The sequence below is a fragment of the Enterovibrio baiacu genome, from assembly GCF_004120195.1.
Lineage (GTDB): Bacteria > Pseudomonadota > Gammaproteobacteria > Enterobacterales > Vibrionaceae > Enterovibrio > Enterovibrio baiacui.
This window is the reverse complement of record NZ_SCHN01000018.1, coordinates 1-57,671: the sequence shown is the minus strand read 5'-3', so window position 1 is coordinate 57,671 and position 57,671 is coordinate 1. Positions and strand designations below refer to the sequence as shown.

Sequence of the window (57,671 nt, the reverse complement as noted above, 5' to 3'; positions counted from 1 at the left end):
GTGGGACTCACGCTTGCAGCTGCCTTAGAAGACAGCGATTTGCGCATTGCGATCATTGAAGGCAATGCGCCAAATACAGATTTCGACACCCTGCCCGACCTTCGTGTCTCCGCACTCAGCCGCGCAAGTGAAAGCATTTTGAAAAACATTGGTGCGTGGAACGGCATTCTTAACCGTCGCAATAGCCCGTATCAAAAAATGTCCGTGTGGGAGCAAGACAGCTTTGCGTCCATCGAATTTGACGCCATGGATTTGGGGCAACCCAACCTTGGCTATATCGTCGAAAACCGCGTCATTCAGCTCGCGCTGCTCGATAAAGTCAAACAGCAGCACAATGTGACGCTCTTTTGCCCCGACAAATGCGCCAGCATGATGTTCGGTGAAACCGAAGCGTGGTTGACCCTAGATTCAGGCAACGCCATCACCGCCAAATTGGTAGTGGGTGCAGATGGCGCAAACTCATGGGTGCGCAACCAGCTCTCTATCCCACTCACGCATTGGGATTATGGGCACAATGCACTCGTGGCCAATATTCGCACCGCAGAGCCTCATGGTGGCGTTGCACGTCAAATCTTCACACCTGATGGCCCATTGGCCTTCTTGCCGCTCTCAGACCCACACCTTTGCTCTATCGTGTGGTCTCAATCACCAGAGCTTGCCGATACGCGCTGCAATCTGTCAGACGAAGAGTTCAACAAAGCACTCAGTGCAGCGTTTGATCTGAAACTCGGCCTATGTACCGTCGAAGGTGAACGCGCGGCTTTCCCGCTAAAAATGCGTTATGCACGAGACTTCGTGCTTGAGCGTGTTGCCTTAATTGGCGATGCCGCCCACACCATTCACCCGCTTGCAGGCCAAGGCGTTAACCTTGGTTTACTCGATGCGGCTTCACTTGCACAAGAGATCCTGCGCCTTCACGATGAAGGCAAAGACATCGGCGAGAAAGCAAACCTACGCGCATTTGAACGCTGGCGTAAAACCGAAGCAGCGCAAATGATTGCTGCGATGCAGGCATTCAGAGATTTGTTTGCCGGTGAAAACCCAGCGAAGAAATTGATTCGTGGTATTGGTTTGATGGCCGCAGCGACACTGCCGGGCATTAAGACGCAGTTTATTAAGCGTGCGTTGGGGTTAAGCGGGGATTTGCCGGCGTTGGCGAAGAAATAGCGAGTTTCGAGTTTCGAGTTTCGAGTTTTCTAGAGTGATTGCTACTCAACCTTGCATCCAGCACTTCATTTGATCTGAACGCTCTTTCTCGTATCTCGCACCTGCTCTTTCTCGCTCCTTCTTTCAGACACAAAAAAACGGCTCCCGAGGGAGCCGTTTTCATATCTTAATCAGCATATCGCCGACTGAATGAAGAGCTAAGCGATTACGCTTGGCCTTTAACTTCTTTCAGACCGTTGAAAGGTGCGCGTTCGCCCAGAGCTTCTTCGATACGGATAAGTTGGTTGTACTTAGCAACACGGTCAGAACGGCTCATAGAACCCGTCTTGATTTGGCCAGCCGCAGTACCTACTGCTAGGTCAGCGATAGTTGCATCTTCAGTTTCACCTGAACGGTGAGAGATAACTGCAGTGTAACCAGCGTCTTTAGCCATCTTGATCGCAGCCAAAGTCTCGGTTAGAGAACCGATTTGGTTGAATTTGATCAGGATTGAGTTAGTGATGCCTTTCTCGATACCTTCAGCAAGGATCTTAGTGTTAGTAACGAATAGATCGTCACCCACTAGCTGAATTTTGTCGCCTAGAAGCTCAGTTTGGTGTTTGAAACCAGTCCAATCAGACTCGTCCAGACCGTCTTCGATAGAAACGATTGGGAATTGCTCAACTAGACCTGCTAGGTAGTGGTTGAACTCTTCTGAAGTGAAGGTTTTACCTTCGCCTTTCATGTTATAGATGCCAGCTTCTTTGTCGTAGAACTCAGATGCTGCACAGTCCATAGCAAGAGTGATGTCTTTGCCTAGCTCGTAGCCAGCAGCAGCAACAGCTTCTGCGATTACTTCTAGTGCTTCAGCGTTAGACTTAAGGTTAGGCGCGAAACCACCTTCGTCACCAACTGCAGTGTTGTAGCCTTTAGACTTCAATACTTTCGCTAGGTTGTGGAATACTTCCGCACCCATGCGTACAGCTTCTTTCAGAGTTGCAGCGCCAACTGGCTGAATCATGAACTCTTGGATGTCAACGTTGTTGTCAGCGTGCTCACCACCGTTGATGATGTTCATCATTGGTAGAGGCATAGAGAACTGACCAGCAGTGCCGTTTAGTTCAGCGATGTGCTCGTACAGTGGCATGCCTTTAGCAGCTGCTGCCGCTTTTGCGTTCGCAAGAGATACCGCTAGGATTGCGTTTGCACCGAACTTAGATTTGTTCTCAGTACCGTCCAAGTCGATCATGATTTGGTCGATTTCTGCTTGGTTTTTCGCGTCTTTGCCTTCTAGAGCGTTAGCAATTGCGCCGTTTACTGCGTCGATTGCTTTTAGTACGCCTTTACCTAGGAAACGAGCTTTGTCGCCGTCACGCAGTTCAAGTGCTTCGCGAGAACCGGTAGATGCACCAGATGGAGCAGCTGCCATACCAACGAAACCACCTTCTAGGTGAACTTCTGCTTCTACAGTTGGGTTACCACGTGAATCGATGATTTCACGGCCCAGAACTTTAACGATCTTAGACATTGTGTTTCCTCTCGTATGTCAATAGCTTACAAATGCGAAAAAGCGGTCGCACAACCATCGCAACCGCTTCTTTGTTCAGTTACAGCTCACCACGCTGATTTTTACCTGCCGCTGCAACAAAGCCCGCAAATAGCGGATGGCCGTCACGTGGCGTAGAGGTAAATTCAGGGTGGAACTGGCACGCCACGAACCATGGGTGCGCAGGGTTTTCGATAATCTCAACCAGCTTTTTGTCCGCTGACAGACCAGATACAACTAAGCCTGCTTTTTCGATTTGCGGACGCAATACGTTATTTACTTCATAACGGTGACGGTGACGCTCATGAATCGTGGCATTGCCGTACAATTCACGTGCTTTCGTGCCGTCAGCTAGGTGGCAAAGCTGTGCGCCAAGACGCATGGTGCCGCCTAGATCAGATTTTTCGCTACGTTCTTCAACGTTACCTTCTTCATCAACCCACTCAGTGATCAGGCCAACAACAGGGAACTTACTGTCTTTGTTGAATTCTGTAGAGTTCGCGCCTTCCATACCCACAACGTTACGTGCGTATTCGATCAGCGCAACTTGCATACCTAGGCAGATGCCCAAGTAAGGAATTTTGTTTTCACGTGCGAACTTCGCCGCCAAGATCTTGCCTTCTACACCACGGTCGCCGAAGCCACCTGGTACAAGAATCGCATCCAAACCGTGAAGTGCTTCTTCACCTTTGGTTTCTACATCTTGTGAGTCAACGTATTTGATTTTCACTGTCAGGCGATTTTTCAGGCCTGCGTGCTTCAATGCTTCGTTAACAGATTTGTATGCATCTGGCAGTTCGATGTATTTACCAACCATACCGATAACAACTTCACCGGTCGGGTTAGCTTCTTCAAAAATAACTTGTTCCCACTCAGTCAGATCTGCTTCAGGCGCTTCAATGCCAAAACGTTGACAAACAAGATCATCCAAGCCCTGTGAACGGATAAGTGAAGGAATTTTGTAGATGGAATCTACGTCCTTCATTGAGATAACCGCTTTTTCTTGTACGTTACAGAAAAGCGCAATCTTCGCACGTTCATTCGCTGGAATAGCACGATCGCTACGGCAAACCAGAATGTCTGGTTGAATACCGATAGACAGCAATTCTTTTACTGAGTGTTGAGTAGGCTTGGTTTTCACTTCACCTGCCGCAGCAAGGTAAGGAACCAGAGTCAGGTGCATGAACATGGCACGTTCACGACCCAATTCAACCGCCATTTGACGGATAGCTTCAAGGAATGGCAATGACTCGATGTCACCAACAGTGCCGCCGATCTCAACGATAACAACGTCGTGACCTTCGCCACCTGCTAGCACACGCTCTTTAATAGAGTTGGTGATATGTGGAATAACCTGGATGGTTGCACCCAAGTAGTCACCACGACGCTCTTTGCGCAATACATCGGCGTATACACGGCCAGATGTGAAGTTGTTGCGCTTCGTCATCTTGGTACGGATGAAACGCTCGTAGTGACCCAAATCTAGGTCAGTTTCTGCACCGTCTTCCGTAACGAATACTTCACCGTGTTGGGTTGGGCTCATCGTGCCCGGATCCAAGTTGATGTATGGGTCAAGCTTCATCATGGTCACATTAAGACCACGAGCTTCTAAAATTGCTGCCAAAGACGCTGCTGCAATACCCTTACCGAGGGAGGAAACCACCCCGCCCGTTACAAAAATGTAATTCGTTGTCATGCTAAACCTGAGAGTTGGATTTAGGGGAAATTATTGGAAATCTGGACGGGACGACATGTTACCAGAGCCCGAAACTTCCCACAACGTGAAAACTATCACACAGATCGCCGTTTTTTTTTGTCGTAAATCAATTCAGTGATTTACGGTGCTTTGTTGCTTTCGTCACGTTTCACTTCTTGCCAAAGCATTTCTAGCTCATCTAGCCCACTTTCCTGCAAGTTTTTATCATTTTCGCGTAATTTCGTTTCAACATTGCGAAAACGCTTTTCGAATTTTCGATTTGCGTTCCTCAACGCAATTTCAGGATTTGTGCCGAGGTGCCTTGCCAAATTAACCACAGCAAACAATAAATCACCGATTTCTTCATCGACGCGCGTTTGGTCTACATCCACCATCAACGCCTCTTCCATTACCTCATCGAGCTCTTCATGAACCTTCTCAGCAACAGGACCAACGGCATCCCAATCAAAACCAACGCGCGCACAACGTTTTTGTAACTTCATGGCGCGTCCAAGCGCAGGCAAACTGTTTGGCACATCATCAAGTACGCTGACGTGTTCAGGCGCGTCAGCTTTTGATTCCCGCTCCTTGGCTTTGATGCCTTCCCAATCCGCGGCAACAAGAGGATTCCCATCTTGGTCTTTCTCACCAAAAACATGGGGGTGACGACGCACAAGCTTTTCGCTGATTGCGTCCACGACATCATCAAAATCGAAGTCGCCTTGTTCTTTACCGAGTTGACTATAGAACACAATCTGAAACAGAAGATCGCCCAGTTCATCACGTACATCAGGCCAATTTTTACGCTCTATCGCATCGGCCACTTCGTAAGTTTCTTCGATGGTGTAAGGAATTATGGTGTCGAAGGTTTGCTTTTTGTCCCACGGGCAGCCGTTTTCTGGGTCTCGCAGCGTGGCCATAATTTCGAGCAATTCTTGCATTCGCGACGTGTTTTTCATCTTTTTAATCCTTCATCAACGACGCACCGCTTCTCACGTCAAACGAGTATGCAGTGCCAATATGTCGTTTTAAAGAAAAAGGGAAAGCCAACGCTTTCCCTTTATTCATGTTTTGGTTGTTCAGTGCAGACGCTTTGCTTCATGCACGTCTTTGACTTGTTCCAATCGGCTTATCACGCGACTTAGCACTTCCAAGTCGCTGAGCTCTAAATCAAAGTCCATGATCGACATTTGTTTTTTGTAATCAACGCGACTTTGCATGCCAGCGATTTTCACTTTTTCATTCGTCAGCATGCTGGTGAGGTCTTTGATGAGCCCATTTCGTTCTGTCGCAGACACGCGCACACTGATTTGGTAACTCCCCACAAAGCCACCGCCCCAAACGGTTTCAATCAAACGCTCTGGCGCATGATGGCGAAGCTCTGCCAGTTGCTCACAATCAGCACGGTGAACGGAAATACCGCGGCCTTGCGTGACATACCCTTCAATCACATCCCCAGGGATGGGCTGACAGCAGCGCGCAAGATGCGTCATCAGGTTATCAACCCCTTCTACCACCACGGCATCGCGACGCGGTTTTTTCGGCGCTGAAGACGTGTCGGCCTGCTCGAGTTTTTCACGAAGCTGTTGGTCTTCTTCTGCCTTGGTCGGTTTATTGACCAAGGAGTTGATGTAATTCACCACTTGGTTGATGCGCAAGTCGCCACTGCCGACACCGGCATACACTTCTTCCAAGCTGTTCATGTTAAAACGCTTCATCGCCAGCGAAGCATCTTTGCTGACGGCACCAATTTTCGCCAGCTCGGCATCCAAGATCTCTTTGCCCGCAATCATGTTCTTTTCACGTGATTGCTTACGGAACCATGCGTTAATCTTGGCGCGAGCACGCCCCGAATTGACGAAGCCCAAGCTCGGGTTTAACCAGTCGCGCGACGGGTTTGGCTCTTTCTGGGTGATGATTTCGACTTGGTCACCCATTTGCAGGTGGTAAGTGAACGGCACAATGCGCCCTTCCACTTTGGTCCCTATGCAGCGGTGCCCCACTTCAGAGTGAATGTGGTAAGCAAAGTCGAGCGGGGTTGCGCCAATCGGCAAATCAACCACATCACCACGAGGTGTAAAGGCGTAAACGCGATCATCGAAGACTTGGCTTCGAAGCTCATCCAGCATCTCGCCGGAGTCAGACATCTCTTCTTGCCAATCAAGCAGTTTACGCAGCCAAGTGATTTTCTCGTCGTAACCACTGCGGCCGCCCGCCGATGCGCCTTCTTTGTACTTCCAGTGCGCCGCAACACCTAACTCCGCATCATCATGCATTTGCTTGGTGCGGATTTGGATTTCTACGGTTTTTCCTTCCGGCCCGAGTACCACGGTGTGAATCGATTGATAACCGTTGGGTTTCGGGTTCGCGACGTAATCGTCGAACTCTTTGGGAAGGTGGCGATATTTGGTGTGCACCGCACCTAGCGCGGCGTAACAATCTTGCAGTTGGTCTGCAATGATGCGCACGGCGCGCACGTCGAAGAGTTCATCGAAGTCGAGACTCTTCTTCTGCATTTTACGCCAGATGCTATAGATGTGTTTTGGTCGGCCATACACTTGCGCATTGATGTTTGATGCACCCATCGCTTGCTGCAAGTCCGTCACGAAGGTATCAATGTATTCTTCGCGGTCAATACGGCGTTCAGCCAGTTGCTTGGCGATTTGCTTGTAGGTTGCCGAGTGCTGGTAGCGGAACGCGTAATCTTCGATTTCCCACTTTAGCTGACCAATACCCAAGCGGTTTGCCAGCGGTGCGTAAATGTTCGCACACTCTTTCGCAACGGCTTGTCGAACCTCATCCGGTTCATTTTTCACTTGGCGAAGGTAGCTGATACGTTCAGCCAGCTTTATCACCACGCAACGAAAATCATCCACCATCGACAGCAACATGCGTCGAACATTATCGACCTGTGCGGATGTGGCGGCTTCTTCTGTTGTCGCGTTCAAATGACGGATTGCCGCCATTTCTTGCACGCCTTCAACCATCTTGGCAATGGTTGCGCCATAGTGCTCTGCCAACGTTGCGCTATCCAGCAGTCCTTCTTCCACAACGGGAAAGAGCAATGCAGATACCAACGTTTCCTTGTCCATACTCAGTGTCACGAGGATCTCTATCATCTCGCGTCCACACCACAACGGCAGTGCAAGCGTGTCTTCATCGCCAAGGGTTTGGCAGTAATGATAGGTATCGGTCAGAGCCTGAGAGACCGCGGAGTCTTGCGCTAGGCTTTTTACCCAGCTTTCAAGAACAAATTCTTTATTGTCATTAAGGTGCGCGCCACGAATTGCGACCATTTCACTATCCTGTTTTTTCTTATCCTTTAACCGGCAACCTTCATGGTTGCCGGTGTCGAGCGGTTTAGGCTTTGACGAATAACGCCATCGACTCTAAATGCCCGGTGTGTGGGAACATGTCCAACATGCCCAACCTAGCCAACTTATATCCATTTTCGAGCAACACTTGGCTGTCTCTTGCCAGCGTCGCTGGATTGCAAGACACATAGACCACTCGCTCAGCGCGTGATTGTGCCACATATGGCATAACCCCTAAAGCGCCAGCACGTGCTGGATCGAGTAAAATTTTGCTGTAACGCTGCTTACCCCACGCGGTGTCCTTGGCATCTAGCTCAAGGTTGGCGTGATAGAACTCAGCATTTGTCAGCGCATTGCGCTGTGCGTTGTCACTCGCGCGTTGCACCATGGCATCCACGCCTTCAATACCCACAACAGAAGCCGCGTGTTTCGCCATCGGCAAACTGAAGTTGCCAAGGCCGCAGAACAAATCCAGAACCTTGTCTGTGGGCTCAAGCGCCAACCATTCTAGTGATTGCGCAATCATCTGCTCATTGATGTTCGCGTTCACTTGAATGAAGTCTTGAGGTTCAAACGACAGCGTCAGATCGTCCAAGCCGTATGCAGGCATTTCACCGCGCAAACGCTGGGTTTCGTCATCACCTTGCTGAAGGTAGAAGGTCAGCGCATGTTCATCTGCGAAGGATTGAAGGCGAGATACGTCTTCGTCGTGCAAATGCTTCACCGCACGCACTAAAAGAACGCGCTCCACGTTTGCATCCACCAGCTCAATGTGACCGATAATGCGGCGGCCACGCAATGCGTTGATGACGTCATACAGCGGCGGAAGCAGCGCATCTAATTTTGCGTCCAACACAGGGCAGTGCTTAACCGTCACAATGTCTTTTGCGCTACGCTGACGAAAGCCCATTTCAAGCTCGCCAGATTTGCTGACTTTTACGCTTAAACGCGCACGACGGCGATAGCCTTCACCACGGGAGATGACTGGGGCATCTTGCACCAATTCTGCCGAAGCGAACTTCTTCATCAGTTGCGACAAGGTATCTTGCTTGGCCGCAATCTGTGCATCGTGGTCAAGGTGTTGCAGGTTGCAACCACCGCACTGGCGATACAGTTTGCAGAAAGGGGCGACACGTTTTGCGCTCGGCGATACCACTTTAATCAGCTTGGCACGGGCAAATTGACGTTTGTCTTCGGTCAATTGCGCCAACACCTCTTCTCCCGGTAATGCACCCGCGATAAAGACCGGCTTCTTGCCTTCGAAGGCAACGCCATCGCCTTGGTGATCGAGACGCTCTACCTTGAGTGATTTGTGTTTGGTATCGAGAGATTTTTTCTTCTCTGGCTTAAAAAAACGCGCCATGTATGTGTTCCAACTTCGTCAAATCAGCCCAAAAGGTATGAGGCTGACAGCAGTGATTCGTGTATTGGCGACCAGACAGTTGTGATAACCTGCTGAATTATCGCCGACAGCTTTGGCATAGACTTCTACCAAGGGGTTAGAATATAACTCAGGTACGTCTAAAAATGACGTCAATTCTCCCACAGAACAAGCAGCATGACCAAATACGGACTTCGCGCCAGAGTAATAACCCTCACGATTGCACCGACCCTGATTGTCGGTGTGTTGCTAAGTGCGATTTTCATTTCAAATCGCTACCAAGAACTTGAGAATCAACTCAGCGTCACCGGTCAGGCCATTATTGAGCCTTTGGCCATCGCCAGTGAAATCGGCCTTGCCAATGAGAGCCGCGAAAACGTGCGCCGGTTAATTGGCCACACCCACAAGCAACACAGCAAATACGTGCGCAGTATTGCGGTGTTTTCAGGGCAAAATGATCTCTTCGTGACGTCGAATTATCACCGAAACCTTGATTCTCTCGCCGTGCCGCGAGACTTACCGATCCCAAACCAACTTCAAGTGGTTCGCCTTCAAGATAGCCTGTTACTTCGCGCCCCAATCCGCGCCATAGGGCGCTTCAATACCAATCTTGATAACGAGCAACCCATTGGTTACATCGCCATGGAGATGGATCTCTCCACCGTGCGATTGCAACAATACCAAGAAGTCATTTCAGTCTGTGTCGTGCTACTGCTCGGCATCATCCTTTCGAGCTTCTTCGCTTATCGCTTGCTGATGGATGTCACTCATCCCATCACCCAAATGGTAAATATGATCGACCGCATCCGTCGTGGGCATCTCGATGTTCGGATTGAAGGCAAATTATTGGGTGAGCTGGATACCTTGAAGAACGGTATCAACGCCATGGCGATCTCCTTGTCTGAATACCATTTGGAAATGCAGCAAAGCATCGATCAAGCAACATCCGATCTTCGTGAGACGCTCGAACAGCTCGAGATTCAAAACGTCGAGCTCGATATTGCGAAGAAAAATGCGCAGGAAGCCGCGCGAGTGAAGTCGGAATTTTTGGCGAACATGTCCCATGAACTTCGTACGCCGCTCAATGGGGTCATCGGCTTTACGCGCCAAATGTTGAAAACCCAACTCAGCAGCAGTCAGCAAGATTACCTACTAACCATTGAGAAATCGGCGAATAACTTGCTGACCATCATCAATGACATCCTCGACTTTTCTAAGCTCGAAGCAGGCAAATTGCTGCTGGAAAACATTCCGTTCGATTTTGAAGACTCACTCGATGAAGTGATGCGCCTTCTCGCGCCAATGGCTCATGAGAAAGGCTTGGAACTGAACCTTCGCATTGACCCACGCATCCCTCCAGGTGTGATTGGTGATCCACTGCGCATCCAGCAAGTGCTGACGAACCTTATCGGTAACGCCACCAAATTCACCGAACGCGGCCACATCAATGTCAGCGTGGAGTTGAAACAGAACCGTGACGAAAACCTTGAGCTTCAGTTTGTTATCCGCGACACCGGCATCGGCATTTCTGAACGCCAACAAGCTCAGTTATTCCAAGCATTTCGTCAGGCTGATACCAGCATCAGCCGCCGCTATGGCGGCACAGGCCTTGGCCTTGTCATCACGCAGAAGCTAGTACAGCAAATGGGTGGCGACATCGGCTTCAATAGCCGATTGCATCAGGGCTCAACCTTCTGGTTTACGCTGTCGCTGATGCATACCGATCTGCCATTGATTCAGCCAATTGATAGCACCGCCCTTCAAGGCAAATCGCTGCTGTTGATTGAACCGGACGGCGAAAGCCGACATGTGTTGAGTGAACGATTGACCCAGCTTGGTCTGGTCGTGCATAGCTATCCGAAACGACCTGACACCTTCGAGCGTACCACCTTCGCGCTTTACTGCATTGACGCTAACGATGTGCCCGAGCCGGAACAGTTGCTCGATTGGGCAAGCAACGCTGACGACGTGGCAGAGAAAGTGATTTTCTGTTTGCCAACGACAGAACTGGCGCTATCAGAGCAGCTTCTGCAATCAGGTGTCGCCGCCTGTTTGGCGAAACCGCTGTCGGTACGCAAGTTAATAGAGCAGCTCCAAGGGCCCGTTCAAGAACTCAAACTGCTGCCACCTGTCACCGAAGTGCATTTGAGCAAAACGCCCGTGACTGTGATGGCCGTGGATGATAACCCTGCCAACCTCAAGTTGATCACAGCCTTGCTCAAGGAACGCGTTGCCCATGTCGTTACCGCATCGGACGGCACGACGGCGTTAGAAAAAGCCAAAGAGCGCCACTTCGATTTGATCTTGATGGACATTCAAATGCCAGAAATGGATGGTGTGACAGCAAGTCAGGAAATTCGTAAAACACCGCTCAATCAATACACCCCGATAGTGGCTGTGACAGCGCATGCAATGTCGGGCGAACGTGAGCGATTAATTTCTGAAGGCATGGATGACTACCTCACCAAGCCGATTGAAGAGCACATTCTTGAGCAAGTGCTGCACCAATGGACGCACACACACGCCGACGCGTTTCAGCCCACCACGCCGCTGATAGCGTCGAACAATGGCAACATGTCGCTGAGCGTCGATTGGTCTCTCGCCATGAAACAAGCGGCGGGTAAAGAAGCCTTAGCCAAGGAAATGCTGCACATGTTGGTGCGTTCATTCTCTGCGGTGGAAGACATTGTTCAGCGCAGTTTGAACGGCGAAGTGATTGATTTACTGCCGGTGATCCACAAGCTTCACGGCAGCTGTGCATACAGCGGTGTGCCTAAGTTGAAAAAGCTTTGTTTTGATTTAGAAAGCGCGCTCAAAGCCAATGCTTCCATCGAAGATGTGGAGCCTGAACTGCTTGAGCTGATGGATGAGCTGGACAACATTCGCCAACAAGCTGAGCCTTATTTAGAAAACAGCTAAGGCTATCAATCTTAGCGATTAACGTCAGAACAACGCCCATTAAAAAAGCCACTGGAAACAGTGGCTTTTTGTTTTGTACTTCTCACTCTGCCGCACATATCTCGGCAAGTGCACTCAATCGTCGCTCAGGATTTTTCACGTAAGGGTTATCGGTGTCCCATGCGTACCCTGCCAATATCGAGCAGATCATTTGTTTAATTTTCGGATCAGGCGACGGGTAGAAAATCACATCTTGCAGCGTGCCTTTGTACCAACCTTCGACGTAGCAGCGGAAAGTATCAACACCTTTCAGCAAGGGTTCTGCGTATTCTGACTGCCAATCCACTGACTCACCGTTTAATTGGCGCAAAAGCGTCGCAACAGACAGTTCAGCAGATTTCATGGCGATGGTTACACCTGAGGAGAATACAGGATCAAGGAACTCACCCGCATTGCCAAGCAATGCAAACTGCTTTGTCGCCAAGGTAGACACATTCGCGGAGTAGCCACCAATGGTGCCAGACGGGTTCGGATAATCAGCCTTGCTCAGCAACGCGCTTAAACGCGGCTCTTCAGAAGCAAGTTCAGCCAACGCTTCTAAGTGATTATCAGGATAACGGTCAAAGAACTCAGGCTCACCCACAACGCCGAACGAACAGGAACCGTTGCTGAACGGGATCAACCAATACCACACATCTTTTGATGTCGGATGGACTGAAATAAGGATTTTATCGCGGTCGTATTCATCATCTTCAATGTTGTCGATGATGTGAGTAAAGATGGCTTTGCGTGGCGGCAAGCAAGACGGCGATTCCAAATCGAGCAATCGTGGCAGCACACGCCCAAAACCACTCGCATCAAGGATAAACTTGGCTTCAACGTGATATTCCAACCCGTGCTCGTCTTTAACGCATAGAACCGGAGAATCCGAAGACAGGTCAACGGAGAGAATCTCGTGCTGGTAACGAATTTCCACGCCTTGGCGCTCCGCTTCGTCAGCAAGCACTTTATCAAACTGCGCACGTTGCACTTGGTACGTCGTGCCCTCGCCGAGCGAAAATTTGTCGGTGAAATCAAAGGCGGTGTACTGTCCTTGCCAGTTAAACGCCGCCCCATTTTTAAATTGGAAACCGGCGCTATTCACCGCATCGAGCATGTTGGCCGCTTTAAGCGATTCCATACAGGCAGGGAGAAGGCTCTCCCCAATAGAGAATCGAGGAAAGGTCGCTTTTTCTAACACCAGCACCTTCACGCCTTGTTGGTGCAATAACGCAGCGGCGATAGAACCAGAAGGCCCCGCACCAATAATGACCACCTCTGTGGATTCACGGCTCAACGACATCTCTCCTTAATAAAAACCATGCTCAATAACACCAACGCGCAAGCCGTTAAACACGGCTTGCCGACACACCTTTTTAGCGTGCTTTTAATTCTAATAGGGTGTGACCCAAACCGATATTGTCCGTTTGCTCCACCACGTCAAACCCCGCTTCCTCCACAATTTGAAGGAATTCATTGCAGCGATAAAAACGGCTGTTGCCGTTCGCCAGACACGTAAAATATAGCGAGGTCGCATTCAAACTGTACGACGCCGCTTCATATTTTTGCGCATCCCAAAACAGCTCAAGAATATACACCACTGCGTCCGGCGCCATCGCTTGCCTAACGCGACGGAGAATACTGAGAATTTCCATCGGTGAAAAGCAATCAAGGAACTGGCTCATCCACCACACGTCTGCGCCCTGCGGCAGTGCCAAAGACGCGTTCAACGCATCAAATGGATGACCATGAATTCGGCCTTCAAACCCTTGCTGTTTGGCGTTTTCTAGCGCCATATCGATTTGCTTCGGCAAATCAATGATGGTGACGTCAACGTTGTCATCATGGTGACAACACTGCATTGCCCATTTGCCCGTGTTACCGCCGATATCGAAAATCTTTTTCGGTGAGCGCGCGAACACTTTTTTAAGTAGCAATGGGAACGAGCGATCAGAGTAGAAATGATCAAACTGGAACCAGCTTTCTTTGGCCTTTTCAGGCAATTCAGATAAGCCTTCGTAAATCGTGCTCCACTCACCCAGCTCTTTCAATCCCGCAGGCTTACCTTCTTTGATGGCGTCAGTGAGATGCGCCATCGCGGCGTAACACACGTCTGCGGTGAAATCCATGTTGGCGCGCGTCATGCCATCATGCAGCACAAAGTGGCCAATCTTAGCGATGCGATATTGAGGCTCATGCCACGTCACCAACTTTGCACACAAGGCCATATCGAGCAGCACTTTCACGCCGTATTCAGACACACCTGTCACCTCAGAAAGGTGCACGGCATCCAAGCCTTCAGCGCCAGCATCATCGAGCGCTTTCAAAATACCAAGATCACGTAACGTTCTGGCGGTATGAAAAACAATCGGCGCAAAAGCTAGCTTTTGCGCCTCGGTCTTAGCATCAAATGCGCTAATGGTATCCACATCAAAAGAATTCAAATTAAAACCTACTACTTAACATCAGTTACTTTTGAGATGCAGACAACATTGAAAGCTTTTTACGAATATCTACATCTAGGTTGTTGATCCAGCGATTGTAATTACGGTGAATCTTTCCATCGCTGTATTTTAAATTGTCAGAGTCGACATAATGAATGGAATACACTTTATCGCTGTACTTCACATCAATGACGGCACTGTGTGAACGCACAAACAGTTCGCCACGAATAACACCAGGCTCAATCTCAGTCATCACCCATCCACGGTTTGACCCAGACTCAATAATGACTTGCTTCACGCTTGCAGCTGGCAGGTTGTACGCAATAGGCGCGTTTTCAACATTTCGGATCGGCTGCACGCGACCACAACCAACTAACAAGACAGACAAAGTAAGCAAAACCAGATATTTTTTAATTTTCACGACACACTCCTTGTTATTTCACAGGCGGGCTGATTACCTATACCGAAGATTACGATATGATCATGCATTACAACATTGATCGACGTGTAAGAATATTGATCAATGACATAATCAACGACGTTATAGCACCTCCCATGAGTAGTATTCAATTCAATCTGCAACGACTAAATGCACTGTCACCAGGCCTTGAAAACACTGAGGCATGGGAGAGTTGGTGTCAGCAAAATCACGCTTGGCCAGAGGACGCGCCTGCACCAAGAGCAGACGCCATTCCCGCCATGATGAAGCGTAGAATGAGTCCAATCAGCAAGTTAGCGGTGCAAGTTGCCACTGAGCTTTCTCGCGATGAGCACATCGATTTCGTTGTGTTTTCGAGCCGTCATGGTGAGCTGCAACGCACCGTCACCCTGTTGAGAGACATACAGATGGGAGAACCTGCTTCTCCTACCGCGTTCTCACAATCGGTGCACAATACCGCTGCAGGCTTGTTCACTATCGCCACCAAAACGCCCGTGCCCGCAACCTCATTGGCGGCGGGTGAAGACACCTTTCACTGCGCCCTGACGGAGGCGGCGATTTATCTCAGCGAACACCCTGAACACCGCGTTCTCGTGATCGATTTCGATGCGCCTATCCCTGAACCTTACGATGCGTTTGAACAGCAAGCATTCCAACCCTATGCGTTGGGTTTGTTACTCACAAAAGGGGATGAGATCCGTATCGAGCGACATCCAATGAACGGCGTTAACGGTGGTGATACCCAAGAAAAAGCCTTGCCACAAGGGCTTGCCTTCTATGCGCACTGGCTTCAGAGCAACACCCGTTTTGACATTGAAAGCACTCGCCAATCTTGGCGCTGGCACATCAAGCAGGTAGAAAAATGATCACAGCCGTCAGCAAAGGATGGCGTGTTATTGCTACCGGTTTTTGCTTCAGCCTTTTTGGGCTGGGTGCATTGCTGCTGACCTTCCTCGTTTTTCCTTTGATGACCTTTACTGCAAAGGATCATCAAGACAGGGAGAAGCGCGTACAACGGATCATTCAAAAAACGTTTTTGCTGTTCTGTTTGATCATGAAATACACAGGTGCGATCAATTTTCGCATTACGGGTGCTGAAAAGCTGAAGGAAGACAGAAATTGCCTGATCCTCGCCAACCACCCAAGCCTGATCGATTACGTACTTATCGCATCGCAGCTACCACAATGCGATTGCTTAGTGAAATCAGCCATATGGCATAACCCTTTTATGAAGGGTATCGTCAAGGCAGCAGGCTACATCCCTAATAACAGCCCTGACGATCTTTTCTCACGTTGCAGTGAACGCCTTAGCGACGGCAACGTGTTGCTCATTTTTCCTGAAGGCACGCGCACCACACCCAATGAACGGTCTGTGTTGCAACGCGGTGCCTCACAGATTGCCGTAAGAACACAAACGGACATCCGCATCGTTCATATCACCGTCACACCCAGTTTTCTCACTAAAGAAAAGAAATGGTATCAAGTTCCAGACACGAGACCCTTTTTTCATGTGGAGGTGAAAGGTAAGATAGTCGCGAGTGAATTCACAGATTGTGATGTAGCGGAAGCGACACTTGCTCGTCGGCTGAATAAAACGCTGGCATCGGCACTATTTCCAAACACTGACAATTCCAAACATCAACACTCAACATAAGAAGGCTATGGTGAATACACTACATAACGAGCTAAAAACGTTGATCATCGAGGCATTGAACCTGGAAGATCTGACTATTGACGATATTGAAACCGATGCCCCTCTTTTCGGAGAAGGACTTGGGCTTGATTCCATTGATGCCCTAGAGCTTGGGCTAGCCATTAAAAAAGCGTACAACGTGGTACTGGATGCTGATGACAGCAACACCCGCGAGCATTTTGCTTCTGTCGCTAACTTGGCTACGTTCATCTCTGCCAACAAAGCGTAAGTAAATAATGACAGAAGTAAGCAAAACCCAAGTATTTGAACAGGTACGTGACGCTCTTGTTGAGCTGTTTGAGCTCGATCCCGCGGACATCACGCTGGAAACCCACCTGTACCAAGAACTTGATTTAGACAGTATTGATGCGGTTGATTTGGTTGTTCATCTGCAAAACCTCACAGGTAAAAAAATCAAACCTGAAGAGTTTAAATCAGTACGCACAGTACAAGACGTTGTTGATTCCGTAGTTAATCTGCTTTCTGAAGCCCAATGAGGCTACTTACCGTTTTAGCGGGCTTGCTGTTGCTCGCCTATCCGCTAGCGGTATACGCAGGACTCTCAAACTTTGGGATCGCTCCCCTCGCACTTGTGCTCGTCATCCTTTTTGGGTTTCGCATCGCTTCTGGTCATTTAGCCAATCGTGGACCATTGAAACACCTCGCTGTCGTCACTGGCGCAATCGGTATTGTGCTCGTGTCTCTCGGTTATCTGTTTCGACAACACGATTGGCTGCTGTTTTACCCGGTTGCCGTCAATAGCGTCATGCTGACAGCGTTTGCCTATAGTCTGACTCAATCTCAATCCATGATTGAACGACTCGCACGGTTGCAAGATCCCGACCTCCCACCTTCCGGTGTGCGTTATACCCGTAACGTCACCAAAGTCTGGTGTGTGTTTTTTCTGGTGAATGGCAGCATTGCTTTAGCAACCTGTTTTATGCCCCTGACATCTTGGACACTCTACAACGGCTTATTAAGCTATGTTGCGGCGGGCGTTTTGTTCGGCATTGAGTTTGTGGTCAGAAAAAGGGTTAAGACGTCCTAATGTCTCTCATTCCTCTTGCACATTTGCTGGCGTGTGAACGTCCGCATGATCACCCTGTTGCGTTCAGTGACAATCACACAGCAACGTGGGCACAGTTTCAACATGACGTGTCGTCACTTACGGCGTATTTCGACGCCAAAGAAGAAAAACGATGGGCGTTAGCATTCGATGATAGCTACCTGTTTGCGACCGCCTTCCTCGCGCTATGTCACGCAAGAAAAGACATTGTGCTTCCTGGCAATCTCCAGCCTGGTGCGCTCAATGAACTGCGCCCGCATTTCGATGCCATTGTGCATGATGCGCGCATTCAATTGCTTGCAAACACGCCTGCTGTGTCTCTTCCGTGCACAGAGCTAAACGCGCAAGCCAATCTTTCACGCCCTGCCCCTTTTGATGCCGTCACGCTGACCTTGTTTACGTCAGGGTCAAGTTCGACGCCGAAAGCCATCGTGAAACAGCTCAGTCAACTTCAAGCAGAGCTAAACCAACTAGAATTTCAATGGGGAGATACCGTGTCAAACACCCGTGTTCAAAGCACGGTGTCCCACCAGCATATTTATGGCTTGTTGTTCCGCGTGCTTTGGCCATTAAGTGCAGGCCGTGCCTTCTCATGCAGTGATTTGATTTACCCTGAACAAGTCACCGCCGCAGCGCAGTCCGATGCCACGCTGATAAGTAGCCCGGCGTTGCTAAAACGCTTAGAAGGCCAATGCAAACACAACGAATACCGCGCGGTATTTTCGTCCGGCGGCCCGCTTCCTTTTGATGCTTCAACGCACAGTGAGCAGTTACTCGGTCAACGCCCTGTCGAGGTCTATGGCAGCACAGAAACCGGCGGTATTGGCTATAGACAACAAACCCTTTCCACTCAGCCGTGGCACTTGTTTGATGACATTCGCGCCGAACTGGATGAACACGGCTGCTTGCGCTTGCTCTCTCCCTACATTGATGCCAATACGTGGTACCAAACCGCGGATCTTTGCGACCTCATCAACGACACCCAGTTCGTGCTAAAAGGCCGCGCAGATCGCGTCATAAAATTGGAAGAAAAGCGCGTCTCATTATCTGAGATAGAACAACGACTTTGCGAAAATGCGTGGATTTCAGATGCCGCTTCTTTGGTTTTGTCACTTGATGAACGTCAAGTTGTCGCCGCAGTCGTGGTATTATCCCCCGAAGGACAACAGAAGGTTGCCGACGTTGGGAAAGGAAAATTCCAGCTCGCGCTGAGACAACAACTTCGAGATTGGTTAGAGCCGATTGCGATTCCTCGCCAATTCCGATTTGTTGATGCAATACCGCAAAACAGTCAGGGAAAACGACAGCAACAGGTGATTGAGTCTTTATTTTCACCCGCATCGTCGACGAACGAGTAACAGGTAAACCATGCAAAGAAAACCCACTTTACTCAATACAACATTGGGTGAACACACCGCCACATTGACCTTAAAAGTGGACGCAAGCCTTGAAGACTTTAAAGGCCACTTTCCTGTGTTCGCACTTCTCCCTGGCGTGACCCAAATTGATCTGGCGGTGCGTTACGCGCGCGATACCCTTGGCATTGATGGCACCTTCGGCGGCATGGAAGTGATCAAATTCCAAGATCCAATTTTGCCTGATGCCACAGTAGACCTAACGCTTACATGGCATCCAGACAAAGAGAAACTGCATTTCAGCTACCAATCAGGCACCACTGCGCACTCATCAGGCCGTGTAACCCTTCGTCAGGCACAGTGAGTAATTAACGTTGTATGAGTAGTTATCGACCCTGTTTTCTGATCCCTTGCTACAACCATGGCAACACGGTACATGGTGTTGTTCAGCAGTTGATGCCCTTTGGTTTTGACGTGTTGCTGGTAGACGACGGTAGCAATGCTGATACCAAATCTGCCCTTGCCTATGCCGCCCTTTCACCGAACGTCACTTTGCTGACATTGAAAGAGAACCAAGGCAAAGGCGGTGCAGTCATCGCTGGGCTAAAAGAAGCGCAAAGACTGGGTTACTCCCATGCGATTCAAATCGATGCCGATGGTCAGCATGACACACAGGCATTGCCAGCGCTCATCCAAACCTCGAAAGACAACCCGAGCGCTTTGGTGTCCGGAAAACCCATTTATGATGCGTCCATTCCAGCCTCTCGCCGCTATGGCCGCTATATCACGCATTTCTGGGTGATGTTAGAAACCCTCTCCACGTCCGTAAAAGACACCATGTGCGGTTTTCGCGCCTATCCATTGGCCCAAACACTGGCGGTCATCGACGGTGCAGCCATTGGCACGCGCATGGACTTTGACATTGAAATCATGGTGCGCCTTTACTGGAACGACACGGACATCTTGTTTGTCGATACTCGGGTGATTTACCCAGAAAACGGTATCTCGCACTTTGATGCGTTGAAAGACAACGTGCGCATCAGCAAAATGCACAGCAAATTGTTCTTCTCGATGTTTCCTAAAATCCCGCATTTGCTCAGCAGAAAACGCCGAAAAGCCAAACATTGGTCAACGCAAAAAGAGCGTGGCACCATTCTTGGCATTAAAATCCTCTTAGGATCTTACCGCTTGTTAGGGCGTGGTTTTTTCAGCCTGCTGCTGCGCGTCGTCATGGCGTATTACTGGCTAACAGGCAAATCCGCAAAGCGTGCATCTGAGCAATATTTAGCGCGATTGAATGCCTACTGTGCTGAGCAAAACATCACATTTCCTGAAACGATGACGTCGTATAAGCACTTGTTATCCTTCGGGGAAACCATGCTCGACAAACTCGCGGCATGGCAAGGTGACTTCGACGAGAGCAATTTAACTATAAGTGGCGCGGAACATTTTCATGACTCTGTGTCGCAAGGCAAAGGCGCAGTGTTATTAGGCTCGCATCTGGGAAATATTGAACTGTGTAGAGCGTTGAGCCGCCGACACACTGGTGTGAAAATAAACGCCTTGGTGTTTACTGAACATGCAGTTCAATTTAACTCGGTAATGGAAGCTGTTAACCCAGACTCCGCCGTGAACCTGATTCAAGTAACCAACCTTGGCCCTGACACCGCGATCATGTTGCAACAAAAAATCGATCAAGGGGAATGGATCGTCATTGTTGGAGACCGGACATCAGTGACCCGTGAAGGGCGCGTTGTGATGGCCGATTTTCTTGGTCAACCTGCGCCATTTCCACAAGGTCCATTTGTGCTCGCGTCGGTATTGAAAGCCCCCGTATTTCTTCTCTTCGGCCTCAGAGCCCAAAGCGAAAGCGGTCCGCACTTCAACGTCTACTTCGAACCTTTTCATGACCCGATTGTACTGCCTCGCGGAAAGCGAGAAGAAGCACTTCAAGACGTAGTACAACAATACGCTTCGCGTTTGGAGCACTACACCCTTTTAGCACCACTCCAATGGTATAACTTTTTCAATTTCTGGCAGTTAGCGGGTAAAAATAATGAATAAGATTTCTGACAACCCTATTGTGTTTGGGGATGATCAGCTCACCATCGAGTCTGTTGTCGCCATCGCGAATGGACAACAAGCTGCATTGAACAGCTCTCCTGAATTCAGCGCGCGCATTGACCGCGGCACCAAATTCTTGGAGCGTTTGTTGAAAGAAGAAGGCGTGATTTATGGCGTCACCACGGGGTACGGGGATTCTTGTACCGTGGCGATTCCGCCTTCTCTTGTTGATGAACTACCCCTTCACCTCACCCGTTTCCACGGTTGCGGACTAGGGCAAAACCTAGACCATGTTCAAAGCCGAGCGGTATTGGCGACGCGCCTTAACTCCTTAACCCAAGGCGTATCTGGCGTGAGCATGGAATTGCTCAACCAACTCACTACATTGATCAATCACGACATCTCCCCGCGCATTCCACAAGAAGGTTCTGTGGGCGCAAGTGGCGATCTAACGCCACTTTCTTATGTTGCCGCGACCCTTATCGGCGAGCGTGAAGTGATTTACAAAGGTGAAATTCGCCCAACGGCAGACGTGTTTGCTGAACTTGGCATTAAGCCCATCAAACTTAAGCCCAAAGAAGGCTTGGCGATGATGAATGGCACATCAGTCATGACGGCACTCGCGTGTCTTGCATTCAAACGTGCAGAGTACCTGACCCAACTTTCAACGCGTATTACCGCCATGGTGTCACTGGCAATGCAAGGCAACGATTTCCACTTTGACGAAGCCTTGTTTGCGGTGAAACCTCACCCAGGTCAGCAGCAAATTGCCGCTTGGCTGCGTGATGATCTGCAAGCGGATCGTCCACCACGAAACAGCGACCGTCTGCAAGATCGTTACTCGCTACGCTGCGCCCCACACGTTATCGGTGTACTTCAAGACACCCTACCGTGGCTGCGTCAAATGATCGAAAACGAACTCAACAGTGCGAACGATAACCCGATCATTGATGGTGACAACGAGCGCGTCTTACACGGCGGACACTTCTATGGTGGCCACATTGCCATGGCCATGGACACACTGAAAACCGCCGTGGCAAACATTGCCGATCTGCTTGATCGCCAAATGGCACAGTTGATGGACTACAAGTTCAACAATGGACTGCCGTTTAACCTGACGGGCGCTGAAGGCGAGAGAAAGCCAATTAACCATGGCTTTAAAGCGGTACAAATCGGCATTTCAGCATGGACAGCGGAAGCGCTAAAAAACACCATGCCAGCCAGTGTCTTTTCGCGCTCAACTGAATGTCATAACCAAGATAAGGTCAGCATGGGCACCATCGCCTCGCGCGATTGTCTTCGTGTGTTGGAATTGACAGAGCAAGTCACCGCTGCAAGTTTGCTTGCAGCGACACAGGCGCTTGAAATTCGTATTCGCAAAGGCGAACTCAACATGAATCACTTGAGCCCTGCACTTCGTCAAATGATGAAAGACGTGCAGAGCGATTTTGACTTTGTGGTTGAAGACCGCCCGTTGGAGCAGGATTTACGTCGCTTTATCGATCGTATCCAGCATCAAGGATGGGAGCTTTACTAGTATGCCAGAAGCCACGTTACAGGCTGAGGTTACTCTAAGGACGGCGTTTCAGGACGCCGATCCTATGGGTGTGATCTACCACGGAAACTATTTCCGCTTTTTCGAAGAAGCCCGTCGCGCCATGATGGAACAGCTCGATTATGGCTACATGGCAATGAAAGAGTCTGGGTATATGTGGCCCATCATTGATGCGGCCGTTCGCTATGTACAGCCCATCAAGTTTGACCAATCCATCATCGTCACGGCCAAGCTCACCGAATGGGAAAATCGCCTTCGCACCGATTACGTGATTTACGATGCTGTTACGCGAAAACGTCTCACTAAAGGCCACACCATTCAAGTGGCCGTCAGCATCGACACAGAAGAGATGTGCTTTGTCTCTCCGACCGTTTTTACCCAAAAACTCGAGGCGTACCTGAGTGCTCAATAAATACCGCCGTTGGTTATCTGCGTTATTGCTGTTTGTGTGTGCCTTTCCCGCACATGCATTGACCCTATCTGACCTACAAACACGCCTTTCGGCTCATGACATCACGCGTGGCGACTTTACCCAAACGCGTCATCTCGCCATGTTAGACATGCCATTGGTGTCACAAGGTGCCTTCCTGTTAAGCCAGCACCATGGTCTGCTATGGCAACAAACAACGCCTTTTCCATTGTCCTTGGTGCTGACGGGAACAACCCTCACCCAACGCATTCCCGGGCAAGCGGACAATATCGTCAATGCGGATGACAATCCGATGGTGTTCTATTTCAGCCGTTTGTTTTTGTCTTTGTTCCAAGGTGATACAGACGCACTGGCAGCACAGTTTGATTTGCAGCTAACGGGCTCCACAGAAAAGTGGAAATTGGTACTAACCCCAAAACAACCGCCGCTGTCTCAGGTATTTAAAGAAATCACGCTTCAAGGCGCAGAGCATATCGACATACTTACCTTGCACGAAGTCAGAGGCGATCACTCAGACATTCGCTTTACCAATGTGACCTTCGAACCCACAAACCTGACAGAAGAAGAACACAGTGAATTTGGTGACTAAAGCAACGGGTTGGTTGCTTGTTCTTGCTTTGCTTTTCGCTACCGCACTTTGGCGCCAGCCTAGTGACTTGCCGATGTTGGACACTGATGTCCTCAATCTTCTGCCTAAAAACCAACAAGACCCATTAGCACAAAAGGCGTTTCAACAAGCCGCGGAGAACATTGAAGATCAGGTTGTTATTCTTGTCGGACATGCCTCGCCAAACATTGCCATTGATGCCACGAAAGCACTGGCTTCTCAGCTAACACAACTTCCGTTGTTTGATAGCGTCAAAGCAGACATTTCTGACGATGAACAAACCGCGTGGGGCACTGTCTTTGCGCCTGTGAAAGCGCAACTGCTGACAACAGAACAACGCCAAAGGCTTGCTGACAATCCCTCAGCACAAACTGCGCATGTCATTCAATCCATCTATAACCCCTTTTCAGGCGTCACCGGGGCAGAGCTCGCGCACGATCCTTTTTTATTGTTCCGCGATTTCTTATTACACCTCGGTGCGCAAAACAGCCGTTTTACGTTAAAAGACAATGTGCTCACCACCCAGTTTGAAGGCAAGACTTACACCTTGATGCGTGCAAGCCTGTCAGGCAGTGCCTACAGTTTGCCAATGCAAGAACAGCTTGCGGATTTATATCAGGCAGAAGCGCAGCTAAAAACGCAGTACGGTGTGGACGTTCTGCATACTGGCGCTGTGTTTTACGCGGCCTTTGGCGCAGAGAGTGCTCGATCAGAAATCAGCACCATTGGTATCGGTTCCATGGTGGGCATTTTGCTTTTGGTGTTGTTTGTGTATCGCAGCTTGTTGCCCGTTAACCTTGCGCTGCTTTCCATTGGCTCTGGGGTTATCACCGCCTTTTCCGTCAGCTTGCTCGTCTTTGGGCAAATTCACTTGTTCAGCCTGGTCATTGGTGCCAGTTTGATCGGTGTTTCTATTGATTATTCTTTCCATTTCTTAACCGAAAGAATGGCAATGGGCGACAAGTGGAACGCCAAAGCAGGTTGGCGCGCGGTTGCCGTTCCAATCACCTTTGGCCTTGCCTCAACGTTGATTGCCTACCTGAGTATGTTTGCCGCGCCTTTCCCCGGCCTTCAACAACTTGCCGTCTTCTCAGCTGCGGGCCTCATCGGTGCTTATCTCAGCGTGATGTGCTGGTACCCTTTACTTGCCGCAAAGCCGGCGAAAAAAAGAACGCTCCCTTGGCAAAACACCGCGGCGAGGTGTCTCGCACCTTGGCAAAACGCTTCATGGCAGCGAGGCATCATGTGCATTGCACTCGGTATTGGCGCGCTGGGCTTAGGGTATGCCGATTACGATGACAACATTCAGCAGTTGCAGTCACTGCCTCCCTCGTTGAAACAACAAGAACAACGGATTCAAGACATTGCCGGCCTTGGAAGCAGCCAACCTATGTTGCTGGTGCGAGGCGACAGTGAACAGGCCGTGCTCACGTCACTCGACCGTCTCACGCCATCCCTTAATGCGCTCAAGGCCTTTGGAGACATCCGTGGGTACCAAACCCTCTCGGACTATGTGCCACCGCTGTCTGTACAAAAAGATAATTATCAACGTGTTGAAGCGCTTTATGCCTCACAAGGTGAGAAACTGGCGCAACAACTCGGCTTGGCAAAGATACCGACTCTTGAGCAAACGTTTACCCCGTTCACCTTGCGTGATTTTTTGCAGTCACCGAGCGGTCACGAGTTTCAGCCGCTTTGGCTCGGGGACATTGACGATCAGTTTGCTGCGCTCGTGCTGCTTCAAGATGTGTCTTCGCCAGCCAACGTAAAGGCATCAATCGCCCATCATCCCCATATCACTTGGCTGAACAAAGCGGAGGAGGTGTCGCGTCTGTTTGGCGATTATCGTCACCGTATCAGCGTACTTATTGGGTTGTCGTGCATCGTCATTCTTATCGTGCTTAGCCTTCGTTTTGGCGTGAAAAGCGCGTGCCGTATCCTTATCGCCCCCGTGTTGGCGGCAGGCGTTGGCTTGGCCGCAGGTGCATTGAGCAGCGTGCCGATGAACTTGTTTAATTTGCTGGCGTTGTTCCTCGTGATGGGCATAGGCATTGATTACGCCCTTTTCTTTGCCGAACAGAAAGACAGTCGCCGCGCGTGGGTAGCAAACACTCTGGCTGCGCTGACGACCTTGCTCGCATTCGGACTCCTTTCTCTTAGCAACACAGAGGCGATCCATAGCTTTGGCATTACGGTGCTCGTTGGCATCAGTGCGGCTTGGCTCCTATCCCCCATCGCGATTCGCACCAGCGATAAGGTTAACGCCAAATGATCAAACGATTTGCGCTACTCATTACCTTGGCCATGAGCCTTATGGGCTGTTCCACGCTTTTCAGCACGCCTGACGCTAACAACCGCGTTGAACTGGCCGAAGGGGTATCTGTCACCCTACCCACCCCGGCAGAATTTGGCGGCAGCGTGAGTGTTAGCCAGCTCATTAACGCAGATTGGGAAGGCGAGACACATACGCTTCCTGTACATTTAGAAATTACCCCTGAGCGTGTGGTGCTGGTCGGGTTTTCGGCATGGGGAACCCGCCTGATTACCGCCACGTATGAGAATGGTCAACTCGAAGAAGATGCGCTTGCAGGCCTCGGCATTGTTTTGCCAGACAGCCGACAAATATTGATGAATTTGATGATTACACTCTGGCCAGTTGAAGCATGGGCACCGCATCTCAAGCCCATCGGCTGGGCGCTAATCGAACAAGATAAGCATCGCATCTTACGTGATACGAGCGGCGAAACCGTGGTTGAAATACAGTATGATGAGCCCTTCAAATTGGGGACGGTGCCAGCCTTCATCCAATATGAACACAAAAAACAACATTATCGCATTACGATTAAAACCCTGAGCCCGAACGGACGCTAATTTCAACACCAAGGCGGTAAACTTCATGACTCCCGTTTACATACATGCCTGCGGTGCGCACTCCGCACTTGGCAGCACTCTCGATGAGATTCATTCCAGCTTAAAACGAGGCATTAGCCCAGGTATGTCCGGCGAGCGCTTTCGGTTGAACGATGACACCATGGTGACCGTCGGTCGCGCCGTGGGCACACTACCGTCATTGGAAGCTTTTCCTTCACATCAGCAGACACGCAATAACCAACTGGCACTCTCTGCGTTGCTGCAACTGTCTGATGCCGTTAATGATGCCAAAGCGCGTTTCAGCCCTGATCGCATTGCCGTGGTATTAGGCTCGAGCACCTCCGGCATTTCAGACGGTGAGCGCGCGTTAAAACATCACATTGATCAGGGTGAATTCCCAAAAACTTACCATTACCACCAGCAAGAACTCGGTAACCTATCAGACTTCGTCAGTGACTATTTTGGCCTAACGGGGTTGCGCTACACGGTTTCAACCGCGTGCTCTTCGAGTGGCCGTGTTTTCCTGACGGCGAAACGGTTATTAAAAGCAGGCCTTGCCGATGCGGTGATCGTGGGCGGTGCAGATAGTTTGTGTGCGTTAACGGTTAACGGCTTCCACGGACTTGACTCTGTGTCCTCTGAACTTTGTAACCCGTTTGGTGAAAATCGAAACGGCATTAACATCGGTGAAGCGGCGGCCTTTATGCTTCTTTCGCTTGAGAAGCCTTCCGCGCTAGCCCCTGACCAACCTGCTATTGCTTTGCTTGGAGCGGGTGACAGTTCAGATGCACACCATATTTCAGCCCCTCACCCCGAAGGCGATGGTGCTGAACGTGCGATGCGAAAAGCACTGGACGATGCGCATCTCACCGCGCGTGACATTGGTTATGTGAATGCACACGGCACGTCTACACCATTGAACGATGCGATGGAATCCAAGGCGATTTTACGCACCTTAGGTGAAGACGTACCTGTCAGTTCGACAAAGCCGCTGACGGGACATACATTAGGCGCAGCCAGTGCCATTGAAGCCAGTATTTGCTGGCATGTATTGAAGCATGCTCTGCCGTTGCCTGTTTCACAACATCAACAAGCGCATGCAACGGATGTTGCGCCGATTCGATTGGCGCAACTCGGCGATACATTGGAAAAACCGACCATTTTGAGCAACTCCTTTGCGTTTGGCGGTAACAATATCAGCCTGATTTTTGGACACGTATGAAAACAGTACCTCACGTGAATGATTTGCTTCCTCACGAAGCACCCATGATCTTGATCGACGACATGATCGATGTGGGTGAAAAACACATTCACTGCCGCGTTACCTCAAAAGAGAGCAACCTCTTTTTTGACCAAGAGATAAAGGCCATTCCAGGTTGGGTCGGCATTGAATTAATGGCCCAAACCATTGCAGCGTGGTCTGGGTATCACGCATGGCATGAAGGTGGCGAACCGCCGGTCGGCTTCTTACTCGGCAGTCGTCGTTACAACACAGAAACCAGCGCATTTCCTGCGGGACAGGTGTTAGACATTCATGCCGATCACATGATGGAAAGCAACGGCATGGCCGTTTTTGCTTGCCGAATTGAACATGACGGCGTTGAACTCGCCACCGCGCAGCTCAACGCATTTGTACCGCCAAAAGAAAAACTCGAACAGATGATGAACAGGGATACCCAATGAACAGAGATGTGCTTGTAACGGGTGCCAGCAAAGGCATCGGTAAAGCGATTGCGCTGCAACTCGCGAAAGATGGGTTTTCTGTGGTGGTGCACTACGGCCGAGATAAAGCGGGCGCAGAAGAAACACTTGCCGCCATTCAGGCTGAAAATGGACAAGGTCGACTCATCAGTTTTGATATCAGCGACCGTGAACAATGCCGCGAAACCTTAGAGGCGGACATTGCAGAACACGGCGGCTATTACGGCGTCGTGAACAACGCAGGCGTCACCGCCGATACCGCATTCCCCGCCATGACGGCTGAAGAATGGGATGGCGTGGTTCATACCAACTTAGACAGCTTCTACAATGTGCTGCACCCTTGCATCATGCCGATGCTTCAACGCCGCAGAGGGGGACGCATTGTCACCATGGCCTCTGTTTCAGGTATGATGGGCAATCGCGGTCAAACCAATTACAGCGCAGCGAAAGCAGGCATTATCGGTGCAACAAAAGCTCTGGCCTTAGAACTGGCTAAACGAAAAGTCACGGTCAACTGCGTTGCACCCGGTTTGATTGACACCGGCATGATAGACGAACATGTCAAAGAACACGCGTTGCCACAGGTGCCTTTGCGTCGCATGGGCGAACCTGAAGAAGTCGCGGGCCTTGTCAGCTACCTCATGTCTGACATCGCAGGCTATGTCACGCGACAAGTCATTTCAGTAAATGGAGGCCTCATATGAACCGCAGAGTTGTTGTCACTGGTATGTCCGGTGTCACTGCGTTTGGTAACAACTGGCAAGACGTTAGCGCCAAGCTCGATGAGCTTAAAAATGCGGTACGTTACATGCCAGATTACGAACAGTATGACGGACTAAACACCAAACTCGCCGCGCCGATCAGCGACTTTCAAGTGCCTTCGCATTACAACCGCAAGCAACTGCGCGGTATGGGTCGAGTCTCAAAACTTTCCACCGTGGCGACAGAGAACGCTTTGCTTAAGAGCGGGCTGATTGGTAGCGACACCCTCACCGACGGTCGCACAGGTATCGCTTATGGCTCATCAACGGGCAGTACACCCGCTATCGGTGCCTTCGGTGTCATGTTGAATGACAAAACCACCAAAGCCATTACAGCCACCACCTACGTGCAAATGATGCCGCACACCACCGCGGTTAATGTTGGCTTGTTCTTTGGTCTAAAAGGCCGCGTTATTCCAACCAGCAGCGCATGTACATCAGGCAGCCAAGCCATTGGGTATGCCTTTGAAGCCATTAAACACGGCTATCAAACCGCCATGGTTGCAGGTGGCGCAGAGGAGCTTTGCCCGACAGAATCAGCCGTGTTCGATACCCTTTTCGCGACAAGCTTGAGAAACGACGCCCCTGAAACATCACCGCGCCCGTACGACAAAGACCGTGATGGCCTTGTGATTGGCGAAGGTGCTGGCACCTTGGTGCTGGAAGACTACGAACATGCGGTTGCTCGTGGCGCAACGATTCTGGCGGAATTGGTGGGCTTTGCCAGCAACTGCGATGCGGCTCATGTCACGCAGCCTAAAATGGAAACCATGCAAATTTGCATGGAAATGGCACTGCAAAACGCAGGCTTAACCCCCTCTCAAATTGGCTATGTGTCTGCGCACGGTACAGCAACTGAAAAAGGCGATATCGCAGAATCTCAAGCAACGTCAAACGTCTTTGGCAACCAAATGCCCATCAGTTCGATGAAAAGCTATTTTGGCCATACACTCGGCGCATGTGGTGCGATTGAAGCGTGGCTTGCTATCGAGATGATGAATGAAGGCCGATTTAGCCCGACACTGAATCTGGAAAATATCGACCCCGCCTGTGGCGATCTGGATTACATTCGAGGTGAAAGCCGTCACATTGATTGCGACTACATCATGAGCAATAACTTTGCTTTCGGTGGCGTGAACACTTCTCTGATCTTTAAACGCTTCCAAGTGTAAACGTTAAGTTTACTAACAGCAGCGTTCAGCGCACACCAAGAAAACAAGATAAAAATGCCCGCAGTTCGCGGGCATTTTTCTTTGAGAACAACGGTGATTATTGCAGGTTTCCATCCGCGTCGTAGAAACGCTGGGTACTGTACTCTTCCAAAGGTAGCTTGCTCAACGTACCAACCGCTTCTGCGTAATCCACGAAAGCCTTCGCATAGTCGAGGTAAGTATCCACCGCACGCCCGTCATCCGTCACATCGCCAAACACAACGTAACCATCACGTCCTGCGCTAACGAAGTTGTTCGTCACCACTTGAATGTTGGCTTCAGTGCTGGTGGTATCCAGCGCAGTCCAATCTCCCGCTAAGCGAGAATTGATTTCAATATTGGTCACACGCTCGCCGAACGTTTTCGAGATATCGACATCGAAACGCAGGCCAGAAGCGTAAGGATAAGCACCACTTGAACCGTCTGGGTTCAGCGCGTAATCCACACCTTGCTCCAGCGCCAGCTTCACTTCCGCACCGCTCATGTTGAGGTTCACAAGCGTGTTCGCAAATGGCAGCAACTGATACGCCGTTGCAATCGTGACATCGCCCATTGGAACATCAATGCGCACGCCACCCGCATTTTGGATGGCAACGTCAGCTTCAAGGCTCTGAGCCATAAAAGCCTTCGCCACCACGCTGGAGATATCCGATCCATTCGATTCGGTCTCAGTCACATCACACAGTGAACTGCTCCCTTGGCCTGGAATACGTTCAAGGCATAAATCCGTTGTCGCAGTGGCAATCACGGTTTGTGTTTCTTCTTCGATGCGCTGTGTGTAGGTGTCTAACAGGGTTTGCGTATCCGCGTCTTTATCGACGATTGTCAGTTCTGGGGTTTCTTCGATATCTGCGTAAACGGCATCACGATCAGCGCCTTCAAGCTCGACACGTTCACCGTCATCATTACGACGTTTAAACGTATCACCCAGCAGCAAATGCGGCGTGCCGGAACACGTTTCTACCACGCCTTTGCGGTCAAAGCTGATGTCGAGTTCTCCCACGACAGAGGCGTACTGCCAGGCTTGTGCCACACACACAGGATCACCATCAAGGTTTGTCACCATCGTTGGATAATCCCCCACGCTGTTTAACCCAACCTCATCGAAATCCCCCAACAAAGAATGAGAGTCACCACCAATAATGACGTCAACACCTGACAGATTCTTCGCCAGTTCAAGGTCGTTTCCGTACTGATAATGTGTCAGCAGCACAATTTTGTTCACGCCTTTTTTCTTGAGCTTATTGATAAAGCGTTGCGCGACTTTCGTTTCATCCAAAAACTCAGTGGTTGCATCAGGGTTGGATGAATTTTTGGTTTTGGTGGCAATATCGATACCGATGATACCGACTGCCTGACCATTGATTTTTTTCACGGCTAGTGGGCGGAAAGAGTCCCATTTTCCTTCTGGCGTTAATGGCGAAACACCGACTTCAGGGCGAACGTTTGCTGCCAACACCTTGGTATTACAGTCGCCACTTGCCAGTTGGTCGAGGAAGGTTTTCAGGCCAGCATCGCCATCATCAAATTCATGGTTACCCAACGCGAACGCATCGAAACACACTTGGTTCATCATGGCCGCATCGGCTTCGCCACCAAACAGCGTGTAATAGAGATCGCCCGTTATCGCATCACCCGCATGCAGCTTAAGCACGTTTTGTTTGGACTCGTCTATTTCACGAATTTTGGTCACAACGCGGGGGAAGCCACCGACTTCAACCCGTGTTTCCTCGCCACCTACCGTAATGTCAAAGCCGTCGTCAGCTTCAAGGTGTGAGTGGTGATCGTTGATGTGTGCAATGGTGAGATCCATTGGTCGCTCAAAACAGCCTGTGAGCGGGAGGGATAGCGCTGCGACTGCAGCGGCAAGCAGTGTTTTCTTCATTCTTCTGTTCTTCCTTGTGAAGGTGACCTAGCTAAGCAATACACTAGGTTCATCATGTTTCACTCGGGTAAATAAAACAGGATAAAACAGAGAAAAATCAGAAGTGATACAGGCTACTGTTCAAGTAAGACGGTGGCGACGGCATAGCGTTTTTCATCCGCTATGGTCAGCAGAATATTCGTCACGCCACGTTCATCTGCCATTTGCTTGGCAACGCCAGAGAAGGTCACAATGGGTTTGCCCAAGGCATCGTTGGAGACTTCAAAGTCGTGAAACGTGACGCCACAGGCAATGCCCGTTCCCAAGGCTTTAGAGGCGGCTTCTTTTACCGCAAAGCGCTTGGCAAGGTAACGGGCAGGAAATTTCGTCGCGCCATACTTTTCGAGTTCAGCACTCGTGAGTACACGCTTGGCAAAGGCATCTTGATTTCGCGCGATGATGTCATCGAATCGCGCGATTTCAACAATGTCTGTCCCTAGACCAACCACTGACATTAGCGACGCGCATCCTGCATGATCACTTTCATGTCAGCCACGGCTTTTGACAGGCCATCAAACACGGCGCGACCCACAATCGAGTGACCAATGTTCAGTTCGTAGATTTCAGGGATAGCCGCAATGGGTGTCACGTTGTGGTAAGTAAGACCATGGCCCGCATTGACCTTGATGCCTTGGTCATCGGCGTAGCTCGCTGCGGCTGCAATTTTCTTCAGCTCCGCTTGCATGTCTTCATCTGATTCAGCATCGGCGTAGTGACCCGTATGAAGCTCGATGTAAGGCGCGCCACAGGCTTTCGCCGCATCAATCTGCTCACGATCAGCATCAATAAACAGCGACACTTTAATGCCCGCATCTGTCAGGGTTTGGGTCGCTGCTTTCACTTTTTCAAGTTGACCAACAACATCCAAGCCACCTTCAGTGGTGAGTTCTTCACGCTTTTCTGGCACCAAGCAAACATAGGCTGGTTTCACATCCAACGCGATGGCGACCATCTCGTCAGTCACGGCCATTTCAAGATTCATGCGCGTTTGCAGTGTGTCTCTCAGCAAGTAAACGTCACGATCTTTTATGTGGCGACGGTCTTCACGAAGGTGAACAGTAATACCATCAGCACCCGCACGCTCTGCAATTTCAGCGGCATGTACGGGATCAGGGTACTTGGTACCGCGTGCATTTCGAACAGTTGCCACGTGGTCAATATTGACGCCCAGATAAATGGTATTCATTGCGTAGATTTCCTTGTTCGTAACAAAAATAGCTCTCTGCTCTTGAGAGGCTTTGAGCCAAGATAAGGCTTGAGTGCCAGCCGTGTAAAGCGCTTGGCGGCTTTTAACTGTTCAGCGGTCGAGAATTGACGGCTTGAGAGCGCGATCAAATCGCTGCCTTGAAAGGCCAGATTGTGACTCTTCATGAGTGAGGCGACAAATCCCATTTGCTCACGGAATATATATGTCATTCCTTCCCCAACTGGTTCACCGCTGCCTGCACAATGCAGAAAATCGACGCCATATCCTAGCGATTCCAGCAAGGCTAACTCAAATCGACGGAGTGCAGGTTCAGGATTGGCGAATTGTGCGAGCTCTGTTAACGCTGAAACGTAATCAAAGAAAAGTTGGTGATATGCCGTTTCCGGTTCAACAACGCGGCTAAGGATTTCATTGAGATAGAAACCTGAAAAGAGGGCGTTACCAGAAAGAGGAATCGCGAGGCCCATGGCTTCAGCGTGACGCAAGGTATGCATCTCACCGCGACCTGACCATTTCATTAAAAGCGGGGTAAAAGGCTGAAGTGCGCCTTTTAGGGGAGAGCGTTTACCACGAGCGCCTTTTGCCATAAGGCTAACGCGCCCGTGATTTTCGCTAAAAACATCCAGAATAAGGCTCGTTTCGCTATAAGGGCGAGAGTGCAGGACAAAGCAGCGCTGCAAGCCTTCCATATCCCACCTTTCTTATTCTGAATGTTCGACGATCAAAGATCGTCGATGTAGCCAAGGCTACGCAGCGCACGTTCGTCGTCTGCCCAACCTGATTTCACTTTCACCCAAAGCTCTAGGTAGACTTTGCGTTCAAACAAGTCTTCCATGTCGAGACGGGCTTCGCGGCCGATGGTTTTGATTTTGTCGCCACCTTTGCCGATCACCATGCGCTTTTGACCGTTACGCTCAACCAAGATCAGGCCATTGATTTCAAAGCCATCTGTGTCTGGATTATAGTCAAAACGCTCAATTTCAACGGTGACGGCATACGGCAGTTCATCGCCTGTAAAACGCATCAGCTTTTCACGAATGATTTCAGACGCCATAAAGCGCTGAGAACGGTCTGTTACGTAATCTTCAGGGAAGTACCACTCACCTTCTGGCAAGTGCGCACGAACCAGTTTCTCAACCACATCGATGTTTTTACCGCTCTTTGCAGAAACAGGCACAACATCAACGAAGTCCATCTTCTCGCTCAGCGCTTGAAGGTGTGGGAACAAGTCCGCTTTCTCTTTTACGTTGTCGACTTTGTTGATCAGCAGAACAACAGGTAGTTCTGATTTTTTCAGCTTGTTCAGCACCATTTCGTCATCTTCGGTCCAATGTGTACCGTCAACGAGGAAGAGTACCAATTCAACATCGGTCAATGAGCTTGATGCCGCGCGGTTCATCAATCGGTTGATGGTGCGCTTTTCTTCAATGTGAAGCCCTGGTGTGTCCACGTAGACCGCTTGGTAACCCTCGCGCGTATCAACACCCATGATGCGGTGACGCGTGGTTTGGGGTTTACGCGACGTAATAGACAGTTTCTGACCCACTAAGCGGTTCAGAAGTGTCGATTTACCGACGTTAGGGCGACCAACGATGGCGATAAAGCCACAGTGGTGAATTTCGTGCGTGTCTGTCATGAGTCCAGCTTTTCTAATGCCAGTTCTGCAGCCGCTTGCTCAGCCTTGCGACGACTACTGCCTTTACCTACCACAGGTCGTTCCAGACCTGCCACTTCACATTCAACCGTAAATTGCTGGTTGTGTGCCTCGCCTTGTACCTTAGTGACATTATAGGCAGGCAATGGCTTACGACGTCCTTGCAAGAATTCTTGCAACCGTGTTTTCGGGTCTTTTTGGTTCGCGCCAGGCATGATGGTGTCTAAGCGCTCTTTGTACCAACCCAAAACAATCCCACGGACCGTTTCCAAATCGCTGTCGAGGTAGATGGCGCCGATAATTGCTTCTACAGCATCAGCAAGGATGGAGTCACGACGGAAACCGCCACTTTTCAACTCACCCGGGCCCAATTGCAATACATCACCCAGTTCAAACTCACGGCCTAGCTCGGCCAGAGTATTACCACGAACCAAGGTCGCTCGCATGCGGCTCATGTCACCTTCATCAACGTTCGGGAAACGATGGTAGAGATCGTCAGCAACGACGAAACTCAATATAGAATCCCCCAGAAACTCTAGGCGCTCGTTGTGTTGACCACTTGCGCTGCGGTGAGTAAGGGCGAGACTAAGAAGCGCCATATCACTAAATTCATAGCGGATACGGCGCTGTAATTTATTTGTTGGTGTCGTCATGTTGTTCCAAGTTAATCAATGCCGCCGATACGCTCGAAGCGCACGCCGACAGGTACCCATGATGGCAAGACGCTATCGCCCTGCTCATCAAATTCAAAACTGGTCCAGATACCTACTGCTTTACCCACCAAATTTGCTTCTGGGACAAAGCCCCAGAATCGACTGTCTTTACTGTTGTCACGGTTATCACCCATCACAAAGTATTGGCCGTCTGGCACTACCCACTCACCAAGCCCTGGTGTCGGGTAATACTGCATGACTTGATTTTTAACTCTTGGGTTAACAAGAATTTGGTGCGGCTCTTTACCAAGCTGTTCTTCGGCTTGAATTAAATTGACGCCGTACTGCATAAACGGGCTTTCATGGACATCATCCACAACAACCAGTTCACACGTAGATTCGCCTTTTTGTTGGACACAAAGGCGCTTGTCTTCGCTGTAACGTACGGTGTCGCCCGGTAAGCCGATAACACGTTTAATGAAATCAACACTCGGCTGCGGTGGGTACTTAAATACCACTACATCACCACGTTCTGGTTTCCCCGTCTCAACAAGTTGATGACGGAAAACCGGATCTTTCAAGCCGTAAGCAAACTTCTCAACCAAGATGAAGTCACCCACCAGCAAAGTAGGCATCATAGAGCCTGAAGGAATTTGGAATGGCTCGTAGATAAACGAGCGCAATACCAATACAAGGCCGATAACAGGGAACACAGAAGCGGCAGTTTCTACCCAGCTAGGCTGAGGAGCAACTTGAGCGATTTGCTCTTCACTTGCCTCACCATTTTCCAGATTGAGCGCTTTCGCCGCTTCTTCTGCGCGACGCGGAGCCCATCTGAATTTATCCAGTGCCCAGATTATCCCAGTCAACAGGGTGACCAGCACCAGAATCAGTGAGAAAGTATTTGCCATAGTGTTCCCCTAACCTTTAGTCCTTTTTTATTACTCAACCTGAGCTTGGCATAACGCCAAGTCAGGTATTCTTATTGTTGGAGCCTGAGTTCAGTGTGACGAGATCAGGTTATTTATCTTTGCCCACGTGCAGAATAGCGAGGAACGCTTCTTGTGGCAGTTCGACGTTACCGATCTGCTTCATGCGTTTCTTACCTTCTTTCTGCTTCTGCAGGAGTTTCTTCTTACGGCTCACGTCACCACCGTAACACTTAGCGGTTACGTTCTTACGTAGCTGTTTCACGGTTGAACGCGCAATGATGTGCGTACCAATAGCCGCTTGAATCGCGATATCAAACTGTTGGCGAGGAATGAATTCTTTCATCTTCTCAACCAAATCACGGCCACGACCTTGCGCATGATCTTTATGCGTAATGATCGCCAATGCATCCACGTTATCACCGTTCAATAGCACGTCTACACGCACCATGTTTGATGGCTCATAACGTTGGAAGTTGTAATCCAGTGATGCATAGCCACGGGACGTGGACTTCAGACGGTCGAAGAAGTCGAGAACTACTTCTGCCATCGGGATGTCATACGTCAATGCCACTTGGTTACCGTGGTAAACCATGTCTACCTGCATACCACGCTTCTCAACACACAAAGTAATCACGTTACCAAGGTATTCAGACGGCACAAGGATATGACAGCGTGCAATGGGCTCACCCATGACCTCAACGTCATTCGTTGGTGGTAGCTTCGCTGGGCTATCCACGTACAGAATGTCACCGTTGGTTTTCTTCACTTCGTACACCACGGTCGGTGCAGTTGTGATCAGATCAAGGTTGTATTCGCGCTCAAGACGCTCTTGGATGATTTCCATGTGCAGCATGCCAAGGAAACCACAACGGAAACCAAAGCCAAGTGCTGCAGAGTTCTCTGGTTCGTAGAACAGAGACGCATCGTTAAGGCTCAATTTGCCCAACGCATCACGGAAGTTTTCGTAGTCGTCAGATGACACAGGGAACAGACCCGCGTAAACCTGAGGCTTCACTTTCTTAAAGCCTGGTAGCGCCGCTTCTGCACCGTGTTTCGCTGTGGTCAAGGTATCACCAACTGGTGCACCTAGGATGTCTTTAATACCACAAACAACCCAGCCCACTTCACCGGTACGAAGACCTTGGGTGTCAGTTTGTTTTGGTGAGAAGATACCAATGCGATCCACGCCCCATACTTGGCCCGTGCTCATCACTTTGATCTTTTCGCCTTTCTTCAGTACGCCGTTTTTAATGCGAACCAAAGAAACAACACCCAAATAGTTATCAAACCATGAGTCAATGATCAGTGCTTGCAGAGGACCTTCTGGGTCACCTTCTGGTGCTGGGATGTTTTTAACGATGTCTTCAAGCACCAAATCAACGCCAACGCCTGTCTTCGCAGAACAGCGGGTTGCTTCGGTTGCATCAATACCAACGATGTCTTCAATTTCTTCCGCTACACGATCAGGATCGGCGGCTGGCAAATCGATTTTGTTCAAGATTGGAACCACTTCTAGGTCCATCTCAATCGCTGTGTAACAGTTGGCTAGTGTTTGGGCTTCTACGCCCTGACCCGCGTCAACCACCAGCAAAGCACCTTCACAGGCCGCCAGTGAACGTGATACTTCGTAAGAGAAGTCAACGTGTCCTGGGGTGTCGATGAAGTTCAGCTGATAGGTTTCCCCATCATTGGCTGTGTAATTCAGCGTCACACTCTGTGCTTTGATGGTGATACCACGTTCGCGTTCTAGATCCATAGAATCCAGAACCTGCGCTGCCATTTCACGGTCTGATAGACCACCGCAAACCTGGATTAGACGGTCTGACAGTGTCGACTTACCGTGGTCAATGTGGGCAATAATCGAAAAGTTACGAATGTGCTTCATAGATGGTGTGACTAACTCGTTAGTGAAAATTTGACGATCAATAGATCAAGTGGCGGGATTCTACCGAAATTAATGGCTAGTCGCTATCCTCAGTTGCGGCATTTATCACCGCAGCCCCTGCAACGGAAGCCCCAAGAACCCGAATCAAGGATGGCGTTGACTCAGTATCTTGTTCCAACTTACGGGAAAAACGACGCGCGAGCCCGATACCGAGGCCACCTGCTAGCAGGGAAGATAAAATGATTATCCCTTCACCACTTTCCAATAAGTCTGATAAAAATTGCCCGACGAATGCCCCACCTATCGCAAACATCAGCGGCAAGACATACACCAGCATGGCAGATTTCAGCACGGTTTGTTCTTCCAAACCAATTTCGACCAAGGTGCCGGCGGGCACAGGTTCTGGGGAAGGCACGCGAATATCGAGCACTTTCCCCGGCAACGCATTGCTCACCACCCCCGTGCCGCAGCTGCTTTTTGACGCACAACTACCGCAACTGGTTTTCTGCTGGCAACGAACAGTGAGATAACCGTCTCCACTGCCCGTTACTTCAGCCAATGCAGTCATCATGGTTTCTGCACCTCGGTTGCGATCGCATCCGTTGCGGTTTCATCTGATGGTGGATTGAATCGTACCGATTCTGCCACTTTCTTTGCCGTTGCTGGCGGAATATCGCCGACCACGGTGATCTCAGCATTGCCCGACACATGGCTGTGCAGTGTGCGACCGCCTTTGCGAACAAGCTGTTCACGTACCGACATGTTGTCCGCTTCGGCTAAGTACACAGAAAAGCTAAACAGCCCATCGCTGAACATCTGACTTTCGACAGGTCGTTCCGTCAGCAACAAGCGGTGACGGTTGCTATAGATAGGTTCAAAGCCATTCGGAAGCGCGGTTACCTGCCAACGCAATCCCGTTTTTTGCTGCTTAGGCACTTGCACCACTGGCGGTAATTCCAATGCAGCAAGCTTGCCCATGGCATCGCTCAGTTGTGGAGACACCACCAATGACAACGCGCGATACTGTTCGATAGGGTCGCCATCGCGATCCAACAAATCAGCGCGGACTAGCAAGCGCGAACCTTGGTCAATCCAAAGCACATAGGAATAGCGCGCACCGTCTTTTGGTGACACACGCACAACATCACACGCAAGGCCCGCTTCACGCGCACGCCCCAACGGGACGAAGTCGTACATGGTAGCAAGGTGGTTCACGTCGGTTTGTAAAATGGAAGGCAAAGGCGCAACCATTTGTGCGCTTTTAATCGTAAATGGATCAACGCCCGGCTCGAAGTAGCTGACTTCGTCGCCCCGGCGGATCACTTCTCGAGGTGGACCGCTTAGGTAGGCGATATGCCCAAAAGATTCGCCTTCCACCAAAGCATGGCGGTAGCGCAACGGTTCGATACTGTTTTTTCGAACCAAGATGTACGACAGTTCGTAATTTAGTTGCTCGGTAGCCTGGCCCATTTGATGCAACAATGCCTCGGCCGGACTTTCATCCGTCGAGGCATTAGCAACCAGACTGACCAGTGCAACAACACCGATCAGGAGGGGTTTCATCAATCTTGTATGCTCACTTCCGGGGTTAGCAGATCGTTTTTGTCAGCAATGTCATCCGCATTTAAGCGAAGCTGCAGTTCATAGTCTTGGAACATCGCGTTTACGCGGCGGCGTTGTTCCATCAGTTGAGCTTCGTTAGACGTGGATTGCAAAGGTTCACGACTCAAACTGACAGGTTCAGCAGAACCAGACAATGGAATGGTTTGCAGCACTGGAGGCTGTGCACCGGCTAATACGGGATCCGACACCGAACCGCCATTGTATTGCTGTACACCAACAATCACAGCCAGCGATACCGCAGCGGCCATACCCACTTGGGTCATTTGCTGAAGCCATGATGGCATACCGCTACGTGCGACCTCTGGGGTGGGTTGAGAGACATGCATAGGTACAACGTTTTCTGCTGTTTCACCTGAGTATGTCGGCTCATTTTCCAACGCAGCGGCAACACTGCCGGCGATATCCCAATTCAGATTTTGAGGGGCATCGCCACGCATCACATCGCGGGTGACGCTGAAGCTCTTCCATGCTTCTTGCGCCGACACATCGTTTTCGAGGGCATCAATCAGCCGACGATCTGTCGTATCACCATCAAACAATGCAGATAGGTTTTCTTTTTCAGCCATTTATTTCACCGTTATTAAACAGGTCATTCGCTAGTGGTTCATCAACGGACGAACACGTTTATCCACTGCTTCCCTGGCGCGAAAAATACGCGAACGTACTGTTCCTACCGGGCAGTCCATTACTTCTGCGATCTCTTCATAGCTTAGGCCATCGATTTCACGCAATGTAATTGCTGTTTTCAGGTCGTCAGGCAACGCCTCGATGGTACTAAAAACGACCTGTTTCAATTGTTCTGACAACATAAGGTTCTCAGGGTTCGATATTTCTTTTAGCGCCCCACCACTTTCGTAATTTGCTGCATCTTCTGCATCAATATCACTGGCTGGCGGACGTCTACCCTGAGCGACTAAATAATTCTTCGCTGTATTGACGGCAATGCGATACAACCACGTATAAAAGGCACTTTCTCCGCGAAAACCCGGCAAGGCACGATACGCTTTAATAAAGGCTTCTTGAGCCACATCTGGTACATCACCGCTATTGTTCACATAGCGAGAGATAAGGTTGCACACCTTATTCTGATATTTGATGACCAAAAGATTAAACGCTTGTTTATCACCGTTTTGTACGCGTTCGATTAGCGCTTGATCAGTAAACTGCTCGCTCATTCGAGCGCCTTCTCCTTATTATTGATACCAATACACTAGAGGCACTGCGTAATGCATAACCTACAGTTTTTCATCGACATCATGTCTGTGTTTGGTATTTCTTTATGCTCTTATGCCACTGCACTCTGCTGCATAATGTTTACAGCGAGTCATTTATGAATGAGCACATTGTCAGAGTTTGCAGAAAATGAAAAGTTCCCACTAGAAGCTGAAATCATCTCGCGATCTGATCCAGCTCGCAAAGTCTACCAGATCGAACGGCTACTCTGTAACCGTCAAACCAAGACATACCATATACCCAATTACCCTCAAGGTGCAGGACTCAACGCAACGAAAGGTTACTTGGCAATATAAGCATTGTGTCATGCCAATGTCTCTAACATGCGAACATTCTCCGTTTACATGGTTTCGTGTAAACTGGCTTGATATCTCAGAATAAATCACGCTGTCTCGGACGGACACAGGAAACGCGGGTGCCAATTCGTTCGAGTGAAAGGAATACATAATCGATGGGCAATCACCAAGAACATATTTGTGACGTGCTGGTTATAGGCAGCGGCGCAGCAGGACTTTCACTGGCGCTTCACCTCGCGCCAACGCAAAAAGTCATGGTGTTAAGTAAAGGACCTCGAAACGAAGGCGCAACCTATTATGCGCAAGGCGGCATTGCTGCCGTTTTCGATGAAAGCGATTCCGTTGAATCACACGTTGAAGACACCCAAATTGCCGGTGACGGCATTTGTGACGAAGACGTCGTGAAATTCATCGCTGAGAACGCGAAAGAGTGTGTGCAATGGCTCATTGACGGTGGCGTTCCTTTCGATCGCGAAGAGAACGACAACGATGATTCACCCAAATATCACCTGACGCGAGAAGGCGGGCACAGCCACCGCCGTATTTTGCACGCTGCCGATGCGACCGGCATGGCGGTGCAAACATCCCTTCAAGAAAACGTTCACCAGCATCCAAACATTACTGTGCTTGAGCGCCACAACGCGCTTGACCTGATCACGCGTAAGAAAATAGGCATTTCCGGTGCGAACCGCGTGTTAGGGGCGTATGTGTGGAACCGTGACCGAGAAGCGGTTGAAACGGTACGTGCAAAATTCGTGGTACTTGCATCTGGCGGCGCATCCAAAGTTTATCAATATACCTCTAACCCTGACGTGTCTTCTGGCGATGGTATCGCTATGGCATGGCGCGCAGGGTGCCGTGTTGCCAACCTCGAGTTCAACCAGTTCCACCCAACATGCTTATTCCACCCTGATGCACGCAACTTCTTGTTGACCGAAGCCCTGCGTGGTGAGGGGGCTTACTTACGTCGTCCCGACGGTTCGCGTTTTATGCCCGATTTTGATGAGCGTGCAGAGCTTGCACCTCGCGATGTCGTGGCACGTGCGATCGACTACGAGATGAAACGTTTGGGTGCAGATTGCATGTACATCGACATCAGTCATAAAGACCCGGAGTTCGTGTCCAAGCACTTCCCCACCATTTATGAAAAGCTGCTGACATTCGGGTTTGATTTGACCAAAGATGCCATTCCTATCGTGCCTGCCGCACACTACACCTGTGGTGGCGTAATGGTAGATAAGAACGGCCAAACAGACCTGAGCGGTTTGTATGCCATCGGTGAAGTCAGTTACACCGGACTACACGGCTCTAATCGCATGGCCTCTAACTCACTCCTCGAATGCGTGGTGTATGCGTGGGCAGCGGCGATGCACATTGGCGAGCATGCATCTGAAGCAGAAGTGCCGCCTTCTCTTCCTCATTGGGATGACAGCCTTGTTTGTTGCTCTGACGAAGAGGTGGTTATCCAGCACAACTGGCATGAATTACGCCTGTTTATGTGGGATTACGTGGGCATCGTGCGTTCGACCAAGCGTCTTGAGCGCGCACTTCGACGCATTGAACTGCTCAAGCAAGAAACCAATGAGTACTACAGCAACTTCCGTGTTTCTAACAACTTGTTGGAATTGCGTAACTTGTTGCAAGTCGCAGAGCTTATGGTGCGCTGTGCGATGGCGAGAAAAGAGAGCCGAGGCTTGCACTACACCATCGACTATCCGGATAAGCTGGAAGACAGTGGCCCAACGATTTTGGTGCCTGACTTCCCCTGTTGAGCATGTGAGTTGCCATGTTCCTAAAAGGTAATGGCCAACATTAAGATAGCAAAAAGCCCTCGAAGGAGGGCTTTTTCATGTCTCGCAGACATGCAATAGATAAGGCTACGGATTAAGATCGGAAGGCGGCTATCGAACGCTCAAGCTCTTCACTCTGCTCGGCCACACGGTAAGCGGCACGCGCGTTTTCACCGGTCGTTTCGGTATTCTGAGACGTAATGGTTTGAATCGAATGCACGTTCACATTCACTTCTCTCGCCACCATGCTTTGCTCTTCAATTGCCGCTGCGATTTGTGTACTCACATCCATGATCTGCTGCATGTCGATGATGATGTTATCCAGTTCAGATGCCGCATCTTCGACATAATTGACTGACGCATTGCTTTGCTCTTGGCACGTCGCGATACGTTCAACCACCTGATTCGTTTGCTGCTGAAGCGAGGTGATCATATTGCCAATTTCTTCCGTCGATTTGTGGGTGCGTGTTGCAAGGGAACGAACCTCATCCGCCACCACGGCAAAACCACGGCCTTGCTCACCCGCACGCGCCGCTTCAATCGCAGCATTCAGTGCAAGCAAGTTGGTTTGCTCAGAGATGCCTTGGATAACATCCACCACACTGCCAATCTCTTGAGAAAGTGACACAAGGCTATGAATATCGGTGTTCGCCATGCCCAGCCCATCGGAAAGCGACACAATCGCATCACGCGTTGCCTGTACAGTTTGGTGCCCTTTCTGAGCACGAGACAGACTTTGATCTGCGTTAGCGGCGGCAGATTCGGTGTTCGAGGCAATTTCACGAATGGTCGCTTCCATTTCGTTCACTGCTGTCGCCGCCATTTCTGCCTCAGATTGCTGCTTATCCAGCGCACGCTCCGCGTCACTGCTTCTTACGCGCACATCTGATGCTGTTGCATTCAGTGTGGTGATGGACACTTTCACGCCAGCAATGAGCGTCTGACAATGCTGAAGCACAGTATTGAAATCTTTCGCGACCAAGCCAATTTCGTCATTGCTTGATTCATCAGCACGAAGGGTAAGATCTCGCTCAGATGCCACTTTTTCCATGGTCCCCGTCAGCGTTTTCAAGCGTCCTTGGATGTCTTTGTTTAACCACATACAGCACGCGATCAGCAGAAGGGAAATCACCACGAGCACACTGCCCGAAGACACAATCAGGCTTTTCTCTGATGACGCCAATTCTTGGTTCAACTGTGTGCGCATCGAATCAAAGTCTGCTTCCACCTGATGGGTTTGACCACGAATGCTGCCGAGTAGACCCGATTTATGATCTAACCCAACCTCACGTTTTAATTGCATGTAACGCGTCACCAATGCGCGCTGCTCATCAAATAAAGGCGCGTCAGTCCGCGATGCCATGCCTTCCCACGAAGAAAGGTACTCATCAAAACGCGTTTCAGTGGTATCTGCCACCAACAAACGGGCAAGCGTTACCGCGTGCTCAACGTCTGCGTTATTAGGTTGCTCAGAAAGCAGCGCGGTATTCACTTTGGTGAGTTCGCCCCACGTACCCGACTCGCGATGCAAGCCTAAGGTTTTGTAGCTGTTCGCCAACGTTTTGAAGCCATTGCTGTAGCTTTCCATCGCGCGAGAGACGGCGTTTAATTGCGGCAAATCAAGGGATAACATTTGCGCTTGTTGATTGAGCGTCTCTAAGTCTTGATCAAATGCCGATACGTTATTGGCGAATCTGCCCACGTATTTTTCATCCAATCGCGCCAAGAAATCTTTCTCATTACGCCTTAAATTTAATAGACGCACTTCAAGATCGGAGATAAGTGTTTGCTTGGTTTTGAGTTCAACCAACCTATCAGAAGCCTGCCAACCTATGGTGGCAAACAGAATTAAGGACACAGCAGAGAATGCGGTAAGTGCGTAGAGTTTGGTTCTTATTTTCATCGTGTGTCTTCCCTATAAACGTCTTTGGGCGCATGAGTGTTCACAAATGCATCTTCATTTATCGACAGGGTGAATGGTTTTTTTAGGGACGTTATACGATAAACAACAAACTTATGAGATCGAGATCACACCTTTATCGCCAAACAAACGCGGCTCAGGTGACGATAAGTGGATTCAGAGAAGGCATCTTTAAAGAAAGGGAGTCGGCGTCGTTGGCGGCCATCGTGAAGATCAATCACCATTAACCACCCACTCAGGAAATGAACACGGCGAACATGCCACACGTGGCTATTCAGCAAGCATCGCCCTTGCGTATCAAGTTGGAGGACGTCTCGCACCGACGAGCAAGGTTCAGGTGTAAAAGGTTGTGACGCAGATAGTCGCCAAGAAAGACGGCGAAATTCAGTCGAGAGAAAGAGAAGACAAAGCGCTTTCGCTTCAAGAGGTAACGCGCTGACGGAAAACAGAAGTATTCCCGTCAGCACATATCCCACCACCACACTACGTGCAAATAAGCGGGAATGACCAATGTGCGTATTAACGCAACTTGCTTCGGTTATGAGCAATGATCTTGTCCGTCATCGCTGACAACGCGGGTGATTCACTGCGCGTGTGTCCCATCAACCATGTAAATAAGTCAGGGTCATCACACTCAAGTAAAGCAACGAAATCTTGTTTCTCGGCTTCGGTCAGATTATCAAAACACTCTTCAAAGAAAGGCATAATGATAACGTCCAATTCCAACATACCGCGACGGCATGCCCATTTGACCCGCGCTTTATCTTCTGCGGTCAGCATGATTACCTCGTTAAACATCAATAGAAATTCTGACACAAATAGTATCAGTGCCTTGCGTGCGGCGCTATTTCCATTATCAGACACCTTTAGACCTTGTGATCCAGGTAACTCACCCTCACTTAAAGAGTGAGAAGATGTAAGGTGCTGACTTTACGCCAAGGCAGCATTAACATAACAGCATTGAAAATGAAGCGAGAAATACCATGACAAACTGGTACCAACAGCACGACTTCCCACGCCTGCCACTTTCTCCGGACAGCGAGTTACCAGCACTGTCAGTGATCGCGCTGGATACGCTCACGCTGATCACCGCAAAAGGTGACGACACCATCAGCTACCTTCAAGGCCAGCTAACGTGTGACTTGGTTTCTCTCGATAAAACCGCGTCTACCCTTGCAGCACACTGTGATGCAAAAGGGAAAGTGTGGTCTGCACTGCGAATGTTCCACCATCTTGATGGTATTGCTTATACCCAGCCTTCTTCTATCGCAGAAAAGCAGCTTACTGAAATTAAAAAATACGGCATTTTTTCGAAGGTGACGTTTGAAATCAGCGAACTGGTGTTGCTCGGTGTCGCCGGTGAGAAAGCCGATAATGCCATGCTGTCTCGTTACATTGGTGACGGTGATGTGCGTGCAACGCAAACCGGTACCGCCGTTCGTCTTGAACCCAATCGTTGGATGCTCGCCATCGAGGCGTCTGAAGCAGACCAATTACTGTCAGAGTTGGGTGAGCGCGCAACGCTAAGTGATGCAGCGCTTTGGGATCTCTTAGAGCTTCGTGCGGCAATCCCTGCCCTTTCTGAACCCACAACGAATGAGTTCATTCCTCAGTCGTTGAACCTGCAGGCCTTGGATGCCATCAGCTTCAAGAAAGGGTGTTACACAGGCCAAGAAACCGTGGCGCGCGCGAAATACCGTGGCATCAATAAACGTGCGACCTACCTTCTGCAAGGTGAAGCAAGCACGGCACCGAAAGCGGGGGATGCAATGGAGCGAAGCGTGGGTGAAAACTGGCGTTCAGGCGGCACCATTTTGTCTGGCTACCAGTTCGATAACGGTCAAGCGCTGGCACTGGTTGTCATGCCAAATAACCTCGACGATGACACCCAATTCCGTCTTGCTGATGCGTATGACATTTGGCAGAAACTGCCACTGCCTTACAGTTTAGAAGACGCCTAATCGACCTTCCGACTTAAAGAGTTCACGGTTTTAGAATGACAGATTTTGATACGCCAATTTTGTCGGTGCTTCGCTATCACGAGATTGCACACCACATTTTGCCTCATGAAACAGAAGCAACCACCATTGCCGATGCCGCGCAACAGCGCGGTGTTGACCCTCGCCAAATGGTGAAATCCATGTTGATGAAAGACATGGGTGGCAACATCGTGTTGGCGTGTGTTCCGGGAACCGCATCCGTTGATCCAAACAAAGTCCGTGACGTTATGGGGCTTAGGCGCATGACCTGCGTTGAAAGCAAGCACGTGATTTCCATGACAGGTTACGCACCCGGCATGGTCACGCCTGTGGCAGTCAACCAGATGTACCCCATCATCTTTGATGCGGCACTCAGTGAATTTGAGCTGATCAATATCAGCAGCGGTTCGCCTATGGCAGGCGTGGAAATGGCTTATCAAGATCTCGTCGAATTGTGCAACCCAATCGTTGCAGACATTCGCCGAGACGACGCGAGCTAACCCTGCATGAAACAGGTAAATTGGCGCAGTGTTGACCTTAACTTGTTGGTCGCATTCTCTGCGTTGATGGAGTCACGCAGCGTGACCCGCGCGGCTGAAAAGCTGTCGATTGGCCAATCGGCCATGAGCCATAACCTGTCTCGCTTGCGCACGTTGCTTGATGATCCCTTGTTTCATCGACAAGGGAATGAAATGCTCCCGACGACCCGCGCGTTAGAGCTTGTGCCTGTCGTTGAGCAACTCCTCGAAACCATTGCCAGCGACATACTCACACCGGTTCGTTTTGAGCCGGAGCTGTACGATGGGCCAGTTCGCATCGGGCTGACTGATTACGCCGAGCTGGTTTTTGCGCCAGTGCTTTTTGATGAATTCCGCCGCCAAGCGCCGCATTGCCAATTAAGCTGCCGCCCTGTTGATCGCGTGAACTATCGCGAAGCGCTTAAATCGGATCATGTTGACGTGGTGTTAGGGGCAGTAGAGCCGCAAGATACGGCACTTATCATGGAAGATTTATACACTGAGCGACATGTCTGTCTGTTTGACCCGCGTTCTACAGGACTCTCGAGCCCTCTAAGCTTAGATAACTACACATCAACACCGCATGCCCTCGTGACCGTTGATGGTCAACTCAGCAGCCCTGTGGATGACACATTGCGTGCCTTAGGGTGTGACAGACAAGTCGTCATGGGCTCACAACGCTTCCTCACGGTCAGGCATTTGCTCTCTGGCCGTAATCTACTCTGCACCGTTGCCGAATTGATGGCGAAGCTCGAAATGTTCAATGACACCTTGGCGATCAGCCCAGCCCCCGTTAACGTCAGCGATTTCGTTATCCGTCAGATTTGGCACAAAAAACACGACAACAACGCGAAGAATATGTGGATCCGCAACACTATTCAGCACACTGTTATTCAGCAAGTGGAAGATTTACGTGCTAGATAGCACAACGTCTGTCTAACTTTCTGGAATGTGACCAATCGCTTATTCGTACAAGTCTTTCTATTTTTCTTGGGCAAGTGCCTTGTATGTCACATTGTGGTCATCACTGCATCGTTATAATGCCGCCCGCCAAAAATGCAGAATCTTGCTCTGCACTTTAAGCGGTTGGCTAGCAGTGCCGTGAGGCACGGACATAAAAACGAAAAAGGAATTACGTAATGCGGATGTTTAATCGTTATGTCCCTACCATGATAGCTAAACACGTCTACCGTTTGTTTCAAGGACGTATTTATATCGATGGTCGAGGAGATTTCGAATTTCATCAAGGAATGGTGCAAGCACAGTCTAATGCAGACATTGAACACTACCGTACGGTCAGTGAAATCAATGCAGAAATTAAACGTTTGAAACAGCAGCACTAGGGGCGTGGAACGCCAAATTTTGAGTGTCTATTTAGGCATATCGCTTGATCAAAAACACCGCGACATTCGCGGTGTTTTTTTATCTCGAAAAAGCAACCTTACTCGTCGTCTTCTTCAATCGCATCGGTATACGCTTCTGCATCCATCAACTCATCAATTTCTGAGCTATCTGAGATGCGGATCTGGAACAGCCATCCATCACCGTATGGGTCTGAGTTAACCAATTCTGGCGAACCTTCCAAATCTTCATTCACCGCAACGATTTCGCCTGTCAGCGGTGTGTAAATATCCGAAGCAGCCTTAACGGATTCAGCAACGGCACAATCATCGCCCGCATCAACCGTGTCACCAACGTCTGGCAAGTCAACAAACACCATGTCGCCAAGCAGGGCTTGTGCATGGTCTGAAATCCCCACGGAATAGACGCCGTCACCTTCAGGTCGTACCCACTCGTGAGAAGCCGTAAATTTCAGCTCAGATGGGATATTGCTCATAAATCAAATTCCTTCTATTTAAACGCGCTGCTATCTCTTAACTGTATGCCGTCGAAAATTCCCATCACCACATCAAAGTCATGCTTGATGAACAAGCTCAACGCTTCAAACAGAAGCTCACACCTCAAAGAAGCTAGGGACATCACCTCAGATACGCAAATTAGGAAAGCCTTCGCGTCTACGCAAGAAAATTCCTTAGCGCGCCCTCAATTGTTTTAACTCGATCAAGGGTTAATCCCTCAACGCGCCGCCGACACACTAAGGCTATATGGATGGTATAAACTCAAATCACACAAACAAAAGACAAAAAAACGCCAGCAACCCAATGGGGTTGCTGGCGTTTTCTAGGAAAAACAGACTACATTATGCGTCGTTTTTCTGAACGTGAACGTCCATTTGTGGGAACGGAATTTCGATGCCTTCGTTATCAAGCTCTTCTTTGATAGCTTGAAGAAGGTCAAAGTACACGCCCCAGTAATCCGCTGTTTTCACCCAAGGGCGAACAACAAGGTTTACAGAAGAATCCGCAAGCTCTACCACACCAATGGTTGGCTCTGGCGTTGGAAGAATACGAGATTCTGCAGCAATAACACGCGCCAACACTTCTTTGGTTTTCTTCAGGTCAGCACTATAAGACACGCCAATCACGTAGTCGATACGACGTGTGTTGTGGCGTGAGTAGTTAGTGATTGGGCTTGAGATAACGCCACCGTTAGGCACAACGATCATTTTGTTGTCAGGCGTAGTCAGTACGGTAGAGAAGATTTGGATAGATTCAACAGAACCTGCTACTCCAGCAACCTCAACGTAGTCGCCAGACTTGAACGGACGGAATGCAACAATCAGTACACCCGCTGCAAAGTTAGATAGCGAGCCTTGAAGTGCAAGACCAACAGCCAAACCCGCGGCACCGATAACAGCAACCACTGACGCAGTTTGAACGCCAAGTTTACCCAACGCAGCAATGATAACGATGACGAAAAGTAGGTAACGAACAAAAGAGTGAACGAATTCAACAACGCTGTCATCGAGTTGTTTTTTGCGCATCATTTTAGCGATGGCGTTAGCGATTTTCTTAACGACCCAGTTACCGACGATAAGAATAAGAATGGCGGAAATAGCATTTACCGCATATTGAAGCAGGAGGTCTTGGTTTTCAGTGAACCAGGTGACCGCACCTTGAGTTGCATCTTCCATTGCAATGTCCTTGATGTTTGTAATTTACGTAAACTGTCCTGAGATACGCTCGAGAGCAATCGCACCCCAACTACCTGGTAATTTGTCACAGGTAAAAATCAGGAGAGAGTTTACAGTTTAAGCAGCAATAAAAACTGTCTCAAATTTAAAACATGCGAACTGATCTTTTTGTGACTTATCTGTGTCATAGATATAAAAAAGCCCCGCATATTTGCAGGGCTTTTTCTCAGGATGCGAGGGATTAAACCGCTTCAGCAACCGGTTGTTTCTCAGCGTTGGCTTTCGCCTTCACTTCTGCAGCCGCAGCGTGGTAATGCACATCCATTTGTGGGAATGGAATTTCGATACCCGCTTCGTCTAGGCCTTCTTTAATGGCTTGCATCAAGTCGAAGTACGTTGCCCAGTAATCAGCCGTGTTTACCCAAGGGCGAACAACGAAGTTCACTGAAGAGTCCATCAATGCATGCACACCAATCGTTGGCTCAGGATCTTGCAGAACACGCGGGTCAGCTTTCACAATACGCGTTAGCACTTCTTTGGTCTTCTTAAGATCAGCCTTGTAAGACACACCGATAACGAAATCAATGCGACGTGTATCATGGCGCGAGTAGTTAGTGATAGGGCTAGAGATCACGGTGCCATTAGGCACGACAACCATTTTATTGTCTGGTGTGGTCAAGATGGTCGAGAAGATCTGAATAGACGCAACTGAACCTGATACACCGCCCACTTCTACGTGGTCGCCAGACTTGAATGGACGGAACGTCACAATCAGAACACCTGCCGCAAAGTTAGACAGCGAACCTTGAAGCGCAAGACCGATAGCAAGACCTGCCGCACCGATAACCGCAACGATTGACGCAGTTTCAACGCCAACACGACCTAGAGCAGCAATCAGTACAATGGTAAACATCACGTAGCGAACCAAGTTCTCGATAAAATCGACGACGGATTGGTCCAACTCACGTTTTTTCAGCACAACGGCTACAGAGCCAGCGACTTTCTTAACAACCCAATTACCCACAAGCATGATCATGATTGCGGTAACAATATTCACGCCATACTGAATCATCAGTTCATGGTTTGACGCTAACCAATTCATTGCTTCATTTGCTGTGTCTTCAACAGCCTGAATTGCATTTTGCTCAGTCATCTCTTTCTCTCAACTTAAGATCACACAAGCCAACTCCTACCGCAGTCCCCTGCAATCAGAATTGGCTTGGTCACATGACTAAATTTCAGCCACAAAAAAACCCGCTAAATTTAGCGGGTTTTGAGAGATTTGTAATCCGTTTTTTTTAAAAAACGAACTTACAGAACGTCGATTGCGTTCAGGTCAGCAAATGCTTTCTCTAGGCGAGTAACCATTGAAGCTTGACCAGCGCGTAGCCATACGCGTGGATCGTAGTACTTCTTGTTTGGCGCAGATTCGCCAGTTGGGTTACCGATTTGACCTTGTAGGAAATCGTGGTTTTCAGCTTCGTAAGTACGGATACCATCCCAAGTCGCCCACTGAGTATCAGTATCGATGTTCATTTTGATAACACCGTAGCCGATAGACTCTTGGATTTCTGCTTCAGAAGAACCAGAACCACCGTGGAATACGAAGTTCAGAGCGTTAGGTGCGATGCCGAATTTCTCAGCACAGTACGCTTGTGAATCACGTAGGATGGTTGGCGTCAGTACAACGTTACCAGCTTGGTAAACACCGTGTACGTTACCGAAAGATGCTGCGATAGTGAAACGTGGGCTGATTGCGCTCAGTTTCTCGTATGCGTATGCAACGTCTTCAGGAGAAGTGTATAGCTCAGACGCGTCCATGTGAGAGTTGTCTACGCCGTCTTCTTCACCACCAGTACAACCTAGTTCGATTTCTAGCGTCATACCCATCTTTTCCATGCGCGCTAGGTAAGCTGCACAGATTTCGATGTTTTCTTCTAGCGTTTCTTCTGACAGGTCAATCATGTGAGAAGAGAACAGTGGCTTACCTGTTGCTTCGAAGTGCGCTTCACCCGCGTCTAGAAGACCGTCGATCCAAGGAAGAAGTTTCTTCGCAGCGTGGTCAGTGTGAAGGATAACTGGAACACCGTACGCTTCCGCAACAGCGTGAACGTATTTAGCACCTGCGATTGCACCAAGGATTTGTGCACCTTGGCCTTCTAGTTTCACGCCTTTACCCGCGAAGAAACCAGCACCGCCGTTAGAGAACTGAACAACAACTGGCGCTTTCACTTTAGAAGCTGCTTCTAGCACACCGTTGATTGAGTCAGTGTTTACTACGTTTACCGCAGGAAGAGCGAACTTGTGCTCTTTAGCAATTTCAAACACTTTCTGTACGTCGTCACCAGAGATAACGCCAGGTTTTACAAAATCAAAAATCTTAGACATAACAATAGTCCTATTTACTCTGTTGTCTTTGAATGAATCATTTACCAAGCTGGCCATAATCCAACCAACTCGGCTAAATCGGCAAACGTTTGCGATCAGCGCTGCGCATTGTACCCAAACGTCTCTCCAAACACATTAATTTTTGCATTTGGTGTATGCATCTTCACGCATAATTCTCGGCGAAAGACACATAAAAAAACGGAGGCTAATCACCTCCGTTTCACGAATTACGCTTTAGCGCGTGCTTCTAGCATTTCAACAGCTGGAAGTACTTTACCTTCAACGAACTCTAGGAATGCACCACCGCCAGTAGAGATGTAAGAAACATCCGCTTTGATACCGAACTTGTCGATAGCTGCTAGCGTGTCACCACCGCCCGCTACAGAGAAACCTGCAGACTCAGCGATTGCTTTAGAGATACCAGCAGTACCCGCTTCGAAGTTCTTGAATTCGAATACGCCTACAGGGCCGTTCCAAAGGATGGTTTTCGCTGCGCCGATGATTTCAGCAAGCGCTGCAGTTGATTGAGGACCTAGGTCGAAAATCATGTCGTCATCTTGAACGTCTGCAACGTTTTTGATTTCAGCTTCTGCGTTTTCGTCGAATGCTTTTGCACATGCAACGTCAGTTGCTACTGGAATCGCACACTCTTTCATCAGTTTCTGAGCCGTTTCAACCAGGTCAGCTTCGTAAAGAGACTTACCTACGTTGTGGCCTTCCGCTGCGATGAAGGTGTTCGCGATACCACCGCCAACAACCAATTGGTCAGCGATTTTAGATAGAGACTCAAGAACGGTCAGTTTAGTAGAAACTTTAGAACCACCAACGATAGCAACCAATGGACGCTCTGGGTTGTCCATTGCTTTACCTAGTGCTTCAAGTTCAGCCGCTAGAAGAGGGCCCGCACATGCGATAGGTGCGAATACGCCTACGCCGTAGGTAGATGCTTGTGCGCGGTGCGCAGTACCGAATGCATCCATCACGAATACGTCACACAGTGCAGCGTATGCTTTAGACAGTTCGTCTTCGTTCTTCTTCTCGCCTTTGTTAAAGCGAACGTTTTCTAGAACAACCAGCTCACCCGCATTCAGCTCTAGGCCGTTCAGGTAGTCTTTCGCCAGTTTAACGTCACACGCAAGTGCATCGTTTAGGTAGTTAACAACAGGTTGTAGAGAGAACTCTTCCGCGTACTCGCCTTCAGTTGGACGACCAAGGTGAGAAGTTACCATCACTTTCGCGCCAGCATCTAGGCAAGCTTGGATGGTTGGGATTGACGCTAGGATACGTGCGTCAGAAGTTACTTTGCCATCTTTAACTGGTACGTTCAGATCAGCACGGATAAATACGCGTTTGCCAGCCAGATCCAGATCAGTCATTTTAATTACAGACATTTTCGTCCTCTCTCTAAGTTGCAAAAATTAAAAAATTTGCTTTAGCTCTTACTGAGTAAAAGCCGTGACTCAAGCCTTCGAGCCACTGGAAACTGCTTCCATGGCTAACGCGGTGTCTAACATCCGGTTAGCAAATCCCCACTCGTTGTCGCACCACACCAGCATTTTCACCAAATTGTGGTTACTCACCCGGGTTTGCGAGCCATCGACAATGGCGCTGTGGGGGTCATGGTTAAAGTCAATCGAGACTAATGGCGCCTCGGTATAATCGACGATGCCGTTCAATGTACACCGAGCAGCCTCTTCGAGTGATTGATTTACGTCATTAACTTTCACTTTTGTGTTAACTGTGACACTTAAGTCCATTGCAGTGACGTTAATTGTTGGCACTCTAACCGAAATCGCTTCGAATTTGTCAGAAAATTTCGGAAATATTCTTCCAATTCCCAAATGCAATTTCGTATCGACAGGAATAATAGACTGACTTGCAGCACGTGTGCGTCGCAAATCTGGATGATATGCATCAATTACCTGCTGATCATTCATTGAAGAGTGAATTGTTGTGATTGTACCCGACTCAATACCGAACTGCTCATCCAGTACTTTTATCACGGGAACAATACAGTTTGTGGTGCAAGAGCCGTTTGAAACGATAAGGTCAGAGGCGGTTAATGTGTCTTCATTCACACCAAAGATGATGGTGTTATCAAGATCATTGCTGCCCGGGTGGGAAAACAGGACTTTCTTAGCCCCCGCATCAATATGTGCTTGGCCGTGTTCGCGGTTACCGTAAACACCGGTGCAATCGAGCACGATATCAATGTCTAGGTCGCGCCAAGGGAGCAGTTCGATATCAGACAAGTGAAGAAGGCGAATGGTATCGTAGTCACCGTCTTGATGATGGACGTAGAGGTGTTCCTGATTATTGGTGATTTTTTTCTGGAATCGCCCATGACTGGTGTCATATTGCAGAAGATGAGCCATCGCATCAGGCTGGGCAAGTTCATTCACCGCCACCACTTTAATTTGCTGACTTTTTCCACTTTCATATACGGCGCGTAAAACATTGCGGCCGATACGCCCAAATCCATTGATCGCTACCTTAAGCATTGCACCCTGTGTCCTAACACGAATTTATTGTCCTAGATATTACATGATACGGATCACAATCGCATCCGTAGAATCGTATCAACCAGAAGCAAGCGCTTTCATGGCGTACGCCAAACAAAGTGCACTGTTTCTTTCCTTATTCCCTACGCAATTCAATCGCAATACGCTCTTTTCAACCGAAAAAAAACCGAGCCCACTGGCTCGGTTTTTATTGTCACTACCTTGCTATTACGCAAGCAGCTCTTTCGCCGTTTCAACCACGTTTTCAACGGTGAAACCGAACATCTTGAACAGCTCACCAGCAGGTGCAGATTCGCCGAAGGTGTGCATGCCGATGATACGGCCGTCGAAGCCCACGTACTTGTACCAGAAGTCAGCAATACCTGCTTCAATCGCAACACGTGCAGTCACGTCTGAAGGAAGCACTGACTCACGGTACGCTGCGTCTTGCTTGTCGAACACGTCAGTTGCAGGCATAGAAACAACGCGTACTTGCTTGCCATCAGCAGACAGTTGCGCTGCAGCTTCAACTGCAAGTTCCACTTCAGAACCGGTCGCAATCAAGATGAGGTCAGGCTTACCTGCGCAATCTTTCAGGACGTAACCGCCCTTCGCGATATCAGCCACTTGCTCAGCAGAGCGATCTTGCTGCGCCAAGTTTTGACGAGAGAAGATCAGCGACGTTGGGCCATCTTTACGCTCGATAGCCAGTTTCCATGCAACCGCAGATTCTACTTGGTCACACGGACGCCATGTGCTCATGTTTGGCGTTAGGCGCAGTGATGCGATTTGCTCAACAGGTTGGTGTGTTGGGCCATCTTCACCCAGACCAATTGAGTCATGGGTGTACACTTGGATGTTCTGAATTTTCATCAGTGCAGCCATGCGCATTGCGTTACGTGCGTATTCCATGAACATCAGGAAGGTTGCACCGTAAGGCACGAAACCACCGTGCAGTGCGATACCGTTGATGATTGCTGTCATGCCGAACTCGCGCACACCGTAGTGAACGTAGTTGCCTGACGCATCGTCAGCCGTTACCGCTTTTGAACCAGACCACATGGTCAGGTTTGAAGGCGCAAGGTCAGCAGAGCCGCCCATGAACTCAGGGAGCATCGCGCCAAACGCTTCTAGTGCGTTTTGAGACGCTTTACGTGATGCAATGTTTGCAGGATTTGCTTGCAGGTCAGCAATGATTTGGTTGGCTTTCGCTTCCCATTCTGCAGGCAAGTCGCCGTTTACTCGACGCTTGAACTCAGCCGCAAGCTCTGGGTAAGCCGCTTCATACGCAGCCAGCTTCTCGTTCCAAGAAGACTCTTTCGCTGCACCCGCTTCTTTCGCGTCCCACTTACCGTAGATATCCGCAGGGATCTCAAACGGACCGTGTTCCCAACCAAGCTGTTGACGAGTTGCTGCGATTTCATCTGCGCCCAATGGTGCGCCGTGACAATCGTGTGTGCCCGCTTTGTTTGGTGAACCGAAACCGATAACGGTTTTGGTACAAATCAAAGTAGGACGACCAGTTTCTGCTTTCGCAGCTTCGATAGCGGCATTGATTGCGTCAGCATCGTGACCATCAACAGCCGGAATAACATGCCAGCCGTACGCTTCGAAACGCTTAGGTGTGTCGTCAGTGAACCAGCCTTCTACGTGACCGTCGATAGAGATACCGTTGTCATCCCAGAATGCGACCAGCTTGCCCAAACCTAGCGTACCCGCCAGTGAACAAGCTTCGTGAGAAATGCCTTCCATCAAACAGCCGTCGCCCAAGAACACATAAGTGTTGTGGTCAACGATGTCGTGGCCTTCACGGTTAAATTGCGCGGCCAGAGATTTCTCTGCCATCGCCATGCCTACCGCATTGGTGATGCCTTGGCCAAGTGGACCTGTGGTGGTCTCGATGCCTGGTGCATAAC

General features: G+C 49.6%; 54 protein-coding genes (1 of these 54 running past the window's edge). 24 read left to right on the top strand and 30 right to left on the bottom strand.

The genetic code is table 11. The features are described from left to right. Positions 1-1,167, top strand: partial view of an FAD-dependent 2-octaprenylphenol hydroxylase gene (locus tag EQP46_RS18820; protein WP_129495114.1) — the 3' portion only. Its footprint begins 45 nt before the window's first position; only the last 1,167 of its 1,212 coding nucleotides appear in the window; its start codon lies off the left edge, out of view; it ends in the stop codon at positions 1,165-1,167. A gap of 205 nt (positions 1,168-1,372) precedes the next feature. Here the strand turns inward: EQP46_RS18820 and eno are convergent, their stop codons facing one another. The 5 genes from eno to rlmD all read right to left on the bottom strand — a co-directional run bounded on the left by eno (position 1,373) and on the right by rlmD (position 9,065). Continuing rightward, the gene (gene eno / locus EQP46_RS18815) at positions 1,373-2,674 is read right to left on the bottom strand and encodes a phosphopyruvate hydratase (protein ID WP_129495113.1); all 1,302 of its coding nucleotides are present in this window, start codon (positions 2,672-2,674) and stop codon (positions 1,373-1,375) included. 79 nt (positions 2,675-2,753) lie between these two features. After that, a complete protein-coding gene (locus EQP46_RS18810) occupies positions 2,754-4,388 on the bottom strand; it encodes a CTP synthase (protein ID WP_129495112.1) in 1,635 nt (544 codons plus the stop codon). A 140-nt stretch (positions 4,389-4,528) separates the two neighbouring features. Beyond that, a complete protein-coding gene (mazG, locus tag EQP46_RS18805) occupies positions 4,529-5,347 on the bottom strand; it encodes a nucleoside triphosphate pyrophosphohydrolase (RefSeq protein WP_129495111.1) in 819 nt (272 codons plus the stop codon). Between the two features lie 120 nt (positions 5,348-5,467). Next, positions 5,468-7,684 carry a GTP diphosphokinase gene (gene relA, locus EQP46_RS18800; RefSeq protein ID WP_129495110.1) on the bottom strand — a complete coding sequence of 739 codons (2,217 nt, stop codon included), beginning with the start codon at positions 7,682-7,684 and terminating at the stop codon, positions 5,468-5,470. Between the two features lie 64 nt (positions 7,685-7,748). Continuing rightward, the gene (gene rlmD, locus EQP46_RS18795) at positions 7,749-9,065 is read right to left on the bottom strand and encodes a 23S rRNA (uracil(1939)-C(5))-methyltransferase RlmD (RefSeq protein WP_129495109.1); all 1,317 of its coding nucleotides are present in this window, start codon (positions 9,063-9,065) and stop codon (positions 7,749-7,751) included. A 195-nt stretch (positions 9,066-9,260) separates the two neighbouring features. On the opposite strand from rlmD, the gene barA reads away from it, so the two are divergent. Next, a complete protein-coding gene (barA, locus tag EQP46_RS18790) occupies positions 9,261-12,002 on the top strand; it encodes a two-component sensor histidine kinase BarA (RefSeq protein ID WP_129495108.1) in 2,742 nt (913 codons plus the stop codon). Between the two features lie 82 nt (positions 12,003-12,084). Here barA and EQP46_RS18785 read toward each other — a convergent pair whose 3' ends face one another. The 3 genes from EQP46_RS18785 to EQP46_RS18775 all read right to left on the bottom strand — a co-directional run bounded on the left by EQP46_RS18785 (position 12,085) and on the right by EQP46_RS18775 (position 14,885). Beyond that, positions 12,085-13,323, bottom strand: coding sequence for an NAD(P)/FAD-dependent oxidoreductase (locus EQP46_RS18785; protein WP_129495107.1), 1,239 nt, complete (start codon positions 13,321-13,323; stop codon positions 12,085-12,087). 73 nt (positions 13,324-13,396) lie between these two features. Next, entirely contained in the window at positions 13,397-14,464 is a 1,068-nt protein-coding gene (locus EQP46_RS18780) for a methyltransferase (protein ID WP_129495106.1), read from the bottom strand. A 25-nt stretch (positions 14,465-14,489) separates the two neighbouring features. Next, positions 14,490-14,885 (bottom strand): hypothetical protein, encoded by a 396-nt coding sequence (locus tag EQP46_RS18775; RefSeq protein ID WP_129495105.1) that lies wholly within the window; start codon positions 14,883-14,885, stop codon positions 14,490-14,492. A gap of 56 nt (positions 14,886-14,941) precedes the next feature. On the opposite strand from EQP46_RS18775, the gene EQP46_RS18770 reads away from it, so the two are divergent. The 17 genes from EQP46_RS18770 to EQP46_RS18690 are packed head-to-tail and all read left to right on the top strand — an operon-like array spanning position 14,942 to position 30,178. Further along, positions 14,942-15,769, top strand: coding sequence for a beta-ketoacyl synthase chain length factor (locus EQP46_RS18770; RefSeq protein WP_129495104.1), 828 nt, complete (start codon positions 14,942-14,944; stop codon positions 15,767-15,769). Then, on the top strand, positions 15,766-16,557 hold the full coding sequence (locus tag EQP46_RS18765) for a lysophospholipid acyltransferase family protein (RefSeq protein ID WP_129495103.1): 792 nt from the start codon (positions 15,766-15,768) through the stop codon (positions 16,555-16,557). The genes EQP46_RS18770 and EQP46_RS18765 overlap by 4 nt, the downstream gene beginning before the upstream one ends. Positions 16,558-16,567: 10 nt before the next feature. After that, complete coding sequence (locus tag EQP46_RS18760) at positions 16,568-16,825, top strand: phosphopantetheine-binding protein (RefSeq protein ID WP_181163560.1); 258 nt, start codon at positions 16,568-16,570, stop codon at positions 16,823-16,825. A gap of 7 nt (positions 16,826-16,832) precedes the next feature. Beyond that, complete coding sequence (locus EQP46_RS18755; protein ID WP_028022969.1) at positions 16,833-17,093, top strand: acyl carrier protein; 261 nt, start codon at positions 16,833-16,835, stop codon at positions 17,091-17,093. Continuing rightward, a complete protein-coding gene (locus EQP46_RS18750; protein WP_129495102.1) occupies positions 17,090-17,644 on the top strand; it encodes a COG4648 family protein in 555 nt (184 codons plus the stop codon). Before EQP46_RS18755 ends, EQP46_RS18750 begins: the two co-directional genes overlap by 4 nt. Further along, a complete protein-coding gene (locus tag EQP46_RS18745) occupies positions 17,644-19,020 on the top strand; it encodes an AMP-binding protein (protein WP_129495101.1) in 1,377 nt (458 codons plus the stop codon). Before EQP46_RS18750 ends, EQP46_RS18745 begins: the two co-directional genes overlap by 1 nt. A 10-nt stretch (positions 19,021-19,030) precedes the next feature. After that, positions 19,031-19,381 (top strand): ApeI family dehydratase, encoded by a 351-nt coding sequence (locus tag EQP46_RS18740; RefSeq protein ID WP_129495100.1) that lies wholly within the window; start codon positions 19,031-19,033, stop codon positions 19,379-19,381. Between the two features lie 14 nt (positions 19,382-19,395). After that, positions 19,396-21,081, top strand: a complete 1,686-nt coding sequence (locus tag EQP46_RS18735) for a glycosyltransferase family 2 protein (protein WP_129495099.1) — start codon at positions 19,396-19,398, stop codon at positions 21,079-21,081. After that, on the top strand, positions 21,074-22,618 hold the full coding sequence (locus tag EQP46_RS18730) for an HAL/PAL/TAL family ammonia-lyase (protein ID WP_129495098.1): 1,545 nt from the start codon (positions 21,074-21,076) through the stop codon (positions 22,616-22,618). The genes EQP46_RS18735 and EQP46_RS18730 overlap by 8 nt, the downstream gene beginning before the upstream one ends. A 1-nt stretch (position 22,619) precedes the next feature. Further along, complete coding sequence (locus EQP46_RS18725) at positions 22,620-23,048, top strand: acyl-CoA thioesterase (protein ID WP_129495097.1); 429 nt, start codon at positions 22,620-22,622, stop codon at positions 23,046-23,048. After that, positions 23,038-23,655, top strand: a complete 618-nt coding sequence (locus tag EQP46_RS18720) for an outer membrane lipoprotein carrier protein LolA (RefSeq protein WP_129495096.1) — start codon at positions 23,038-23,040, stop codon at positions 23,653-23,655. The genes EQP46_RS18725 and EQP46_RS18720 overlap by 11 nt, the downstream gene beginning before the upstream one ends. After that, positions 23,639-25,945, top strand: a complete 2,307-nt coding sequence (locus tag EQP46_RS18715) for an MMPL family transporter (protein ID WP_240671769.1) — start codon at positions 23,639-23,641, stop codon at positions 25,943-25,945. The genes EQP46_RS18720 and EQP46_RS18715 overlap by 17 nt, the downstream gene beginning before the upstream one ends. After that, entirely contained in the window at positions 25,942-26,544 is a 603-nt protein-coding gene (locus EQP46_RS18710) for a DUF3261 domain-containing protein (protein WP_129495095.1), read from the top strand. The genes EQP46_RS18715 and EQP46_RS18710 overlap by 4 nt, the downstream gene beginning before the upstream one ends. Positions 26,545-26,569: 25 nt before the next feature. Continuing rightward, positions 26,570-27,766, top strand: coding sequence for a beta-ketoacyl-[acyl-carrier-protein] synthase family protein (locus EQP46_RS18705; protein ID WP_129495094.1), 1,197 nt, complete (start codon positions 26,570-26,572; stop codon positions 27,764-27,766). Then, positions 27,763-28,227, top strand: coding sequence for a hotdog family protein (locus EQP46_RS18700; protein ID WP_129495093.1), 465 nt, complete (start codon positions 27,763-27,765; stop codon positions 28,225-28,227). The genes EQP46_RS18705 and EQP46_RS18700 overlap by 4 nt, the downstream gene beginning before the upstream one ends. Continuing rightward, entirely contained in the window at positions 28,224-28,949 is a 726-nt protein-coding gene (locus tag EQP46_RS18695) for a 3-ketoacyl-ACP reductase FabG2 (RefSeq protein ID WP_129495092.1), read from the top strand. The genes EQP46_RS18700 and EQP46_RS18695 overlap by 4 nt, the downstream gene beginning before the upstream one ends. Continuing rightward, entirely contained in the window at positions 28,946-30,178 is a 1,233-nt protein-coding gene (locus EQP46_RS18690) for a beta-ketoacyl-ACP synthase (RefSeq protein WP_129495091.1), read from the top strand. Before EQP46_RS18695 ends, EQP46_RS18690 begins: the two co-directional genes overlap by 4 nt. 97 nt (positions 30,179-30,275) lie before the next feature. On the opposite strand, the gene nadN is transcribed toward EQP46_RS18690, so the two are convergent. The 12 genes from nadN to rpoE all read right to left on the bottom strand — a co-directional run bounded on the left by nadN (position 30,276) and on the right by rpoE (position 41,270). Further along, entirely contained in the window at positions 30,276-32,102 is a 1,827-nt protein-coding gene (gene nadN, locus EQP46_RS18685; RefSeq protein ID WP_129495090.1) for an NAD nucleotidase, read from the bottom strand. 113 nt (positions 32,103-32,215) lie between these two features. Then, positions 32,216-32,596, bottom strand: coding sequence for a holo-ACP synthase (acpS, locus tag EQP46_RS18680; protein ID WP_129495089.1), 381 nt, complete (start codon positions 32,594-32,596; stop codon positions 32,216-32,218). Next, positions 32,596-33,327, bottom strand: coding sequence for a pyridoxine 5'-phosphate synthase (gene pdxJ, locus EQP46_RS18675; protein ID WP_129495088.1), 732 nt, complete (start codon positions 33,325-33,327; stop codon positions 32,596-32,598). Before pdxJ ends, acpS begins: the two co-directional genes overlap by 1 nt. Next, positions 33,324-34,037 (bottom strand): DNA repair protein RecO, encoded by a 714-nt coding sequence (gene recO / locus EQP46_RS18670; protein ID WP_129495087.1) that lies wholly within the window; start codon positions 34,035-34,037, stop codon positions 33,324-33,326. The genes pdxJ and recO overlap by 4 nt, the downstream gene beginning before the upstream one ends. Positions 34,038-34,069: 32 nt before the next feature. Beyond that, the gene (era, locus tag EQP46_RS18665; protein WP_129495086.1) at positions 34,070-34,984 is read right to left on the bottom strand and encodes a GTPase Era; all 915 of its coding nucleotides are present in this window, start codon (positions 34,982-34,984) and stop codon (positions 34,070-34,072) included. Further along, a complete protein-coding gene (rnc, locus tag EQP46_RS18660; protein WP_129495085.1) occupies positions 34,981-35,655 on the bottom strand; it encodes a ribonuclease III in 675 nt (224 codons plus the stop codon). Before rnc ends, era begins: the two co-directional genes overlap by 4 nt. An 11-nt stretch (positions 35,656-35,666) precedes the next feature. Beyond that, complete coding sequence (lepB, locus tag EQP46_RS18655; RefSeq protein ID WP_129495084.1) at positions 35,667-36,566, bottom strand: signal peptidase I; 900 nt, start codon at positions 36,564-36,566, stop codon at positions 35,667-35,669. 109 nt (positions 36,567-36,675) lie between these two features. Next, the gene (lepA, locus tag EQP46_RS18650) at positions 36,676-38,472 is read right to left on the bottom strand and encodes a translation elongation factor 4 (protein ID WP_129495083.1); all 1,797 of its coding nucleotides are present in this window, start codon (positions 38,470-38,472) and stop codon (positions 36,676-36,678) included. 76 nt (positions 38,473-38,548) lie between these two features. Next, a complete protein-coding gene (locus EQP46_RS18645; RefSeq protein ID WP_129495082.1) occupies positions 38,549-39,043 on the bottom strand; it encodes a SoxR reducing system RseC family protein in 495 nt (164 codons plus the stop codon). Then, entirely contained in the window at positions 39,040-40,035 is a 996-nt protein-coding gene (gene rseB, locus EQP46_RS18640) for a sigma-E factor regulatory protein RseB (protein ID WP_129495163.1), read from the bottom strand. The genes EQP46_RS18645 and rseB overlap by 4 nt, the downstream gene beginning before the upstream one ends. Next, positions 40,035-40,661, bottom strand: coding sequence for an RseA family anti-sigma factor (locus tag EQP46_RS18635; RefSeq protein ID WP_129495081.1), 627 nt, complete (start codon positions 40,659-40,661; stop codon positions 40,035-40,037). Before EQP46_RS18635 ends, rseB begins: the two co-directional genes overlap by 1 nt. A 30-nt stretch (positions 40,662-40,691) precedes the next feature. Next, positions 40,692-41,270: an RNA polymerase sigma factor RpoE gene (gene rpoE, locus EQP46_RS18630; protein WP_017011797.1), complete on the bottom strand. Its 579-nt coding sequence runs from the start codon at positions 41,268-41,270 to the stop codon at positions 40,692-40,694. Between the two features lie 509 nt (positions 41,271-41,779). Between rpoE and nadB the strand changes: the two genes are divergently transcribed. Beyond that, on the top strand, positions 41,780-43,396 hold the full coding sequence (nadB, locus tag EQP46_RS18625) for an L-aspartate oxidase (RefSeq protein WP_129495080.1): 1,617 nt from the start codon (positions 41,780-41,782) through the stop codon (positions 43,394-43,396). A gap of 112 nt (positions 43,397-43,508) precedes the next feature. Here nadB and EQP46_RS18620 read toward each other — a convergent pair whose 3' ends face one another. From EQP46_RS18620 to EQP46_RS18610, 3 genes are all read right to left on the bottom strand, one after another. Beyond that, on the bottom strand, positions 43,509-45,317 hold the full coding sequence (locus tag EQP46_RS18620; protein WP_129495079.1) for a methyl-accepting chemotaxis protein: 1,809 nt from the start codon (positions 45,315-45,317) through the stop codon (positions 43,509-43,511). Positions 45,318-45,442: 125 nt separating this feature from the next. Then, positions 45,443-45,883: a protein YgfX gene (locus EQP46_RS24330; RefSeq protein WP_161972877.1), complete on the bottom strand. Its 441-nt coding sequence runs from the start codon at positions 45,881-45,883 to the stop codon at positions 45,443-45,445. Further along, complete coding sequence (locus tag EQP46_RS18610; protein WP_129495078.1) at positions 45,855-46,115, bottom strand: FAD assembly factor SdhE; 261 nt, start codon at positions 46,113-46,115, stop codon at positions 45,855-45,857. The genes EQP46_RS24330 and EQP46_RS18610 overlap by 29 nt, the downstream gene beginning before the upstream one ends. A 203-nt stretch (positions 46,116-46,318) precedes the next feature. Between EQP46_RS18610 and ygfZ the strand changes: the two genes are divergently transcribed. From ygfZ to EQP46_RS18590, 4 genes are all read left to right on the top strand, one after another. Further along, the gene (gene ygfZ / locus EQP46_RS18605) at positions 46,319-47,296 is read left to right on the top strand and encodes a tRNA-modifying protein YgfZ (RefSeq protein ID WP_129495077.1); all 978 of its coding nucleotides are present in this window, start codon (positions 46,319-46,321) and stop codon (positions 47,294-47,296) included. A 35-nt stretch (positions 47,297-47,331) separates the two neighbouring features. Further along, entirely contained in the window at positions 47,332-47,814 is a 483-nt protein-coding gene (locus EQP46_RS18600; RefSeq protein WP_129495076.1) for an aminoacyl-tRNA deacylase, read from the top strand. 6 nt (positions 47,815-47,820) lie between these two features. Continuing rightward, positions 47,821-48,756 carry a LysR family transcriptional regulator gene (locus EQP46_RS18595; RefSeq protein WP_129495075.1) on the top strand — a complete coding sequence of 312 codons (936 nt, stop codon included), beginning with the start codon at positions 47,821-47,823 and terminating at the stop codon, positions 48,754-48,756. 215 nt (positions 48,757-48,971) lie between these two features. Then, positions 48,972-49,175 (top strand): DUF1107 family protein, encoded by a 204-nt coding sequence (locus EQP46_RS18590; RefSeq protein WP_017011789.1) that lies wholly within the window; start codon positions 48,972-48,974, stop codon positions 49,173-49,175. Between the two features lie 98 nt (positions 49,176-49,273). Here the strand turns inward: EQP46_RS18590 and gcvH are convergent, their stop codons facing one another. The 7 genes from gcvH to tkt form a co-directional block, all read right to left on the bottom strand. Then, a complete protein-coding gene (gene gcvH, locus EQP46_RS18585) occupies positions 49,274-49,669 on the bottom strand; it encodes a glycine cleavage system protein GcvH (protein ID WP_129495074.1) in 396 nt (131 codons plus the stop codon). 363 nt (positions 49,670-50,032) lie between these two features. Then, positions 50,033-50,866, bottom strand: coding sequence for a small-conductance mechanosensitive channel MscS (gene mscS / locus EQP46_RS18580; protein ID WP_129495073.1), 834 nt, complete (start codon positions 50,864-50,866; stop codon positions 50,033-50,035). Positions 50,867-51,107: 241 nt separating this feature from the next. Then, complete coding sequence (gene mscS, locus EQP46_RS18575) at positions 51,108-52,019, bottom strand: small-conductance mechanosensitive channel MscS (RefSeq protein ID WP_129495072.1); 912 nt, start codon at positions 52,017-52,019, stop codon at positions 51,108-51,110. A 158-nt stretch (positions 52,020-52,177) separates the two neighbouring features. Beyond that, positions 52,178-53,254, bottom strand: a complete 1,077-nt coding sequence (gene fbaA, locus EQP46_RS18570; protein ID WP_129495071.1) for a class II fructose-bisphosphate aldolase — start codon at positions 53,252-53,254, stop codon at positions 52,178-52,180. A gap of 227 nt (positions 53,255-53,481) precedes the next feature. Beyond that, complete coding sequence (locus tag EQP46_RS18565) at positions 53,482-54,645, bottom strand: phosphoglycerate kinase (protein WP_129495070.1); 1,164 nt, start codon at positions 54,643-54,645, stop codon at positions 53,482-53,484. 69 nt (positions 54,646-54,714) lie between these two features. Next, entirely contained in the window at positions 54,715-55,755 is a 1,041-nt protein-coding gene (gene epd, locus EQP46_RS18560; protein WP_129495069.1) for an erythrose-4-phosphate dehydrogenase, read from the bottom strand. A gap of 228 nt (positions 55,756-55,983) precedes the next feature. Then, positions 55,984-57,671 (bottom strand): transketolase (gene tkt, locus EQP46_RS18555; RefSeq protein WP_129495068.1); only part of this gene is annotated, 1,688 nt, incomplete at its 5' end.

Coding starts and splice junctions, on each gene's coding strand:
- eno (WP_129495113.1), bottom strand. CDS start 2,674: ATGTCTAAGATCGTTAAAGTTCTGGGCCGTGAAATCATCGATTCACGT.
- EQP46_RS18810 (WP_129495112.1), bottom strand. CDS start 4,388: ATGACAACGAATTACATTTTTGTAACGGGCGGGGTGGTTTCCTCCCTC.
- mazG (WP_129495111.1), bottom strand. CDS start 5,347: ATGAAAAACACGTCGCGAATGCAAGAATTGCTCGAAATTATGGCCACG.
- relA (WP_129495110.1), bottom strand. CDS start 7,684: ATGGTCGCAATTCGTGGCGCGCACCTTAATGACAATAAAGAATTTGTT.
- rlmD (WP_129495109.1), bottom strand. CDS start 9,065: ATGGCGCGTTTTTTTAAGCCAGAGAAGAAAAAATCTCTCGATACCAAA.
- barA (WP_129495108.1), top strand. CDS start 9,261: ATGACCAAATACGGACTTCGCGCCAGAGTAATAACCCTCACGATTGCA.
- EQP46_RS18785 (WP_129495107.1), bottom strand. CDS start 13,323: ATGTCGTTGAGCCGTGAATCCACAGAGGTGGTCATTATTGGTGCGGGG.
- EQP46_RS18770 (WP_129495104.1), top strand. CDS start 14,942: ATGATCATGCATTACAACATTGATCGACGTGTAAGAATATTGATCAAT.
- EQP46_RS18765 (WP_129495103.1), top strand. CDS start 15,766: ATGATCACAGCCGTCAGCAAAGGATGGCGTGTTATTGCTACCGGTTTT.
- EQP46_RS18755 (WP_028022969.1), top strand. CDS start 16,833: ATGACAGAAGTAAGCAAAACCCAAGTATTTGAACAGGTACGTGACGCT.
- EQP46_RS18750 (WP_129495102.1), top strand. CDS start 17,090: ATGAGGCTACTTACCGTTTTAGCGGGCTTGCTGTTGCTCGCCTATCCG.
- EQP46_RS18745 (WP_129495101.1), top strand. CDS start 17,644: ATGTCTCTCATTCCTCTTGCACATTTGCTGGCGTGTGAACGTCCGCAT.
- EQP46_RS18740 (WP_129495100.1), top strand. CDS start 19,031: ATGCAAAGAAAACCCACTTTACTCAATACAACATTGGGTGAACACACC.
- EQP46_RS18735 (WP_129495099.1), top strand. CDS start 19,396: ATGAGTAGTTATCGACCCTGTTTTCTGATCCCTTGCTACAACCATGGC.
- EQP46_RS18730 (WP_129495098.1), top strand. CDS start 21,074: ATGAATAAGATTTCTGACAACCCTATTGTGTTTGGGGATGATCAGCTC.
- EQP46_RS18725 (WP_129495097.1), top strand. CDS start 22,620: ATGCCAGAAGCCACGTTACAGGCTGAGGTTACTCTAAGGACGGCGTTT.
- EQP46_RS18710 (WP_129495095.1), top strand. CDS start 25,942: ATGATCAAACGATTTGCGCTACTCATTACCTTGGCCATGAGCCTTATG.
- EQP46_RS18705 (WP_129495094.1), top strand. CDS start 26,570: ATGACTCCCGTTTACATACATGCCTGCGGTGCGCACTCCGCACTTGGC.
- EQP46_RS18700 (WP_129495093.1), top strand. CDS start 27,763: ATGAAAACAGTACCTCACGTGAATGATTTGCTTCCTCACGAAGCACCC.
- EQP46_RS18695 (WP_129495092.1), top strand. CDS start 28,224: ATGAACAGAGATGTGCTTGTAACGGGTGCCAGCAAAGGCATCGGTAAA.
- EQP46_RS18690 (WP_129495091.1), top strand. CDS start 28,946: ATGAACCGCAGAGTTGTTGTCACTGGTATGTCCGGTGTCACTGCGTTT.
- nadN (WP_129495090.1), bottom strand. CDS start 32,102: ATGAAGAAAACACTGCTTGCCGCTGCAGTCGCAGCGCTATCCCTCCCG.
- acpS (WP_129495089.1), bottom strand. CDS start 32,596: ATGTCAGTGGTTGGTCTAGGGACAGACATTGTTGAAATCGCGCGATTC.
- pdxJ (WP_129495088.1), bottom strand. CDS start 33,327: ATGAATACCATTTATCTGGGCGTCAATATTGACCACGTGGCAACTGTT.
- recO (WP_129495087.1), bottom strand. CDS start 34,037: ATGGAAGGCTTGCAGCGCTGCTTTGTCCTGCACTCTCGCCCTTATAGC.
- era (WP_129495086.1), bottom strand. CDS start 34,984: ATGACAGACACGCACGAAATTCACCACTGTGGCTTTATCGCCATCGTT.
- rnc (WP_129495085.1), bottom strand. CDS start 35,655: ATGACGACACCAACAAATAAATTACAGCGCCGTATCCGCTATGAATTT.
- lepB (WP_129495084.1), bottom strand. CDS start 36,566: ATGGCAAATACTTTCTCACTGATTCTGGTGCTGGTCACCCTGTTGACT.
- lepA (WP_129495083.1), bottom strand. CDS start 38,472: ATGAAGCACATTCGTAACTTTTCGATTATTGCCCACATTGACCACGGT.
- EQP46_RS18645 (WP_129495082.1), bottom strand. CDS start 39,043: ATGATGACTGCATTGGCTGAAGTAACGGGCAGTGGAGACGGTTATCTC.
- rseB (WP_129495163.1), bottom strand. CDS start 40,035: ATGAAACCCCTCCTGATCGGTGTTGTTGCACTGGTCAGTCTGGTTGCT.
- EQP46_RS18635 (WP_129495081.1), bottom strand. CDS start 40,661: ATGGCTGAAAAAGAAAACCTATCTGCATTGTTTGATGGTGATACGACA.
- rpoE (WP_017011797.1), bottom strand. CDS start 41,270: ATGAGCGAGCAGTTTACTGATCAAGCGCTAATCGAACGCGTACAAAAC.
- nadB (WP_129495080.1), top strand. CDS start 41,780: ATGGGCAATCACCAAGAACATATTTGTGACGTGCTGGTTATAGGCAGC.
- EQP46_RS18620 (WP_129495079.1), bottom strand. CDS start 45,317: ATGAAAATAAGAACCAAACTCTACGCACTTACCGCATTCTCTGCTGTG.
- EQP46_RS18610 (WP_129495078.1), bottom strand. CDS start 46,115: ATGCTGACCGCAGAAGATAAAGCGCGGGTCAAATGGGCATGCCGTCGC.
- ygfZ (WP_129495077.1), top strand. CDS start 46,319: ATGACAAACTGGTACCAACAGCACGACTTCCCACGCCTGCCACTTTCT.
- EQP46_RS18600 (WP_129495076.1), top strand. CDS start 47,332: ATGACAGATTTTGATACGCCAATTTTGTCGGTGCTTCGCTATCACGAG.
- EQP46_RS18595 (WP_129495075.1), top strand. CDS start 47,821: ATGAAACAGGTAAATTGGCGCAGTGTTGACCTTAACTTGTTGGTCGCA.
- EQP46_RS18590 (WP_017011789.1), top strand. CDS start 48,972: ATGCGGATGTTTAATCGTTATGTCCCTACCATGATAGCTAAACACGTC.
- gcvH (WP_129495074.1), bottom strand. CDS start 49,669: ATGAGCAATATCCCATCTGAGCTGAAATTTACGGCTTCTCACGAGTGG.
- mscS (WP_129495073.1), bottom strand. CDS start 50,866: ATGGAAGATGCAACTCAAGGTGCGGTCACCTGGTTCACTGAAAACCAA.
- mscS (WP_129495072.1), bottom strand. CDS start 52,019: ATGACTGAGCAAAATGCAATTCAGGCTGTTGAAGACACAGCAAATGAA.
- fbaA (WP_129495071.1), bottom strand. CDS start 53,254: ATGTCTAAGATTTTTGATTTTGTAAAACCTGGCGTTATCTCTGGTGAC.
- EQP46_RS18565 (WP_129495070.1), bottom strand. CDS start 54,645: ATGTCTGTAATTAAAATGACTGATCTGGATCTGGCTGGCAAACGCGTA.
- epd (WP_129495069.1), bottom strand. CDS start 55,755: ATGCTTAAGGTAGCGATCAATGGATTTGGGCGTATCGGCCGCAATGTT.